This is a genomic window from Dongia sp. (assembly GCF_041918875.1).
Lineage (GTDB): Bacteria > Pseudomonadota > Alphaproteobacteria > Dongiales > Dongiaceae > Dongia.
Genome location: NZ_JAYRUV010000011.1, coordinates 1 through 57,671 on the forward strand (window position 1 = coordinate 1; position 57,671 = coordinate 57,671).

Here is a 57,671-nt window from a genome sequence, read left to right on the forward strand (position 1 = left end):
CTCAAAAAAGAGTGGAGATGCTTGTCTGGGTCGAAGTCGCGGAGGATTGACGACCAAGCAGCATGCGCGGGTCGTCGGCAACGGCCTGCCAGTGCAGCCTGAACTCCACTGGGGCAGGCAAACGACACTCCCATGGCCGAACTGCTGCTCAATGATCTGCCTAAGGGCGCCACGGTCCTTGCCGACAGAGCATATGACGCCGACTGGATACGGGATGTCATCGACGATCGAGATTGCCACGCCTGCATTCCGCCAAAATCAAATCGCATCGACCACATCGCCTTCAGCAAGCCCTCTATAAAAAACGCAATCTGGTCGAGTGATTCTTCAGCAAAATCAAACAATTCCGCCGCATTGCCATCCGTTACGACAGGCTCGCGCCCACCTATCGCGCCATGGTCGAACTCGCCGCTGCCCGCCTATGGTTGCGGGCTTGTGAGCCCGCAGCCTAGATTCATCTAATGCGACAAGACGGCATGCAGACAGACTCTCGTATCTAAAAATAATTAAGTAATATCAATTACATAAGTTGGGACCATCGAGATAGTGTATATCTGCGCGTGTAAATGTTGACGACGGCCCTCCAAAAACCTTAAATCACAATGTTCCGCATGCGTTCCAGTTCTTCGATTGGGCCGAATCGACAAGTAGCCCGAGCTGATGGAGATCTCATGAGTGGCTTGTTCGGAAACCTGCACGAGGATGCATTTCTGGTGTTCAGCCGTCAGAACCGACATCTCTATGCCAAGGTAATTCTCGGAATCTACCGCGAGTTCTACGGTACCTTCGAATTTCATCTCGCGCCCAAGCGCAGCGAGATTTGCGATTTTATCGCGCGGTATCTCTTCGAGCACCAGGATCTCTGGATCGACGAAGATGAGGAGTTCGAGATCATCCCGGATGTCGTGGCGAGCCGCGGCCGCAAGCGCCGGCGGCGCCGCGTCAATACTGAGCAGCGGGATCCGATCGCCATGAAGGCTGATCATATCTATGCGCGGCTCGTCAATTGCGGCTGGATCGAGGAAGTCGAAGAATTGTTCGCCATTCGCGCAGAGATGACGCTGCCGGCACAGGCTCTGGCCGAGCGCCTCAACGAGATCGACAGCGGATTGGAGCAGTATCTGGGTGGTGTCGTGATCGAGATCCGCAATGCGCTGAACGCGATCGAGGCGCGGCCGGAAGAGAACGCGCTTGGTCTCAAGAAGGCTGTGGATTCCGCAGCTGGCTTCATTCGGCGCCTCCGCGCCATTCATGCCACGCTGGTCGGTATTCGCAAAGAACTGAGGAACGCGACGGACATCAAAGGGCGCCTGCGTGCCTTGCTCGAGGAATTCGTCGGCCGTGTCCTCATCCAGGATTTCAAAAACTTGATGACGATGAACAATCATCCCTATCGTTTCAAGAGCAATATCGTCGGACAGGCAGGCCGCCTCATGAACGATGCGGCGGTTCTACGCCAAGTCGCGCACGGCTACGTTGCCAATCAGGTGGCACCAGACCAGGAAGAAGCGGAAAGCCTCGTTTACACCCATCTAGGCAATATCCAGGAAGCCTTCGAGAGCATCGATGCCGCTTTTGGCAATCTCAACAGGTTCCGCCACGAGCTGGAGTTGCGCCTCAACAATACCGTCCGGTACATGGATCGGATCAACGACAGGACCAGCGCAGCGCTGACCCGTGCGATCGAAGCCGTGGGCCGGGCGGAATATGTACTGGCGCGCGCCCGGAAGGAACCGCTCACCTATTATACTCGCCTGGTGATGGCGCCTGGCCGGCTCGACAAGGGCAACAATGCCGGCCGGCGCGGATCCTTTTCAGTGCCGCCGGCACCGCGGACACGATCCGAAAGGCAGGCTCTGGCCATTGCCGAGAAAGATCCGGCGATCGTCGCGCTGCGGGCCCTTACGCATCGCTGGAATCTGCTGGCCAATCCGAGTTTCGGGCGAGTGATGGAATGGTTGGACCGCAAGGTTCGGCCGGGCGAAACGATCGACGCCAAAATGCTGCAGATCAACGATGTGCCGGAATTCTTCGCCTTCATGAAGCTTCGCATGGAGATACTGCATCTCGGGGTCCACAAGGACTTCGTTTTTGAGAGGATGGCGGGCCGGCGCGAGGATGACTGGATCGATACCGACAATTTCCACATCAGGCGCAAGCAGAGGGATGCCGCATAATGCTCCCTTCACAGAAACTCGACGAGATTGCGAAGACACCGGAGATGTACGACCGGGTCCGCAAGGCGCTTTACCATCTTCACCGGCGCCAGTTTATCTGGGCTGGCGACCGGCAAACCGGATCGCATTACCAGGTACTGACCCGTCCGGACATCCAGGTCTTTCTTGAAGATTATTTCAGCGTCGAGGGCTTGACGCTCCATCACAATACCAGTGAGCAGTGGGTCGGGCTGGTGCCGGAAGAAACGATGTACGAGATCCTGCCGGATGAGCGCCTGAAGGGCGACGAGACACTGGTTCTCCTGATGCTGGCCAAGACCTGGCAGGACGGCATCAACAACGCCGAAGCTCAGTATCGCGGTGTCATCAAGGCCAGCGGCTACGAGATATGGAATGAGATCAAGATGATTACCAAGCACGATCTCATCAAGGAGGCACGCTTCAAAGAGGTGCTGAAGGATTTCGCACGCCGCTCGTTGGTCGTGATCGGTGACGAGAACGCCGAAAACTTCGACTACGAGGTGGAAATCCGGCCGATCATCCAGAGTTTCGTCACGGCGGATCTCGCCGACCGGCTGGTTAGTTTCGCCGTCGGGAAAACATCGACGCTATCTGATGCTGGAGATACCGACGAACCCGACGAAAACGAGGATGTCGCCTGAGCTGGCAAGCGGAGACAGTCGTGGACATCGACATCAAGAATCAAATCAGGCTTGTCCGCCTGGGCCTTATCAACTGGCATCTGGTTGCCTGCGAGGATTTCGATGTCGTCGGCGATGTGGCGGTCATGGGCCCGACCGGCGCCGGAAAATCGAGCCTGCTCGACATGATACTGACCGTCATGCTGGGCAACGACAAGAATCTGGTAAAGCTCAATCAGACGGCGCTTGACGGCCGCAAAAGCGGCCGCAGCGTGCGTGACTATTGCCTCGGCGCTCTCAAGACAGGATTCGCCAGAACCAGTGCCGACACAGTTGTATTTCTAGGCTTTTCGGACGAAACCGGGCAGCGCCAACTGACGATCGGCCTCTATTTGGAAGCCGGCCTGGAGGATAGCAGCGAGGTCTTGCGCGGCCGGTTCATCATGCCGGGCAGCGTGCTTTCAACTTCGATGTTTGTTACCGAGGGAAGCGGCCAGCGGAAGGTCAAGGAATGGGAAATCTGTCGCCGCATGATCGAAGAAACCGCCCGTGGCGATGGGGCCATGTTCGACGACAAGGCGGATTCTTTTATACGCAACTGGACGCGCCTGATATCGACCTCGGGGCACGCATTGCAACCGAGGCGCCTGGCCAAGGCACTGGCCAGCGCCTACGCCTATGATGCCGAGAAGATGAAGTCGACGACCGACTTCGTTCAGAAATTCGTGCTGTCGGACAATCGGATCAATATCCGGAACCTGAAAACATCGGTTCAGACCTACCGCGATCTCCACAAGAAAATCCGCGAGGACCGAGAGCGCCTTGAGCTCGGCAAATCCATCATCACCAATGCGGAGCGATATGGATATCTCCTCGGCGTTGAAGCGGATCATCGAGGGGCGGCGGGGCTCCTCGGCTACGCTTCCGCGAGGTCCGCTTACTTCCAGAATGTTGCGAAACTCAAATATTATGAAGAACAGGCTGCTTCCTTGGATGCCGAGTTTCAGCGCTATGAAAATCTGATTGCCGAGAAGAAGGTCGAATACAACGGCGTGCTCACTCTCATTGCGGCGGAAAGCAATGCCGGCCAGCGCGCCATCCTGGAGGGACAGGAAAAGGCAGCCGAGAAGGCAGTTCGCGATGCCGAAGCGCAGCTCGACCGCGTTTGGAAATCGGTCTGTCAGCTAATTCAGCGGGGCAGCGAAGCCAAGAGTTCTATCGATCTCTCCATGATCAAGGAGCCTCTTCACGCCATCGCCGAATCAGTGCGCCTTGCCCAGCACCCGCATTGGCCGCGGGAAATGACGGCGGTGGTCGGCGCCATCGCCGAAGTGGCTCAGCACTCGGGCCGGATGATCGAGCTAGCCCGCTCGGCCATGAGCAAAATTCTTGTGGAGAAGAAGGAAAAGAGCTCCCGTCTCGAAGAAGTGCGGGAACTTCTGGAGAGCCTGCGTGAGTTTAACATCGCACTTTCCCGTGAGGCCAGAGAGTTCAAGGCCGAGCTCGCCCGTCGCGGTATGAACCCCAAAGTTTTGTGTGAACTGGTGGAGTGTTCCGATCCGAGCTGGACGGAGGCGGCCGAGGCGCTGCTGGGCAGAGATCGCGAGGCCATTCTCGTCGATGCTGCCCATGCGACTGATGCCAAGGCACTGCTCAAGGATCCTCGATTCAAGGATTGCCGCGTCGCCGGGACCGACAAGGACGACTGGTCCTCGGCCGGGCATCGTCCTGACAGCATCGCGGCTGTCCTGAAGACATCGCATCGGGATGCCCGGATCTATATCGATAAACGTTTCGGCAATATCCGTCGCGCCAACGGCATTGTCGATTTAAAGTTGGCAGGCCGGGCGATTACCCGCGAATGTATCTTCGATGATGGAATCGTCGTGCGGACAATGCGGCTTGCCGGCGGCCTCATGCTGGGCGCCGCCGCCTCTGATCCCCGAATCCTGGAAGAGGAGCGAGCCTTTCTCTCAACAGCAATCTCCAGCCTGGGGTCCCAAGTGGAGGCTGTAGAGAAGTTCGTCACCTCGGTAAATGTGATCACCGAGATGGGACAGGTCCATGCCGATGCCGTGATCCTGGGTTATAGCGTCGCGAAGGAAAGCCTGACCGGTGTCGTAGCCGAGCTTCGCAAGCTGGAGAGTGAGATCAATCCGGAGTATGCCGCCAAGCGGGACGGCATCGACGCGGAGATACAGACATTGGATAGGGAGCGCCTGGAGAGAAAGGCGCAGCATGCGAAAGTGAACGAGAAGGCCGACGCCATTCGCGCCAAGCTGAGAGAGGGTGAGAATAATGTCGGCTCTCTTGCGCATCTCTATTGGCGTCGCCTGGAAATGAAGCGTCAGACCATCTCCCGGTCGCAGGCTTTTGAAGCAGCTCGTGTCATCCTGGGTGGTCGCCGGCCGGTCGGGCAGCCTGATATGCTGCTGGATGGGGAAAAGAAGGCGCGCGAAAAAGTCGAACAGACTCAGCATCAATACCGCACGCTCGGCGACGAGGTCCGCGACCAGGTTACGGATTTCAATGCCCGCTGGCAGACGGCTGCAGAATTCACGCGCGCCAGCACGATCACCGGGGACATCCAGCCTTTTTTCGAGAATCTCGTTCAGTACATTGAATCGAACGAGTTGGTCGAGCATGAGGCGCGCGCGGCGGAAGCTGTCGTCACCGCCAAAAGCATGGTCAAGACCGATCTTATCTCGAATCTCTTCGATCGCATCAATTCGATGCAACAGGAACTGAGCCGGATGAACGGCCTTCTGCAGCAGCGGGAGTTCTGCGGTGAACGCTATCGTTTTCGCGCCGTCCCTGCGGCGGATCATGAACCTCTGGTGAGTTTCGTGATGCGCGCTCAAAGCGACGACAGCCTCGCCAATTCGGTTCTTGACGCGCCGAATCCGGATGACAAGGTCGCCGTGCTGATCAATCAAATGCTGTTCGACGACAATTTTGATATCGGCATCTGGGAAGACTATCGAAACCTGTACCGGTTCGAGATTTTGATGAAGGATCAGAAAACCGGGACGGAGATCAATCTCGAACGTGATCGCAGCAAATTTTCCGGCGGCGAGGGGCAGGCGCCATTTTACGTCACGATGAGCGTCGCCTTGTCGGCCTGTTGGCACGGCAATCAGGATTTGCGCATGGCACGGCAGGCGGGTGTCGGGACTATTGTGCTGGACGAAGCATTCTCCAAGCTGGACCAGAAGCACCAGCGGCTGATCCTCGATCATTTCAAGGCCATCGGCTTGCAAACAATCATCGCGGCGCCCTCGGACAAGCTAGCGATGGTCTACGAGACGATGGATACGCTGATCGACATCTATCGCGACGGCGACAAAGGCGATTACAGCGTTTCCTATACCAGGAAGGAAGGTCGCAAGAGGGTATCCGAAGGCAACCCCCACGGTCTTTCCGTGAACGATGTCCGTGCCGTCATGGCACTGAAGAAGACTGGCGAGCCGGCCGACCTTACCGATATTGGATTCCCGATACCGGAGACGGAGGTCGCCGAGTAATGGCCCGGAAGTTCGGCGATTCCCTGGCGGCGCTCAACTACATGCTGGACGTCTATGAAAGTCAGCCAGAGCGCCGTCAATCGATCCTGGTCGAACCAGATTATCGGAACATGAATGCCGAACGGGCCGATGCTTTCGAAAAAGCAATGCGTCATCTGGAAAGAGACGGGATCATAGCCATCCGGATGAAAACGGGCGCAGAGGACTATCTTATCCGTAATGTCATCTTGAAAGACCCGGCAGGCCTTTACCCCTTTCTGGTGCGCGAACCAAGGAGAAGCCGGGCGGAAGATATCTGGAGGAGGATCTCATCCGGTCTTGGCGAAATGCCGGACTGGGTGGCAATGGAAGGAGCAGCGATCGTATCGCTTTGGTCAGAGCACAAGCCGTGGCGGGGTTTAGGCATAGACGACGCCGACGATGCCGAAACCGCGCTGAAGCTGGCTATGGCGCTCGAGGGCGGGGTTTCGCCTGGAACCACTTACAGAGCGTTCAGTGCCAGTCACACCCATGATAGCAAGGCTTTGAAGAAGGTGGAAAGTGTGGTTGCCGCAATCTTGCGGCATGCGCTTGACCTGCCGCCGCTAGAAGTGGGCGAAGAGCCTCTTGCCGTTTTCGGCCTCTCAACTTATCCGGATCCGATCCTTGTCCGTGGCCCCTTTGTTGCCGGCTCTGGTGGAGAAATCGACCTCTCTCTTTTTGCCGTTTATGCCGCCGTCACGGCACCCAATGCCGAGACGATCGCTTGGAAAGGCGATGCGCCCTATGTCCTCACGATTGAGAACAAGGCAAGTTTCAACGCCTACGTGCATCGGATAATGGACTGCGGGGCGGTGATTTTCACGGGCGGTTGGCCCTCCTCGGCGACGGCGAAGGCACTGAAGAAAATCGCCGAAGGACGGCGGGATATCCCTTGGTACCATTGGGGCGATATTGACGGCGGTGGACTAGCCATTTTCCGGTATCTCGAAACCGAGATATGTCAACCGGCCGGGATTTCCCTGAAGCCCCACCTCATGTCAATTGACATAGCAGCCAAGCATGGACAGGCCCCGCTGAAGAGCCGCCATGTGCTTCGAGGCATTGCGGAATCTGGCTCTTCTGTTTCCAATCTCGCGGCTTGGCTTTTGTCCGAAAATTCCCGGATCGTCGAGCAGGAGCTTATTGACCCCGTTAGTCCTGTCGCAGGCGAAAAGGATTCTCGGTAAACCTCGGTAGATAAATCGCTTTTTCCTTTCCGCCCATGAAAACTATGGCGTTCATATTCATGTAGGTCGGCTAACTCAGCTAAAGAGTCGAACCTAGCTTTCCAAAAAATGGCTTCCACCCGCCAATGCTTCGACAATTTCCCAATCGCGTGCATCCGGCATTTGCAGATCGGTGTGATCTGTATATGTCACGTGTTCAGGGCCATAGTCGTCATATGCTTCACTGGAAAAGTACAAGTCGGCGATGGCTTTAGTCCTGATGGATACCGTCTGATTAGACAGACTATTCACCGCGACAAAGGCAACGTCATGCTGTAGCGCTCCATGCAAGCGATTGAGTTCGCTTTGCGTAATGGAAAGCAATAGCGATGCACCGCCACCACAAAAATGAATGGTCACTTTTCCATAATAGCTTAGTTCGTCGCCAGCCTTGGGATCATAGAAGCCTGCCTCGATTGGTGGGTGTCTGCCCAAAATGGCGTCAGGCGTTGTTTTCAGCGCCCTTGCGAGCTTTTTTTAATTTCGCATCGGGAATGGGCGCCGACTGGCGCGGCAAAAGCAGCGTGCAGGGCGCATTATTTCTCGCAATGACAGATAGGTCTCATGGGCGAGATTCCTTTCCGCTTCGGGTCGATGCGCATGACTGCTCGCCGTTCGACTCAGGCGGATTCCCACGGTATCATGTGGCAGTTTTGCGGAGGGTCTCGGCAATCGCCGAAAATACATCGGCCAGCTGGCCCATCGCTTCCGGCCGTGGGAGCGGCACCTTGAGGTGAGACGCGCCGGTCACGGGATCGCTCTCAATCGACGGGCGCGCCGCAGCGGGACCGTTGGCGGAAGCTAAGGCCGCAAGGAATTGTGCGCCGATGTTCATCAAGACCCGCCACGGATCGCCATTCGTCTCGCGCACCGACGCAACCGTTCCGTCAGGCCGTTCGGCCACCTGACTGATAGGCGCTGCCGCGCCCGCATCGTCCACGGCTCCGGCACATCCGGCAGCTGTGCTGCCTGCCTCCTCGGCTGGAGTGAGGACCTCGCCCCCGCCCATGTGGGCCGTGACGTTCTCAATATCCTTCATGAAGCGACTGAGACGCGATCCACCGAGTGAAATCTCGCTGCTGCCGCCATCCAGAATTCCCGCCGACAATGATCGTTTGAATGCCAGCACCGAGAGCATGCCCTCTTCGATTGTGCCCTTTGCGACGAAATTCACGACCTGCACCGGACGCCTCTGGCCTATGCGGTGGATGCGCGCGATGCGCTGTTCGAGGACCGCTGGATTCCACGGCAGGTCCATGTTGATCAGGGTCGACGCGTGCTGCAGGTTGAGTCCCGTGCTGCCGGCGTCGGTCGACAGGAGTACGCGACAGGCCGGGTCCTGGCGGAAGCGCTCGATCAGTGCCGGACGCTTCTCGGACGGGATTCCGCCATGGAAGCTCACGTACCCCAGCCCCCGCGCCTCCAGACGGCGGATGATGATGTCGTGGGTGCGCTGCCACTGGGAGAACACCACCGCCTTCGCCTCCGGCTGCGCGAACATTTCGTCGAACAGCGCTGCCAGTTCATCGGCCTTGACACCGTGATCGGTCTCCCGATCGAGCAGATAGGTGCTGTTGCACGACATGCGCATGTTCTGGAGCGCGCAGGTCATGCGCCGCTGGTCGCCGTCGGAGAGAAACTTGGTCCTACGCCAGCGCTGGACGATCTTCGCCACAATGTCAGCATTCTCCCGGTGGCAGGTCATCTGCGCCTCCGTCATCGGCACCAGCAGGTTCTGGTCGGTCCGGCTCGGCAGCTGCCGCAGCACCTCTGACTTGCGCCGGCGGATCATGACCGGCGCCAGCGTGCGACCAATCTTCTCCAGCCCGGAGTAACCGGTGACGCGGCCCGCTTCGTCCCTGACCTGATGTTCGTGCAGGAGCTTCCAGGTCGGCCCCAGGCGATGCTGATCGACGAACTGCACGATGGAGATCAGCTCCTCCAGCTTGTTCTCCAGCGGCGTTCCTGTGAGCACGACTGCGTAGGGACTGTCGATGCGTTTCAAGGCGCGCGCGGCGATTGTGTTCCAGTTTTTCACACGCTGCGCCTCGTCGACGATCACCAGCTCTGGCGCCCAGGTGGCGATCAAATCGAGGTCGGGCTGGAGCTTCTCGTAGTTGGTGATCTTGCAGAAATCATCCAGGGCGAAAAGCTGTTGCCTCTGCGCGCGTCCCCCCTCGACAATGCGTGGCGCGCGCTCGCCCCGCCGCGCCGTGAAACGCGCAATCTCACTCTGCCACTGATATTTGAGCGAGGTGGGGCAGATCACCAGCACCTTCGTGACTCCGAAGTGTCGCGCCAAGATCTCCGCTGCCGCGATCGCCTGGATAGTCTTGCCCAGGCCCATGTCGTCGCCGATCAAGGCCCGACCGGTGCGCACGGCGAACAGCGCGCCCTCCGCCTGATACGGATAGATCGGCACCGTGAGCAGCTTCTCCAGCTTTGGATCGGCCGCGCCATGCGGGAACAGCTTGTCCAGCATATGGGCTCGTCGCTCCGCGTCACGGCGGCCTGCAATGAAATCCAACGTGTCGTCGTAGACGCGCAGATCGTGGCTGCTCGCCGATGCCTTGGCGATGAAATGCTCCAGGTCGGCAAAGCGCTCTTCGCGTAGCAACCCACCGCGCACAGTGTCGAAGAGGGAGGCAGCCGCCTTGTTCAGGGCCGGCGGGCAATCAGTGCCGGCGCGGAAATAGATCGCGCGTCCACCGTCGTTGCGCAGATAGAGCTCGGAGAATGCCGGCTTATAGCCGCGCGCAAATGCGGCCTTGGCGCCACGCTTCTTCGTAAGCCGGGAGAGAACGAACTCGATGTGCTTGCAGGTCCCCAGTTCGTTGGTGGCGTAATCGGGGCATGAACAAAAATTGCCGCCCGGCCCTAGGCCGCGGATCGCCACGCGGTAGGCGGAATTCGAAACGGGGTTTCTGACGCGAAACTCCGAGAAGAAGGGCTCGTCGCCCAGATTTTCGAGACCGAACGATTGCTCGCTGCCGAACTGGCGGCGCAAGGCCCGCTGCCAATCTCTCGGCGCCAGATCGGCGGGTGCGCTGGTACGCGAGAACCTGGGTTCTTTCCCCGCCTTGCCGGCGGAAGCGCGGCTACGGAGCTTTGATGGCATCGCTGCACGTTCCATTTCAGAACTCTGATCCAAGAGATGCGCCGTTCCGGCCTGAGGGCCGAATCGCGCCGGTGATCGTATCCTCCGGCTCGGTGGTTTGGACGATCACCGGGCCGACGTGCAAGCGCGAACTTCTTCTTGCGATCGTCAAATTCCGAGTCGCGGACCGTCAAGTCCTTTCCACTCGGCTCACAACGAATGTCCGAGCAACCTGCGACGCCCGCGAGGCCGCTCGCGATCTGAATGGGCGCACGGCAGCTTACGACGGAGCGGTTGGGTGCTGTCGTGGTCATGCAATATGAGGCCGGTTAGCAGGAATGATCAGAGTGAGGCGCGTCGTCAACGCGATGACGGAACGCGCGCGACTAAACGATCAACAGCGCCCATTGCTCGTCCCAAGATATCGGTAACGGGCAGGCGCGCTTCGGCCACCAGGGCCAGGCATTCCCGCGTGAAGTCATCAATCACAGCCAGGATGCGGAAACGCCGCCCGTCGGTGAAGGCGTCGCTCAGGAAATCCAGGGACCAGCGCTGGTTCGCTCCCTGCGGGACCGCCAGGGGGCTCGTGTGCCCAGGGCACGCCTGCCGCCGCCGCGCCTCTTCACCTGCAACCGCTCATCGGCATAGAGCCGCCGCAGCTTCTTGTGATTCATCTGGATCCCCTCTCGCCCAGCACCAGCGGGCGCCGATAGCCGAAGCACCGCCGGATCGCGACGCGCGGTAGCGGATCGAGGAACGGTCCACCGACAGCGTAGAACACGCCCGACGCTGGCTCACCTCGTGGTTCCGGCAGACATCCGCCGTCGCCGCTCCGGTTTCCTGCTCCCGCAGGAGGCCGATGATCTGCTCTTCCATAAACCTCGATCGCTTCACATTCCGTTCTCTTATCCAAAGACGGACTCTGCCCAAAAATGGAGGAAGTCTAGGGGCTCAGGCCACCGCGTAGTACGGAGCTGGCCAAGCGATGCCGATTTCATTTTTCTTTGTCGAACGGCAGGCGAACCACGACACACAGTCCTTGTGGCAATCTGTTCTCCGCTCGGATCGTCCCGCCATGGGCCATGACAGCACGGCGCGCGATGGCGAGTCCCAGTCCGAAACCACCCGACGCAACCGAATGTGGGGCGCAGTTTGCCAAGCGAACGAAGGGCTCGAACATCCGCTCCAGTGCCTCTGCGGGGACGCCGGGCCCTCTATCGGCAACGCGAACTTCAAAGACCTCTTCCTTTCGATCGCAAATGAGATCGACCGAGATCGCCTCACCGGCAGTCGAATGGCGCAACGAATTTCGGATGATGTTCTCAAGGGCGCGGCGCATCAGCTCTGCATTGCCTCGGACAGCGGGCTCGGTCTCGGCCAGGTTTGCAACGATCGAAACCTGAGAGGCTTGGGCCTCGAAGCGGGCATCCTCCACGATCTTCCGCAGCAGCTCGCCCAGGTCGAAATAGTCGTCAAAGGCCGGCACGCCGCTCTCCACCCGCGATAGGGTCAGCAACTCGCCGACCAATTCGTCGAGCCGTCGGGATTCCGCGTCGACGCGCTCCAGCGTCGCGTGAAGACGGTCTGGATTCTGACGCGCCAAGTCGATGGCAACCTGCAATCGCGCAAGTGGAGAGCGAAGCTCATGGGAGACGTCGTGTAGCAGCTGATCCCGGGCTGCGACGAGCTGCTGCAGACGTGCCGCCATCTGGTCGAAATCCCGGGCAAGATCGGCGATCTCGTCGCGGCGGCTGCCCATCTCAGGCTGCAGCCGGGTTCCGAGCTTGCCTTCGGCGAAACGACGAAAGCCGCTCTGCAAACTCTGAATCGGTCGAGCGAGGTACCAGGCCAGCGCAGCGCTGAACAGCAATCCGCCGACCGCGCCAGTCGCCAGGAGGTCGGGCGGCAATTCGAAAAGGCTGGTGCCTTCGAGTTCCTGCCTGGCAGGACCCAAATCATAGCTGAGAATCCAGGCCGACCCCGCCGGGTCCCGCGTCGCCGTGGAGAGCAGGTCACCCGATCGGGAGATGCCGCCCGATACCCCGGAGGCTGTGGTCTCCATCGGGCGGATGCTGAACAATTGTCGGTGGTCGTCTGGCCAAGCGTTAACGATGGCGTCCAGGCGCCCAGGTCCGGCAGTCTGCAACACGGCGGTGAGTGCATCGAGTTTTATGCGCCCGTCGGCTTCGTAATCCCAGAGGGGAGAAGTGGCCTCGTCGTAGAGAGCGAAGGATATCCACAAACCTTCCATCATCACGATGAAGGTGATCCAGAATCCAATCAGGATTTTCCAGAACAAGCGGTGCTTCATCCGCCGACCTTCAGCCGATAGCCAACCCCACGGGAGGTAAGAATCTCGAGCGTCTTGCCGGCGGCACCCTCCAGCTTCTGCCGGAGGTTACTGACATGAACATCGACGCTGCGGTCATAGGCCTCCCGCGGTCGTCCGAGCGCGCGAGTGGACAGATCGTCCTTTGATACAACGCGATCGCCCGCGCGGATCAAGGTCTCCAGCAAGTTAAACTCGGAAACGGTAAGATCGACCGGTGCACCGTTGCAGTTCACCTGGCGCAGGCCGGGCGACAGCTGCAATGGTCCGGCGACAATCCACTGGTCGGTCGCGGCCGGCTTCATCGCCCCGGTTTCGTGGGTGCGACGCAGCACCGCGCGCAACCGCGCCACCAGTTCGCGCGGATAGCATGGCTTTGGCATGTAGTCGTCGGCGCCCAGCTCGAGCCCGATCACCCGATCGATGTTGTCGCCCTTGGCGGTCAGCATGATGATTGGCACCCGGCTCTTCTCGCGTATTCGACGTAGCACCTCCACGCCGCTTAGTCGTGGCAGCATGACGTCGAGCACAACGGCCGCGTACCTGCCGGAGAGGGCAGCCTCGACGCCGCTTTCTCCGTTCAGCACGGAATCCGCTTCGAAACCCTCCGCGGCGAGGTACTCGCCAAGCATTGCGCTTAGCTCCGCATCGTCATCTACCAGTAGGATTCGCACGCCACCGTCCCTTTCGGCTTCAGATATAGGCCAAAGCACGCCGGGAATCAGGCTGCAATTCGCCGCTTTACGCAACATTTACATTTCATCAACGGAGGCCTTACAGAACACCCCCTTCCGCCCGATGGCCATCAGCGCGATATCAAGGTGAACACAGCCACGGAAGAAGACACCTCCCATGTCGTCCCGAAACCCCTATCGTCGCATACTCCCGGCGACGGCCCTCCTACTCGTCCTGGCTGGAGGTGCGACCTTCCAGGCGTTCCGCAGCGATGCCACGGACCAACCCGATTACGTGACCGCAACGGTTGGGCGTCGCGACATTGTCCAGAGCGTTCTGGCCAACGGTACCTTGAAAGCGCAAGCGCAGGTCAGCGTTGGCGCTCAGGTCTCGGGACAGATCAAGTCGCTGAAGGTCGCGCCGGGCGACCGGGTCGAAAAGGGCGAGGTGATCGCGGAGATCGACTCGATGACCCAGCGGAACGAGCTGCGGCAGGCGGAAGCCCACCTGAAGGACGTGACGGCGCAACGGGAGTCGAAACGCGCGAGCCTGCGCCAGGCTCAACTCGCCTTCGCCCGCCGAGAGCTCTTGCTGCGGCAGGACGCGGGCTCCAAGGAAGATTATGAAAGCGCCGAGGCAACCTTGAAGGCGACGCAGGCGGATATTGCAGCGCTGGACGCTCAAATCCAGCAAGCGACCGTCAGTGTCGACATTGCCAAGGTCAACCTCGGCTACACCACGATCACGGCTCCGATGGACGGTGTCGTAATCCATGTGGCGGTCAGGGAAGGACAGACCGTCAACGCGGTCCAATCCACGCCGACGATCGTCAAGCTGGCCCAACTCGAGACGATGACGGTTGAAGCGCAGATATCCGAGGCCGACGTGGTCAGGGTTGCGCCCGGCATGCCAGTCACCTTCACGATCCTGGGCGCTCCCGACCATCCATACGCCGCCAAGCTGCGCGCCATCCGGCTGGCGCCGGAATCCGTGGCGAAAGAGGATGAGAGTACCGCAATCAGCAGCTCGGCGGGCAGCTCCAACGCATCGAGCTCAGCGGTCTATTACAATGGCCTGTTCGATGCCGCGAACCCGGACGGACGGCTGCGCATCGCCATGACGGCGCAGGTCTCGATTGTGCTGGCAAAGGCCCAGGGTGTCTTGGCGATCCCGTTGACCGCTCTGGGTGTGTCCGACGGCAGCAGGGCTATGGTGCAGATCCTCGACGCGAAGGGCATATCCCAGCCACGCGAGATCGAGACGGGAATCAGCGATGCCGCGAACATCGAGGTTCGGCGTGGTCTCCAGGAAGGCGAGCAGGTGATCCTGGGTTCCGCGCCGGTTCAGGCTGGTGCGGCACAGGGCGACCCGCTGCTGGGATTCTGATCGTGGCCGTTCCCCTACTCGAAGTTCGAAATCTCCGCCGCGAGTTTCCGGCAGGCGACCAGACGGTGGTCGTGCTGAAGGGTGTCGATCTGGCAATCGAGGCCGGAGAGATGGCGGCGATCGTCGGCGCCTCGGGTTCCGGCAAGTCGACCTTGATGAACATCCTTGGCTGCCTCGATCGGCCGAGCAGCGGGACCTACCGGGTCGCCGGCCGGGAAACTGGCGCGCTTGACCCCGATGCGCTCGCCGCACTGCGGCGCGAGCATTTCGGCTTCATATTTCAGCGCTACCATTTGCTGTCTGATCTCTCGGCGCTCGACAATGTCGAGGTGCCGGCAGTCTATGCCGGGCGCGGCGATCGCCGTGCGCGCGCCCAGGCCCTGCTTGGCAGGCTGGGACTCTCTGCGCGGATGGATCATCGACCCGGGCAGCTCTCCGGCGGCCAGCAGCAGAGAGTGAGCATCGCCCGTGCGCTGATGAACGGCGGCGCCGTCATCCTGGCTGACGAGCCGACCGGCGCTCTTGACCGCCACAGTGGTGAGGAGGTGATGCGGATCCTCCAGGAACTTAATGCCGAGGGCCATACGGTTATCATCGTCACCCATGACATGGGCGTGGCGCAGCATGCCCAGCGCATTATCGAGATCAGCGATGGCGAGATCGTCTCCGATCAGCCGGCCGCCGGATCCGCCGTGGCGGTGCGCACGCGCATCGGTGCCGTGGCGATTGAGGCGGTTGGAGCCGGCTGGCTGGCTGGTTTTCCCCGCCGGTTCGCTGCCGCTTTCCGCATGGCCCTGATTGCCATGAATGCGCACCGCCTGCGTACCTTTCTCACCATGTTGGGGATCGTGATTGGCATTGCCGCCGTCATTTCGGTGGTGGCACTCGGTGCCGGGTCGCGGGAGCGCGTCCTGGCGGAAATCAACGCCATCGGCACCAATACGATCGAGATCTATCCAGGCCGCGATTTCGGCGATGAGCGCGCGGCAATGATTCAGACACTCACCGCCAGCGACGCCGAAATCCTGTCGCAACAGCCCTATGTCGACAGCGTCTCGCCGGTCGTCAGCAAGAGTGCGAGCCTGCGCTACGGCAATGCATCGGTCAGCGGCACGATCAACGGGGTCAGCGAACGGTTCTTCCAGGCCCGGGGTCTTCGCCTCGCTGAAGGAAAGCTGTTCGATGCGGCCGGCGTACGCGCACTTGCCCAGGACGTCGTTATAGATGCCAACACGCGTGCACGGCTGTTCAAGCCAGGAATCGATCCGATCGGCAAGGTGATCTTCCTCGGCGACGTTCCCGCCCGGGTGATCGGCGTAACTGCCAAACGCACCAATGTCTTCGAAGGCGGTCAGAATCTCGAAGTCTGGATGCCCTATTCCTCCGCCCTCAGGCGGCTGGTCGGCCAATCCCATCTGCAGAGCATCGTGGTGCGCTTGGCCGACAGCGTGTCGGATGCCGCGGCCGAAAGCGGCATCGTACATGTCCTCACCCAACGCCACGGCTCCAAGGACTTCTTCACATTCAATGCTTCCAGCTTCAAGCGGGCGATAGACAATACATCGGCGACGCTGAACCTCCTGATCTCGGCCATTGCCGTCATCTCACTGATGGTGGGTGGCATCGGCGTTATGAACATCATGCTGGTATCGGTCACGGAGCGGACGCGCGAGATCGGCGTGCGGGTCGCGATCGGTGCGCGACGAAGCGACATTCTTCAGCAGTTCCTCATCGAGGCGGTCCTGATCTGCCTGATCGGCGGATTTCTCGGTATCGGCGGGGCTCTGGCTGTGGGTGCGGTCATGGACGTGCTTGGCTCCGACTTCAAAATGATTTTCTCCGGTTCTTCTATGGTGCTCGCCTCCGCGAGCGCCACCTTGATCGGCCTCACCTTCGGCTTTCTTCCGGCGCGCAATGCGGCCCGTCTGGATCCGGTCGAAGCACTGGCGCGGGAGTAGTCGCATGGCTGTACGTATCTACCGGCTCGGCCCAGTCCCGCTCTTTCTTCTGCTCTCCGGATGCGGCTTTCTACTGGAAAGCAGGTACACGGCGCCGGATGTTGTGCTGCCGGCCAAGTGGCAAACCGCATGGGAATCCTCCGAGCCGTTGATCGATCGCTGGTGGGTCGAGCTCAATGATCCCGCGCTGGACGCTCTCGTGGCTGCGGCGCTGGCGCGGAACAGCGATCTGGCCGTGGCGACCCTCAAGGTGCGACGGGCGCAGCTCGCCGCCGGCCTTGCTGCCAACGATTTCCTGCCTGTGCTCGGCGCGAGCGGCAGTGCGAGCCGGGAGGAACGTTTCAACCCGCCGAAGACCAAGCAGAACGGCGAGGGGGCCGGTTCGGATAAGGCTGCGCGCGTGACCGAGTCCTATTCGGTCAGCGGATCGGTCAGTTGGGAGCTTGACTTGTGGGGTCGTGTTGCGCGCGAAACCGATGCCAAGACCTGGGAGGCAAAGGCGACCGCCGAGGACCGCGATGCAATCGCGCTATCGCTGGTCGGCACAGTGGTAGACCTCTACTGGCAGCTCGGCTACCTGACCGAACGCCTCGCCCTGAGCGATGACAGCATCGCTTACGCGGGGAGGACTCTTGCGTTGGTCAAAGCCCAGCACGGCGCCGGCGCAGCTTCGGCGCTCGAAGAGCTGGAGGCAGAGCAGAGCCTGGCGGCGCAACTGGCGAACAGAACCCAGTTGGTCCAGCAACAATCGGAGGCGCGCAACGCGCTGGCCATCCTGTTCGACAGCCCCCCGGGCACGGCCCATGCGGAGCCGGCAGCCATGCCGCGTGCCGCACTGCCGGAGATCGCCGCCGGACTCCCTGCGCAGGTTCTAGGGCGGCGCCCCGACCTCAAGGCGGCGGAGATGCGTCTGCGCCGGACTCTGGCGGAAGTGGACGCCACCAAGGCGCGATACCTGCCCACCCTGTCTTTGACCGGGTCGCTCGGCGGCAGCAGTGTGGCGCTCACCGAACTCTTGAAGAACCCCATCGGCACTCTGGGCGCCGGCATTACCTTGCCATTCCTGAACATCAATTCGATGCTGCTGAACATCAAGGTGTCCAAGGTTGAATACGAGGCCGCCGTCGTGAACTACCGGCAGGTCTTGTACGCCGCCTTCAACGACGTGGAGAACGCGCTTTCCGCGCGGCACCAGTACGCCGAGCAAGGGGACCAGCTTGCGCAGTCGCTGGCCGCCGCACGCGCGGCCGAGCGGATTTATGAGACGCGCTATCGCGCGGGTGCGGTTGCTCTGAAGCCGTGGTTGGACGCGCAGCAGATGCGTCGAACTGCGGAGGAAGCTCTGTTGGAGAATCGCTACAACCGGTTGCTCAATCACACCAGGCTGTGTCTGGTGCTGGGGGGCGGCCCGAGGATCGAGGAAAAGCCTGCTGCGATCGGAACCATGCCGACGCCGGAGCCCAGGTGACCCATGATGATCCTCGATCGCAGACTGAAGGTGGAGGCGAGCGGTCTTCCGAGCGACGATGGCGTACGCAGCTGTCGCTCCCCGGAGACGGCGCCGGTGTCCGCCAAGCGCGTGCTCGGGCTTTTCCGCGGCTATGTCGGCCGACCCGCTACGGTGCTGTGCCTCATCCTCTTAGCAGCTTGGCCGTCACTACATCCATCAGGTGGTCCCAGACCCCCGCGTCTGTCAGTTCGTATCGTGGCATGACCCAATCTCCTCCACGGAAATTGAATCACGTTCCCGCCCAAATGGGAATCCTCTATGAGTACGCAACCTAGTCGACTTGGGTTTCCAGTTGGGCGAAAGCGTATTATTTTGGCTGGGCCACCGCTCTTCGACACCCGGCAGGGCACTGAATTTGCCGGTGACGATCTCCGGCCTGATCGCGTAGACGATGGGGCCGGCCAGGCGCGGAAATGAGCCGATCTCGCGCCCCCAGGACTCCTTCGGCGCGTATTTTGTCAGGAAGGCGCTGAAGAATGCTCGCTGCTCATCCTTGTCCACGCAGGTGCGGATGCGGCCGAAGATGATGACGGAGCGATAGGAGACGGACGTGTCGCATTCGACGTGACCATACGGAAAGATCTCGCCGGGCTCGTCGACCTCGAAGCTGACACGGTCGGAATGTTGAACATTGGCAAGGAAATGGCCCTTGTGCCGGGGCGTGTGCAGGTAGACCTGCCCGTCCATCCATACGAAGAGATTGGGTGCAATGTACGGATACCCGTCAGCTCCAACGGTTGCCGTCCGGCCGCAAAATGCACCGTTAAGCAATGCTTCTACATCGGCTTGGTTCAAGGCCTCTCTGGGTTGCCTCACGAAGCCGCGAAGTGATGACACTGCGCCCTCAGTCATACCGCTTAGCTTTCTCAGTGCCGAACGCTAACATGGCATCCCCGATCTGCTCGCTGCCGAGCTTCTGGAGGGTTTCGCCGGCCTCAAGTATATCCCGGGCCTCCCGGTTCTGGCTCAGCTTGAGCTTACCGACCAGTTTCGTGATCTCCACCTCGATGCCAACAATGTTTTTCACCATGGCGTCGATGTAGTCCTTGGGGCTATCGCTCATCTTCCAAGGATTTTCTTGCTTGGACTCATGTGTACGCGTGAGCCGTGCAATGACGCCGCGCACATAGCGCTCGTCGTCGCGGATCGTCGCCCGCCCGTATGCGTGAGCGACGGTATAGTTCCAGGTCGGCACCTGCTTCCTAAATTCCCGTTTGCTCGGATACCAGTTCGGCGAAATGTAGGCGTCAGCCGCGCGGAACACGACCAGCACTTCATCTCCCGTCGCGATATCTTCCCATACCGGATTGGCGCGAGCGACATGACAATGCAGGATGCCGTGTTGCCCTTCGTTCTTGCTCACGTGGAAGGGGATGTGGTTGGCGTCCATGCCGCTCCGGCCATTGGTGAATAGGATGCCGAGTGGGGCCCTCTCAATGAGATCGTGGAGGACTTCTTTGCGCGGTTCTTCAAAGTGCGCTGGGACGTACATGAACGCTCCTTGGATGGCGACATGACAACATCGAGTTTACCTGGATGCCGCGAAGTCGACGATTATCGAGCAGAGGAAGTAGACGCCGGGCACGATCAGCACGCCGGCCGCGACATAGCGTCGAAGCTTGGCGCCATTCATGGAATCAGACTTGCCCAAGCGCATGATCGAGGTCCGCAACGAGGTCCTCGCTGGCCTCTAATCCGACCGACAGGCGGATCAGGCCCAGAGGAATGCCGGCTTCGATCGCTTTCTGCTCGCCGACAGCGCCTTTCCACATGGCGGCCGGTTGCGTGGCAAGCGTCTCGTATCCGCCGAAGCTCACGGCCCGCCGGGGGAGCTCCATAGCATTTATGAACTTCTGAGCGGCGGAAAAGCCGCCCTTCAACTCGAAGCTCATAAGCCCGCCATAACCACCCGACATCTGGCGCGTGGCCAACGCATGTTGAGGATGCGACGGCAGGCCGGGATAATTCGCAACCCTAACGGCAGCATGGCTCTCAAGAAATTCCGCCACCTTGAGGGCGTTCCGGTTGTGCTCACGCACGCGCAAGGGAAGCGTGCGCAGCCCGCGTAGCAGCAGCCACGCGCTGAACGGATCGGGCGTCGGGCCAAAAACGACGGTCGAGTGCCAGATCCGCTCAATCAGGTCCTTTGCGCCGGTCACCACACCACCCATCAGGTCATGGTGGCCACCGAGAAACTTGGTCGCGCTATGGATCGAAAGGTCGATGCCGATCTGGATGGTCTTCTGATTGATGGGGGTGGCGATCGTGCTGTCGCAAACGGTCGTGATACCTTTTGCGCGCGCCAGTGACGCAATCGCTGCCAGATCCACCAATGTCATCAGGGGATTGGTGGGCGTCTCAACATAGATCAGCTTCGTCGTTGGCTTGAGCGCGCGTGAAAATGCTTCTGGATCCACTTGGTCGACGAGCGTCACCTCCACGCCGAACTTGGGCAAGACAGTGCTGAAGAGCTGGGACGTTCCCATGTAGTGCGACTTTTGCGCAACAACATGATCTCCTTTGCCGACTAGGGTCAGGACCGTCGAGCTTACGGCTGCCATACCGGATGCCACCAGCTGCGCAGCTTCCGCGCCTTCAAGTGCGGCAATGATCGACTCTACGCGAGAGAAATTGGGATTGCCGTCGCGCGTGTAATTGCGGTTGTGACGAGCTGTGTTGGACATCTCGTCGAAGTCCTCGTCGGACTCGGCCCAAAAGGTGGCGGTTTGGTAGATGGCCGGCGCCACCGAAGAGACATCATCAATGTCGCTGTCTGCATGACCGACCAGCGTTTCAGCTTGGAAATTCCTGCTTCTATTCAATGGTCGGCTCCGGCAATAGGTTGACATTGGCAGAGCGGTATATCTATATTGACTGAGAAAGTCAATATAATGACCAAAGGCCTGAAATGACAGACGCGGAGCCCATCGCCCCCGGCACGGGCAACGAGATGAATGAAGCGATCGCGCGTCGCGTCTCCTCGTTGCGTAAAGGGGCGCAGTTGACGTTCGACGAGCTGGCTGCTCGGAGCGATATCAGCAAGGGCATGCTTGTTCAGATCGAACAGGGTCGCGCCAATCCCAGTATCTCCACGCTATGCAAGCTGGCGGCGGCACTCCGGGTCTCTGTCTCCGATCTTGTGAGCACCGACAATCATCCCAGCAGGTCAGTCCGGATTGTGGCTCCGGGGACCTCGCCCGTTCTTTGGCAAGGGCCGAAGGGTGGGTCAGCGACTCTGCTGATTGGGTCGGAGGGTCCGGATATGTTGGAGCTCTGGGACTGGTGCATGGTCCCTGGCGAAAGGTTTGAGGCTCGCCCTCATCCGGCTGGGACCCAGGAGTTGCTGAACGTTGTCGAGGGCACGCTGGCGCTTGAGGTCGATGGCCGAAGCTATTTGGTGAGCGCGGGATCCTCGGCGTTCGCGCGAACCGACTGCGCCCACGCCTATGCCTGTCATGGCAAGAAGAAGGTTCGCTTCTCGATGGTCGTCCATGAAAACGCACCAAACTCGTAACAGGCAGATCGATTGACCCGGGTCTGCCTGCCGCGAACTCTTATCGAAGTTCACTCAACGCCGAGCCAACCATGTACCCGCTCAGTATCACAATCGCGATCGTATCGCAGGTTCTATATCACGTCGCTCAAAAAGCCATGCCGTCGGGAACGAGGCCTTTCTTGCTGTTGGCGGTCGTCTACGCGATTGCCACGGTCTCCTGCGTCTGCCTTTCCTTCGTCGGCGCTAAGTCCATGACGATGAGCGATCTGAAGCCCCTGCTCAGCTGGCCGGTTCTGCTTCTGACGGCTTCGGTCGTTGGCATCGAAATCGGCTATCTCCTTGCCTATCGACAAGGTTGGTCGATCGGACTGGCGTTCAGTGTCGCCAGCACAGCGACGGTGATACTCCTTGCCATTATCGGATTCCTGGCCCTCAGCGAGAGCCTCAACAAATGGCAGATGTCGGGCCTTGGCCTCGCGCTCGTCGGAACATGGCTTGTGGTTTTCCATCAGAAATAGGCGGGGCAATGAACAAGACGCTAAGCATGACGCCTTCGATCGATCCGCGTGTGGCGGCGCTTGCACCTGACTTCAGGGCGCTAAGCATCGTGATGGAGATCGGCGAACCCCTGATCGCGTCGGTCGGAGAAAGGGCATTGCAGGAAGCCTTCGGTGCCGCGGGGCCGGACGCGCCAAACTGGGCGAGCGAGCATCTTGCAGCCTGGGCGCAGGTCTTTCAGAAATTCGGAGCCAAACCGCAGCGAACTCCGTGTTCTGCGGAAGCCCTTCGAAAGCGGTTCCTTCGCGACGGTGCCTTGCCGCGAGTGAACCCCATCGTCGACCTGTACAACGCTATTAGCCTTCAATATGCCGTGCCGGTCGGCGGCGAGAACCTTGATGCATACGCAGGAGCGCCAAAGCTAACCATCGCAGATGGGTCGGAAGCCTTCGACACGATCAAGGATGGTAACCCCGCAATCGAAGCACCTGACCCCGGCGAAGTCGTTTGGCGCGATGATCAGGGCGTCACGTGTCGACGTTGGAACTGGCGGCAGGGCGTGCGCACGCGGGTGAACGCAGACACTCGCCGAATCTGGTTCATCCTGGAGCGTCTTGGCTCAATGCCACAACGCGCACTCGAGGAAGCTGGCGACAAGCTCGTTAGCGGACTGAAAGAGATGTCGCCGGGAGCACGTATCGACATGAGCCTGGTTTTGCCAGATGGGACGGCCTAGGCTGCGGACTCATAAGCACGCAATCACAGTCGGGCAGCGGTGAGTTTGGCCATGGCGAGATAGGTCAGGGCGAGTCTGTCGTAACGGGTGGCGATGCGGCGGAATGCAGGCGCGGCAATCCCGATCGTCAATGACATCCTGGATCCAGTCGGCGTCATAAGCTCTGTCGGCGAGAACCGTCGCACCCCTGGGCAAGCCGTTGCCGACGACCCGCGCGTGCAGCTTGGTCGTCAACCCGCGGCACCCCACGCGGTTTGTTCGGCAGCAAGGGCTGAATGATCTGCCACTCGAAGCCTGTCAGTTCGTATCGTGCCACGACCCAAGCTCCTCCACGGAAATTGGATCACGTTCCCGCCCAAATGGGAATCCTCTATGAGTACGCGACCTAGATCGAGGGGGTCAGCCGACACACGCCTCCTAGCCTTTGCTCGATGGGCACCACCCATAGGAGCTTGCGAAACGCATCGATTATCGCCGCCCCAGCTCTGTCCCTATCCGTAGTTGGTCGATATAAGCCTGATAGGCGAAGCTGCGGTCCCGCTTCTTGCCCGTCGTCTCCACAAGGATTCCCGCTTCTATCAATGTTCCGACGGCCCGAATAGCAGTCGGCCTGCTGCCACCAATCCAGTTCTGGCTGCGGCGGATCGCACCGGGCTGCTTGCTGGCACCGCGTGTGCCTTGCATGAGGCGGCGATGCGTTTCGTTCAGAAGGTGCATGGAAAGAGGCAGGCCTTTATCCTTCGCGATCTGCGACCGAGCATAGATGGCGGCGTCGAGATAATTGCATACCTCTTCAACATCGGCGTTCGGTGTTGTCTTGTTTTCAGCCTCAAAGACCAGGAGATTGATCAAGGTTGCTTGGGTGCCTTCGATCTGAGAGGTGAGGACCGCCTCCTTGCGCACGAAAGCGTAAACGAACCAATCCAATGACGGCACCATTGCGCCCGCGAGATCGAGTCTTATCAACGCTTCTTCTGCTTTTCTAAGCTGACCCGAGAGGGCGCCATCCATCTTCAAGGAAGGCGACGGTGGCAATGGCAGAGGGATGAAGGCTGATATTTCCTCTCCTTCGACCACGACCTGCTCGTAATGCCCTGTTTCCCGCTTGGCCACGCAGAATCTGCCCTGTTTTGGCAAAGAACGATCCTGTGCCCAGGATCCGGAGATAGTAACGAAACATTTATTGGTGATGTCCGTAGTCAAGAAATCGTTCTTAGACGGACCCTTGGATCAATCTCCTTGGACGTTTCAGGTAACTCCCATTTCGCCGTACTTGCACATAATGGCGCGGAAAATAAACTTAGAGGGCATCTCCAACTGGTATTGACTCGATAAACATGATTTTGTAGTTTGAGCCATGCTCGAACTCAGGGAAATATCCGGCATCTATTCCGGCCTGGCGGTCCAGGAGGGCGGTGGAGGCTCGGCACGCTTTGTGCGCCTGTCCGATCTGTCGGATCTGAAGTCGGGCCGCGCGCCCAAACTCACAAACGGAGAACCTTCAGCCGTTGCCAGGGCGCTGCCGATAGAGGAAGGCGACCTGATCGTCGGCGCGCGGGGCGCGGCGACCGACGTGTGTCTTGCGACGGAGGCATTGTTCGGCGCCTTCATATCGCTCGATCTTTACCTGGTCCGCCCCGATTCATCGAAGGTCGATCCAGGATACCTGGCGGCTTTTCTCGATCTTCCCGCGACGCAGGCGACCTTCTCTGGCAGCAGGCAGGGCAGCGGCCTCGCGCGACTTCCCAAGGACGCGCTCGACAAACTCGCAATCCCGCTTCCGCCGATGCCCACGCAGCGGTTGATCGCCAAATTGGCGCGGTCCTTTCGCGAGGAGGCTGAGCTGCTGCAGCGCCTTGCTGCCCTCAACTCCATTCTTGGCCGCGAAGCCCTTGCGCAGGCAATCCGCGCCGCCGTCACCAGCTCGAATTCATAGGAGACGATATGCCCACCCTGCAGCAAGACGACATTCTCTCCGCGGTCTGGCGCGCCTGCGACACGTTCCGGGGCGCGGTCGATGCCACGCAATACAAGGACTATGTGCTGACCGCGCTCTTTCTGAAATATATCAGCGACGTGCGTCGAAAGCATGTCGATGAATTCCGCCGGGAGTATGGCGACGACGAGCTTCGCATTCAACGCCGTCTCGACCGCGAGCGTTTCAAGCTGCCGATGGTTGAGCTCAAGAACAGCAAGACCAACGAAGTGGAAGAAAGGTTCCTGGGCGATTTTCATAGCCTCCACGAGCGTCGCGGCCGGGACAATATCGGCGAGCTGATCAACATCGTTCTGGACGCCATCGAAAAAGCCAACGAGGGCAAGCTCGGTGGCCTCTTTCGCGCGATCGACTTCAACTCGGAATCCAATCTGGGCCAAACGAAGGACCGCAATCGCCGGCTGAAGATGCTGCTGGAGGACTTTGCCAAGCCTGGCCTGGACCTGTCCGACACGTCCGAGGACATTCTGGGCGACGCCTATATCTTCCTGATCGAGCGCTTCGCGTCGGACGCGGGCAAGAAAGCGGGGGAATTCTTCACGCCGCGCAAGGTGTCCGAAGTCGTCGCCAAGCTGGCGAACCCGAAATCCGGCGATCGGATCTGCGATCCGGCCTGCGGTTCCGGGTCGCTGCTGCTGCGGGCTGGCGAGGAGGTGCCGGATGGCAATTTCCAGCTCTTCGGCCAGGAATCGAACGGCAGCACGCGCTCGCTGGCGCGCCTCAACATGCTGCTGCACAAGCAGGATGGCGCCCACATCGACTGGTGCGATACGCTGAACTCGCCAACGCTGATCGAAAGCGATCATCTGATGCGTTTCGACGTGGTGGTCGCCAACCCGCCGTTCAGTCTGGATAAATGGTGGGGCAATACGGATTCGGAAGGGAACGCGCTGCCCGATCCCTACAAGCGGTTCACACCGCACATGCCGCCCAAGAGCCGCGGCGACTATGCCTTTATCCTGCACATGCTGGCGATCACCCGCCCCACCGTCGGGCGCATGGCGGTGATCGCGCCGCACGGCGTCCTGTTCCGTTCCGGCGCCGAGGGCAAGATCCGTGAAAAGCTGATCCGCGACAATCTGCTCGACGCCGTCATCGGTTTGCCGGGGCAGCTCTTTCCCACCACCGGAATTCCCGTATGCATCATGGTATTCGACAAGGCGCGCGAGGCTGGCGGATTGCGCTCGCACGAACGGAGCATTCTGTTCATTGACGCCAGCCGTGATTTCGAGCCCGGCAAGAAGCAGAACCAGCTCGCCGACATGAACGTCAACAGGATCGTGGAGACATACCGCAGCCGGGCCGCGATCGACCGCTATTCCCACGAAGCGACCTTCGAGGAGATCGAGGCTAACGGGTTTAATCTCAACATCCCGCGCTACGTCGATACGTTCGAACCCGAACCCGAAATCGATCTTCAGGCCGTGCAGAACGAAATCCGCGACCTCGAAGCTCAACTCGCCGAGACGAGGACGAAAATGAACGTCTATCTGAAGGAGCTCGGCATCGATGTCTGACGCCCCCCTGGCCGCCCCGTCCCGGCGCGGGCGCACCCTGAAGCTCTATCTGGAAAACCGGACCATCGCCGCCCTTCGTGGCGCGGGCCGATCCGACAACGGCAAGCAGACCTGGAGTGTGGAAGGCGATGGGCGCGTGGAAGGCGATGGCAGAAATCATGTCGCATGGCGCGCGAGTTTGATCGATCAGGGGGGCGCAGCGTGACGGAGGAGGTCAATATTGAGCACGCCGAAAACCCCAGCGCCTATCCGCCGAGCATCCAAGCAGGCATTCCAAAGCTTGGCGAAACTCCGCGAGGTTGGACCCGTTATCCTCTAGGCGATCTGCTCCTCAAGGTTGAGCGACCTGCTCGACTCACTGACAATCAGACCTACCAACTCGTCACTGCAAAGAGAAATCGAGGTGGAATTGTTGCGCGGGAAGTACTGCGTGGCGATCAGATCAAGACCAAAACGCAATTTTACGTCGAAGCTGGAGACTTTTTGATCTCGAACCGTCAGATTTCACATGGGGCATGTGGCCTTGTTCCACCCCAACTGCATCGCGCCATCGTGTCAAATGAATATACGGCCTTTCATGCCAAGGAGAAGCTCGAACCGACGTTTTTGAATGCGCTGATGCATTCGGTCTATTTCCAGCAGACCTGCTTCCATTCCAGTATCGGCGTTCACGTTGAAAAACTCGTCTTCAGGCTCGAAGACTGGCTAAAGTGGGCTTTTGACGTGCCGCCTCTTGAGGAGCAACGGCGGATTGTTGCTGTCCTGGAGACGTGGGATAGGGCAATCGATCAGACTGAGCGTCTAATTGCCTCCAAGCGGAAGCGGTTCGAAGGGCTCCTTGCTCAGTACGCGATGAAATTCCACAATGAACGAACTGAATTCGGCGCACTTGTCGAGTTGATCTCAGAAAGAGTCCAGCCTGGTGTCTGCGATGTCCCCAATGAAAGTACTGAGCTTGAGAATATCGAACCGGAGACCGGCCGAATCATTGGTAGTTCACGTGTTTCAGCTGAATCTGCCCTGAGATCGCGATTCAAGGCCAAAGATACGCTCTTCGGTAAGCTGCGCCCGTATTTGCGCAAGGTCGCACAACCGAGTTTTGATGGCATTTGCTCTACAGAGATCTGGGTGCTTCGATCAAATCCTAAGGTGCTGAACCCGGATCTGCTTTTCTTTCTTGTTCAAACGCAGGAATTTCAAGCTACAGCGACCAAGCAGAGCGGCTCAAAAATGCCCCGCGCGGATTGGGACCTTGTGAGCACAACTCCTGTTCCTTGTCCCCGCGCTATGGACCAACAGATTCGCGCTGCTGCACTCCTGGACTCTGCTTTACAATCAATTCATCCGGAACTTAAGAGATTAGACGCGCATCGCGCTCAAAAACGCGGCCTGATGCAAAAGCTGCTCACGGGCGAGTGGCGGCTTGATGGGCGCTTTGAACCAGCGGCGCTCACGAGCCGTGCGGTATTGCCAGGAGATGCGGCATGACCTTCAAGTCGATCTTCTTCGACGCGGCTTCGGCGAAAGCGCGGGGGTGAAGCCATGGTCCATTCTCCGGATTTCGCCATTTCCGAGGCTGGCGGTACGCAGCTCCAGGCGCTGCATACGCTGATCAATTGCGGTTGGCGCTATGTCACGCGGGCTGAGGCCGATCAGTGGCGCGATGGGCGGCGGGCGCTGCCATTCCTCGAAACCCAGCTCCGGGCGGACCTGGCGCGCATCAATCGCATTCAGATCGACGGGCGGGCGCATCCCTTCTCGGAAGCGAATATCGATTCCGCGGTGCGAAGGCTGGCCGATCGGATTCCGGAGGGCGTTGTCCGCGCCAATGAGCGGATGACGGATGATCTGACACTTGGCATTGCCTTGCCGCAAACGATCGGCGCGACATCGCGCGAATGGCCGTTCAAATTCATCGACTGGAACGATTGGCGGGCCAACAGTTTCCAGGTGACGAGCGAATATACCGTGAGCGAGCCGGGCGGTCCGACGATTCGCGTCGATCTCGTCCTGTTCGTGAATGGCATTCCGCTCGGAATGATCGAGGTCAAGGCCTCTCATGTCGCGGCCGATCAGGGTGTCGGCCAGCAGATCCGAAATCAGAAGGTCGGTGAAGGTGTTCCAGCACTCTTCTACTCCGCCCAATTGCTGCTGGCGGCCAACAGCCACGATCCGCACTACGGCACGGTGGGGACACCGCGTAAGCTGTGGAGTAGCTGGAAGGAGAGCGGGGACCCACCTGGTTTCACCGAGGAGGTGGTCAATCGTTTACTCGACACTGTCGAAGATAAGCGCATAGCGCTCGACTTCGCCGCGCATAAGAAGCGGCATGATGGGCTGATGGAAAAGCATCGGTTCGTCACGCGACTGGACGAAGCAATCGTGGATCTTTGTCGGCCGGAGCGGTTCATGCGGCTGGTTCGCCGCTACATGCTTTTCGATGGGCCGTATAAAAAGGTCGCGCGCTGTCAGCAGATTGCAACGGTCGAAACCCTGCTGAAGCGGGTGGAAGAGCGGGACGCAGCGGGTCGTCGCAAGGGGGGCGTGGTCTGGCATACTCAAGGTTCGGGCAAGAGCCTGACAATGGTGATGCTGGCCAAGTCGATCGTCATGGCCCACCCACGGGCGCGCATTGTCATCGTGACGGACCGGACCGACCTCGATGACCAGATCACCAAGACCTTCCGTGCCACGGGTCAAGAACCGAAGCGGGCGGCGACCGGCGAGAATCTGCTGACCCTGATTGAAGAGATGACACCCGTCGTCACCACCCTGATCCACAAGTTCCGGGCGGGTCTCAACAAACGGCGCGTCGTGGACAAATCTTCCGACATTTTCGTCCTGGTGGACGAGAGCCACCGCAGTCAGTACGGCAATCTCGACAGTCTGCACGCCCGCATGCGGGAGGTACTGCCCAACGCCTGCTTCATCGCTTTCACCGGAACCCCCATTGCAAAGAAAGAGCGAAACACCTTCGCCAAGTTCGGCGAGCTTGTTCAGCCCTCATATTCCATGCGTGATGCGGTCGCGGACCATGCTGTCGTCCCATTGCTCTATGAAGGGCGTGAAGTCATTACCGATGTCGATGACGCGCAGATCGACCGCTGGTTCGAGGTACATACGCGTGACCTGTCCAACGACCAGCGTGCCGATCTGAAGCGCAAGATGAGCCGTATGCGCGAAGTCGAGCGCGTGGATTCGCGGCTTCAATCCATGGCATTCGATGTCGGCCAGCATTTCCTGGCGAACTTCAAGGGCACGGGACTCAAGGGGCAACTCGCGGCGCCATCGAAACGCGCGGCAATCCAGCTCAAGAAGCTCTTTGACGAGTTCGGCGTCGTCACCACCGAGGTCGTCATATCGGCGCCGGAAATGCGGGAAAGCGAAGATGAAGTGGATGAAGCCGATGACGACATCGTACGCACCTTCTGGCGCAGGATGATGGAGCGATATGGCGGCGAAGATGCCTACAATCGTACCATCGTCGAGCAGTTCAAGGGGCCGTCCGATCCGGACATCATCATCGTCGTTGACAAGTTGCTCACCGGCTTCGACGCACCGCGCAATACGGTGCTCTATATCGCCCGCCGCCTGAAGGAACATGGCCTGTTGCAGGCCATTGCGCGTGTCAACCGCGTCTTCGATGAGGAGGGGGCGCCAGACAAGCCCTTCGGTTTCATTATCGACTATACGGGCGTCCTCAAGGACCTTGGCGCGGCGCTTGCCAGCTACGATGCCTTGCAGGGCTTCAATCAGGAGGACATCGCCAGCAGTATATCGGCTATTCGTGACGAAGCGGGCAAAGTCCCAGGGGCCCATGCCGCCTTGTTGGACGTGTTCAAATCGGTCTCCAATAGTTTCGATGCCGAGGCCTATGCTCGTCTTCTGGCGAATGATGAAATTCGAATCGCATTCTATTCACGCCTTTCCACCTTTTCCCGCGCTTTCTCCGTGGCGCTTTCCTCGCCAGCCTTTGTCGAGGAGGCCAGGCCTGAATTGCTTCGGCGCTGGAAGGAGGATCTCGGCCGATTCATGTCGTTGCGCGCCGCAGTCAGCCTTCGCTACGCGGAGCGTGTGGATTGGCGCGACTATGAAAGACGTATCCGTCAGTTGCTGGATCGGCACGTCATCGCGCGTGACGTAATCACGTTGGTCGAGCCGTTGAACATATTCGATGACATCGCAATTGAGGAACGTCGGCGGGAAAAGGCGGAAAGCGACGCATCGGTTGCCGATACGATCGCGCATCAGCTGACCCGGTCGATCGAGGAAAAATGGGATGAGGATCCGGTCTTCTTCGAAAAATTCTCCAAACTCGTTCGCGATACGATCGACGATTTTCACAAGGGGCGAATCAACGACCTGACATATCTTTCAAAAGTGAAGGAACTGCGTGATAAAATTCAAACGCGGCAGGACGAATCCGATCCGACCCCAGCGCGCCTTCGCAATGATACTCATGCTCAGGCGTTCTGGGGATTGACGAAGCGTAATCTGGAGAACTCCGGAATTACCGACATGGAATTGGCCGCGGACATGGCGCTCGAGATCAGCCGGATTGTGCAGCGTCGTCGCAAGGTCGGCTGGCAGCATGATCGTGACGTCGAGAACGCGATCCGCAACGATATTGACGACTTTTTCTTCGAGGAGTTGCGCGGCCGACGCGACATATTGATCGACCCATACATTCTGGACGGCATCGTCGACGATGTTCTCGCTTCGGCGCGCGTGAGGCTGGCCCAATGAGAACGGATGACGAAGGTCACTCGACATGCGAGGAGATCGAGATTCATTGGGGTGAACGGCGGGTCGTTGCGGAATTGACCCGCATGAATAGGCGTTATCTGCGGATCGACGTGAAGCCGACGGGCCAAGTCGTCATTTTCGCGCCAGCAGGCGAGGAAAGAAGTGAAGTTCAGCGCCGAGCGCGTCGGAAAGGTGCCTGGATATTCACTCAGATAGATAAGATCGCGAGAAGGCCAGAGGTCACGCCAAAGCGCAGATACATTTCCGGGGAAACACATCTGCTGCTTGGCCGACAATATCGCCTGTCAATCGAGTATTCGGACGATCCTCATGTCAGGTTGGATGGTGGCCGTCTGGTGGTCAACGCGAGGTCCGTGGAAGATCAGTCTCATTGCAGGCGCCTCCTTCACGCATTCTATTCGCTTAGAGCGCGCGAGGTCTTTCGGCAACGCTTCGAGGTTATGGCGGAACCATTTATTCGCAAAGGTCTCAAGCGCCCACCACTGCTCATCCGGCCAATGTCAAAGAGGTGGGGTAGCTTCACTGCCGGGGGACGCGTCACGCTCAATGTCGATCTCGTGCGTGCCAGTCCGCGGTTGATCGACTACGTAATCTGCCACGAGCTCGCGCACGCGTTCTTTCCAGACCATGGCGAGGGATGGCGTAGCCTCCTCGACGCCATCATGCCGGACTGGGCTCATCGGAAAGCGCTTCTTGAGGCGACGTTGAGATGACATCGACATACCAGTTCAGCCAGAAGGCGCGCGGTGGCGCATACCCGTGCCGTCCATGATGTCGGATACCTCGCCATGACTGCAAAGCTCACCGAGCGGATCAGGAGCCTTGGCCATATCGCCAATCTGATCAATGCCGGCCACGAACTGGGCGACGTGCTCAACCTGGTCGTCACCGCCGTATGCCAGCGATCGTCCTGGTCGAGCAGCGCCATCATGGCGGCTGATGAAGGCATCGGCTTTTCGGTCCTCGTGGCCCGCTTCGATCCCTTGTTCGAGGCGGGAAGGCGGTCGGTCGACAAATGGCTGCTCTCCACCAGTCCTACCCGGACGGTACTTGCCGACCGCCGGCCGATCATCATCGAGGATGCCCAGAAGAACGAGATGTTCCCAGGCTATCGCCAGGAGGCAATCGAACGCGACTACCATACCGTCGTCCTGCTTCCCTTCAGCACGGTGGACGAACAGGAGCGGGGTCTCGTTCTGTCGGTTCATTCCCACGAGCATCGCCGGGTGGACGAGGAGGAGATGGCCTTCCTTGAGACGGTGGCTCTGCTGGGCTCGCTTGCGGTTGAGAAAGCGCGCCGCACCAGGCTGGACGAAGTTCAGCGGGCCCAATTGCTGGGCGCACTCGATATATCGCAGATCGCGATGGATCATGTGCTGGGTAGGGAAGATGTGGTGGGCTTCGTGCGGCTTGCCGATGAACATCTGCAGGCACCCTTCCTGCTGGCGGATTTCGTCACCAATCGGTTGCTGCGCGGCGGCGGAGCCAAGCTGCCCGCGGATGCGGCCGACAGCGAGGCGCTGCGGGCCCTGCATCGCCATCTGCGCGACACCGAGAGCGGGCAATTCGACCGTGTCGAAGCGCTGGCGCTGAACGCGCGGCAGCCGGACGCTAAGGAAAGGATGCTGGTCGAACCTTGCCTCGCCGCCGGCCAGGTGCTGGGCGGGATCGTTCTGCTGGTGGACAAGCCGCTTAACGCGGCGGCGGCGTTGACGGCACAGCAACTGCGCGCCGCATGCACCGTCTTGCTGCTGCGCCAGCATATCCGCTTCGAGGCGGAAGCCGAGACTCATGGTGCCTTCTTCGCCCGTCTCTTCTCGGCCGATTGGCGCGACGAGGCGGCGATGCTGTCGCGCGCCCATCATTTGGGGCTCGCCCTCGATGAACCCGGGCAACTCGCTGCAATCAGCCTGCGCGGGATGGGCGAGATGTCGGGCGAGATCGAACAGGCCGTGGCGCGTCTGCTGCGGCGCATTCTGCCCGGCGGCGCGGCTTTTCGCGACGATCGGTCGATTGTCATTTTTCTGCCGCTCAAGAAAGCCAAGCCGGATTCGGCCCGCAAGCTGCTGGAGCAGTTGCTGCGCGAGATCGAATGGTTGACGCGCTCGGCACCGGTCGCCTGCCTGGGTCAGGTATGCCAGCGGCTGGAAGACTATCCGCCCGCCCGGCGCCAGATCGGTACGCTGCTGACGCTCGCTGAGAAAGTCGGGCGTGCCGGCATTGCCGAGACCGCCGATTTCGGCCCCCTCGCCAGGCTGGTTGCCCTTGCCGATGCCGGGGGCTTGCGCGATTTCGTGGGCGAGATTGTTGGCAAGATCGAGGCGCACGATGCCGCCCACGATGGCGAGCTTCTTGTTACTCTTGAGCAATTCCTCATTCAGCGCATGCGCTTGCAGGCCACGGCGGACGCGCTTGGCATCCATGTCACAACGCTGCGCTATCGGTTGCGGCGGGCGGCGGATCTCTTTGACCTCGATCTCAAGGAAGCCGAGAGCCGCCTTGGCCTGGAACTCGCGCTGCGTCTGCGGCGGCTATTGGGCTGATTGAGATCTATACTACGATTCCTAGCATATAATATGGCATACATTATACGTTTAATAGGATGACCGGCTGCCGCCGTCCTGACACGTTGACCCCCACGAGACAGGTCAATGCGCAAAGTGTCGGGAAGGGGCGGATATGCCGGAACGCGCCGTTCATCAGGTCGCTAACCGCCAGCCGCAAGCGGCTTCGGCCTCAGGGCACCATGCCTTGCGCCAGGCTTTCAGCAGTTTTGCGACCGGGGTCACGGTCGTCACCGTCTGCGACACGCTGGGCCGGCCGCGTGGCATGACGGCGAACTCCTTTACCTCGGTCTCGCTGGCGCCACCCCTCATCCTCATCTGCGTCGCCACCCAGGCGCCGATCTGGCCGGCCTTCGCCGGGGCACCGACTTTCGCCGTCAACGTGTTGGCTGCCGGACAGCGCGAGCTCTCGCAGCGTTTTGCGCGACCGGCCGACGACAAATTCGCCGGAATCGGCTGGCAGCACGGCGAACTCGGCGTGCCACTCATCGATGGTGCGGCGGCGCATCTCGAATGCCGCCGCGTGCGCGAGATCGAGGCTGGCGATCACATGATTCTGCTTGGCGAGGTTGTTCATTTCGCGCACTCGCCGGCACCGCCCCTGGTCTTTCATCGCGGCGCCTATGCAGCACTCGCTCAATAGCTTTCCAGCAACAAGGATCGTCCGGCCATGAAGTTCAGCCTCGCCATCAATTTCGAACGCATGACGCCAGCAACCGACATGCGCGATGTCGCCCGCCATACGCTTGAAATGGCCCAGCTCGCCGATGCCGCGGGGTTCGATATCGTCTGGGCGGCCGAGCATCACGCCATCGAGATGACTATTGCGCCCAATCCGTTCCAGCAGCTGACCTGGTGGGCGCAGCATACGAATCGGATCCGGCTCGGCGTCGCCGTCGCGGTCGCCGCCTACTGGCATCCGATCCGCCTCGCCGGCGAGGCTGCCATGTGTGACCTGCTCAGCAATGGCCGTCTTGAATTCGGCATCGGCTGCGGTGCCTACCAACGCGAATTCGACCGCATGGCCGGCGGTCTCAAGGCCCAGGACAGCGTTCCCTATATGCTGGAAATGCTGCCTTTGCTGAAGCAATTGTGGCAGGGCGATGTCGAACATAACGGCAAATTCTGGTCTTTCCCCAAGGCGACCGCCTGCCCGAAACCGGTGCAGAAGCCCTACCCCTCGCTCTGGGCTGCGGTACGTAACCCTGTCTCGTTCGACTGGGCTGTCGCCAACGAGCTCAACGTCATGACCTGGGCGCTTACCCGCGAATTCGCCGAGGTCGAACTCTACATGCAGCGTTTCCACGATTCGCTCGCCAAGGCGCCGGCGGGAACCAAAAGGCCGCGCTTCTCGACCATGCGCCATACCGGCATCTATGGCAGCGCGCGTGAGGCTGAACTCTTTATCAATTCCCTGAAGCGCGTCGCCGGCCAGTTCGAAAATCTTTTTCGTGGCGATGGTACGGTCGAAAATGGCTTTCCATCCGAGATCGACCTTGCCAGCCTGGAGAACCGCGCCGAATACAACAGCGAGATGCTGCAATCCAATCTCATGTTCGGCACCCCGGATCAGGCGATCGCCAAACTCAAGTGTTACGAGGCTCTTGGCGTCGACAATTTCATCTACTACGCGACCTATGGCCTGCCCATGGAGCAGCAGCGTCAATCGCTGAGACTGTTCATCGACGAGGTGATGCCGGCCTTCGCCGCAAGCGCGCCCCGCAAGAGCCTCGCCAGCGTCATCTGATTTCTCGCGGAGCCGGACGATGATGGCCTTCAGCAGCGACGACGACACCGATTTCGGCACGGCATCCCTGCGCGTGCCGCGGCCGAACGTGACCCTGCGGCAGCAGGTGCTGGACGTCCTGCGCCGCGCCATCCTTGACTTCCACTTCAAACCCGGCGACCGGCTGATAGAGCGGGAATTGTGCGAGATGGTGGGCGTCAGCCGTACCAGCGTGCGCGAGGCTTTGCGGCACCTCGAATCGGAGGGCCTGGTCGAGAATCAGCCGAACAGGGGGCCGGCGGTAGCGCGCGTCGCACCGGAAACGGCCTTGCAATTCTACGAAGTGCGCGAAGCGCTGGAGGGGCTTGCTGCACGGCTCTTCACGGCGCGGGCAACAGTGAAGCAGGTGCAGGACCTCCAGGCGGCCCTCGACCGCCTGACGGCTGCCTTCGCAACCCAGGACAAGCGGCTGATCATCGCCGAAACGACCGGTTTCTACACGGTGCTGTTGGATGGCTGCGGGAACGACATCATCCGCAACATGATTCAGTCGTTGCAGGCACGCATTCAGTTCCTGCGCGCCACGTCCATGTCGCAGCCCGGCCGGGCACCCGGCAGCCTGGCCGAGATGAATGCGATCGTCAGTGCCGTCTGTCGGCGCGATCCGGACGCAGCGGCTGCCGCAGCCACCGAACATGTGCGCCGCGCGCGGGATGCGGCTCTCGATATGCTCAGCCGCCACGCGGAGGAGATCTGACGCGGCAACCAGCGCGCCAGCCAGAGCCTTGCTCTAATAGCTAATACGGTATGTTGTATGACAAGGAATGAAAGTCCGATGCCCATCGAGATCCGCAAGATCGTCACCTACTGCGAAGACACGCTGGTCGAGGGCGGGAAGCCAGGTGCGGCGCCCATCCGCTTGGTGGCGGCGGCGGCGATCCTCCGCAACCCGTGGCATGAGCGAGGCTTCGTTGAAAATCTGCGGCCGGAGATTCTGGCGGCAGCGCCGATCCTCGGCAATGCGCTGGTCCCGATCATCCTAGACCGGTGCGGGGGCAGGGATCGTGTCGAGGGCTATGGCAAGGCGGCAGTCGTCGGGACGGCGGGCGAAATAGAACATGCCTCCGCGCTCATCCACACTCTGCGCTTCGGTAATGTCTTTCGCGAAGCGGTCGGCGGCACATCCTATCTAAGTTTCACCAATAAACGCGGAGGAGCCGGCTGCGCCATTGCCGTGCCGATGATGCACAAGCTCGATGAAGGCCAGCGGTCGCACTACCTCACCATCGAATTCACGGTGAATGACGCTCCGGCGCCCGACGAAATCGTGGTGGCGCTCGGTGCCAGTACCGGCGGGCGACTGCATCCCCGTATCGGCAACCGCTATATCGACATGGCCGAGATCGAGGCCGAGAAGAAGGCAGGATGATGGGCGGAGGCGACCGCATCCTTGGCGACGGAACTCGCTTTGCCGTGACGGGCAGCGGGCGGCCGCTGATCCTGGTTCACGGCGTCGGCATGGACCTTTCCATGTGGCAGCCGCTCGCTGTCCACTTGGCGCGGCATCGCCAAGTGATCCGCTACGACATGATCGGTCACGGGGCAAGCCCGAAGCCGCCTGGACCTTACCGTCTGGCGGATTTTGTCGCACAGTTGCAGCGCCTTGCCGATACGTTGAACCTGTCGCGTTTCGATCTGCTCGGCTTTTCCATGGGTGGCCTGGTGGCACAGGGATTTGCCGTTACCCATGCCGCGCGGCTGGACCGCCTGATCCTCCTCAACACCGTCTATCGGCGCAGCCAGGCCGAGCGCGATGCCGTTTTTAAGCGCGTCTCCGATGTGCTTGACGGTGGCTTCCCGGCCAGCGTCGACACTGCGATCGATCGCTGGTTCACCCCGGGTTTCCGCATCCGGCACCCCGAGACGGTCGATGCTGTCCGCCGTCATATGCTAAGCAACGATCTTGGCGCTTATGCCGCCGCCTATCGTGTCTTCGCCGCCGGCGATGCCGAGCTTGCCGACACGGCGGCACGCATCAAGACAGCCACGTTGGTCATGACTGGCAGCGACGACCAGCGTTCGACCGCAGCGATGGCGGCGGCATTGGTCGCCGATCTGCCGCTGGGACAGCTCGCGATCCTGCCAGGCCAGCGGCACCTGACGCCGATCGAGTGTCCTGGCGAGCTTGCGGCGCGGATCCTCGAATTCATCGCGGTGCCGGCAGTGGCGCAGGGCGAGGTGGGACATGGCTGAATTGCGCAGCTACCGGATGTTCATCGACGGCCTTTGGTGCGATGCGGAAGGCGGCGCCAGGCTGGAAAGCCTCAATCCGGCGACCGAAGAAGCCTGGTGCCGCTTTCCCGCAGCCACCGGGAACGATGTCGATCGGGCGGTTGCCGCCGCGCATCGCGCCATGAGCGCGGGGCCCTGGGCCACGATGAGCGCGACCGCGCGCGGCAAACTGCTGCGGCGCCTGGGCGATCTCGTCGCCGAGAACGCCGACCTGTTGGCCGAGACCGAGACGACCGATACCGGCAAGCTGATCCGCGAAACGCGCAGCCAGATTCGCTATGTCGCGGATTATTTCCACTATTTCGGCGGTGCCGCCGACAAGCTGGAGGGTGCCACCCTGCCGATCGACAAGTCCGACATGTTCGTCATGACGGTACGAGAGCCGATCGGTGTGGTGGCGGCGATCGTGCCGTGGAATTCGCAACTGATGCTGGCCGCCGTCAAGATCGGGCCGGCTTTGGCAGCCGGCAACTCGATTGTGTTGAAGGCCTCTGAACACGGGCCGGCACCGCTTCTCGAACTGGCGCGCTTGTGCGAGGAAGCCGGCTTCCCACCGGGATCGATTAATGTCGTGACCGGGCTAGGCGATCCCTGCGGCGCGCGGCTCACCCGGCATCCCCTGGTGGCACGCATCGCCTTTACCGGCGGTCCCGGCACGGCACGGCATGTGGTGCGCAACAGTGCCGAGAATTTCGCCGCGGTAACGCTCGAACTCGGCGGCAAGTCGCCGATCATCGTCTTCGACGATGCCGACATCGAGAGTGCGGTCAACGGTATAGTTGCCGGGAATTTCGGGGCCACGGGGCAAAGTTGTGTCGCGGGCTCGCGCGTGCTGATTCAGGCAGGTATCTTCGACGCGATCCTCGCGCGCGTTGCCGAGCGCGCACGGCGGATCGAGATCGGCGATCCACTCGATCAAGGGAGCGAGATGGGGCCGCTGGCGACGCGCGCCCAGCGCGATCACATCGAGTCCGTGCTGGCGCGTTCGCTCGCTGCGGGCGCCAGTCTCGTCGCCGGCGGCAAGCGGCCGGCGCAATACCCACGCGGATGGTATTTCGAGCCGACCATCCTTGATTGTCCGCATTCCGATATCCCCGCCGGTCGCGAAGAGCTGTTCGGTCCGGTCCTCAGCGCCTTCCGCTTTGCAGACGAAGCGGAGGCTGTGGCGCTCGCCAATGCCAGCGAGTTTGGCTTGGCGGCCGGAATATTTACACGGGACGGTGCGCGCGGCCTGCGCCTGATGCACCAGATCCGCGCGGGGATTGTATGGATCAATACCTACCGTGCCGTTTCGCCAATGGCTCCCTTTGGCGGTTTTCGGCAAAGCGGTGTCGGACGGGAAGCCGGCATCGAGAGCCTGCTCGATTACTCGCGCACCAAGACTGTCTGGATCAATACCGGGACCGCACCGATGGGCGATCCCTTCACGATGCGTTGAGGAGGGCAGGCGACATGATCTACGAACATCGCTGCTATCGCCTGAGGAACGGCACCGTGGGGGAATATCTGCGTCTCGTCGGTGAAGTGGGACTGCCGATCCAGCGCCGCCATCTTGGACAGCTCATAGGCTATTTCGTCACGGAGATCGGCCCGCTCAACGAAATCACGCATATCTGGGCCTTCGACGACCATGCCGACCGCGTGCGCCGCCGCGCCGAACTGATGGCGGATCCGGCCTGGCTTGCCTTCCTGCCCAGGATCCAGGCGCTGATCGAAGAGGGGACGAACAGGATTCTGCTACCGGCCTCCTTCTCGCCGCTGGCTTGAGGCGGCACGACATTCGCGCTTCGGCCGGTTCGGGGGGCCGCGGGCGTGATCACCAAGAACCCCGAGACGGCTTTACAGGGAGAGATGCAAGATGATCACGAGGAGAAAACTACTCGGCACCACCGGCCTCGGCCTAGGCAGTCTCGCCATGGCTGCGGCCTTTCCGGCGTCGCGCCTGCTGGCGGCCCAGGACCTCACTTTTGTCAGTTGGGGCGGCACCACGCAGGATGCGCAAAAGGCATCCTGGGCCGACCCATTCACGACAGCCTCCGGCGTCAACGTCCTGCAGGACGGTCCGACCGATTACGGAAAACTCAAGGCCATGGTCGATGCCGGCAATGTGGCGTGGGACGTGGTCGACGTGGAAGGCGATTATGCGTTCCAGGCAGCAGAGATGGGCTTGCTCGAGCCGATCGACTATTCCATCGTCAAGAAGGACAATCTCGACCCGCGATTCTCTTTCGAATACGGCGTCGGCAGCTTCTACTATTCCTTCGTGCTCGGCTATAACAAGGATGCAACCGGCGGCAAGACGCCGGAAGGTTGGGCGGCGATCTTCGACACGGCCAGTTTCCCGGGCAAGCGCTCCTTCTGGAAATGGTCGAGCCCCGGCGTTCTGGAAATGGCCTTGCTGGCGGATGGCGTTCCTGCCGACAAGCTCTATCCCCTCGATCTCGATCGGGCTTTTGCGAAGCTCGACACCATCAAGAAGGATATCCTGTGGTGGGCGAGTGGTGCTGAGTCCCAGCAGCAACTGGCCTCTGGCGAGGTCGCCCTAGGCAAGTTCTGGAACGGTCGCATGTTCGCCCTCGATCAATCGGGCGCCAATGTCGGCACGTCTTGGGCGCAGAACATGGCGTTGGCCGATATTCTGGTCGTCCCCAAGGGCGCCAGGAACAAGGCGGCGGCGATGAAATTCATCGCCCAGGCGAGCAGCCCGGAAGGCCAGGCGGCGCTGGCTGCCGCCACTGCCTATGCCCCGGTGAATGCGGCCGCGGTCCCGCTTCTCGGCAAGGAGATGGTTGCGATGCTGCCCTCCGAGCACTCCGACAGCCAGATTACGCTGGATATGCAGTACTGGGCGAAAAACCGCGATACCATCGGCGAACGCTGGTACGCATGGCAATCGGCCTGATCAGTCCGCGTCAGATATCTTCGCCGGGAAGCGGCGCGGGGTGGATGACACCACCCTGCGCCGCCACCCCGTTGTTCTTCAAACCGGAACGCCCATGAGTCTCGCCATCGCTACATCCTACGCTGCGCCGAAACGCGCCTGTCCCGGCCTAGCCGGGTTGGGACCGGCTTTGCCGGCTCTCATATTCCTGTTCCTTTGCCTGGTTCTGCCGCTGTCCAGCCTGTTCCTTCTCAGCGTGTCGGAGCCGGAGCTTGGGCTTGGCAATTATGCAAAGCTGTTGGGCGATGCCAGCTACGGCCGCGTTCTCTTCAACACTTTTTTCGTCGCCACGGTCGTCACCCTGGTTACGTTGCTGATCGGCTACCCTGTCGCGTGGCTGCTGGCTATTCTACCCGGCCGGGTCGCACAGTGGCTATTCGCCATCATCCTCTTGTCGATGTGGACAAACCTGCTGGCGCGAACCTATGGATGGATGGTCCTGTTGCAGCGGACCGGCGTCATCAATCGCACGCTCATGGATATAGGTCTGATCGCAGAGCCGCTGCCCCTTATCAACAATCTCTTCGGTGTCACCGTCGGCATGACCTACATCATGCTGCCCTATGTCGTCCTGCCGCTGCACGCCACCCTCTCGGGGATAGATCCGGCGATCATGCAGGCAGCGGCGATTGTCGGCGCCAAGCCACGGCAGATTTTCTGGCGCGTGTTGCTGCCGCTTTCCTTGCCGGGAATCGGTGCCGGTTGCCTGATGGTCTTCGTCATGGCGCTGGGCTATTACGTGACGCCGGCCCTGCTCGGCGGCACCACCAACATGATGCTGGCGGAACTGATCGCGCAGCAGGTTCAGTCTTTGCTCAATTGGGGCCTTGGCAGTGCCGCTGCCTTCATTCTGCTCGCCGTTACATTGATTTTCTTCGCCGTTTACGTCCGAGCTATCGGTCTTGGCAAGCTGAGGTAGGCGATGATCCTGACTCTCAACCGCATGGGCCGGGGCCGCTACATCCTCTACGCCATCGCCATTGCGATCTCGGCATTCCTGCTGCTGCCGATCGTGTTTATCGCCTTCCTGTCCTTCGGCTCGTCGCGATGGCTGCAATTCCCGCCGCCCGGCTGGACGCTGAAATGGTACCAGGCGCTCTTTGCCGATCCGCGGTGGATCGAAGCGACGTTGAACAGCTTCAAGGTTGGCCTCTGTGTCACGCTTTTCTCGGTGGCGCTCGGCCTGCCGGCGGCCTTTGCAATCGTGCGTGGCCGGTTTCCCGGGCGTGCCCTGCTGCACGCCTTCTTCATCAGCCCGATGATCGTGCCCGTCATCATCCTGGCGATCGCACTCTACGCCCTGGTGCTGAAACTCGGGGTCAACGGCACGTTCCTATCTTTCGTTCTTGCGCACCTCATCCTGGCACTGCCATTCTCGGTGATCTGCGTCGTCAATTCGCTCGAATCCTTCGACATGTCGGTCGAAAAGGCGGCGATCGTCTGCGGTGCCACCAAACTGCAGGCAGTCCGACGCGTAACCTTGCCCGCCATACGTCTCGGTATCTTGTCCGGCGCCCTGTTCTCGTTCCTGGTGTCGTGGGATGAGGTTGTCCTTAGCATCTTCATGGCAAGCCCGGGCCTGCAGACCTTGCCCGTCAAGATGTGGACGACACTTCGCCAGGACCTCACGCCGGTTATTGCCGCGGTTTCCACACTGCTCATCATCCTCACCATCGCCGCGATGCTCGTCGCGGCCTTTTTGCGCCGGAGAGCTGCCAGATGAACATGCCCGCCAAGAATGCCGTCGCGATCCGCCATCTGGTCAAGAAGTTCGGCAACGTGACTGCCGTCGACGATGTCTCGCTTTCGGTGGCCGAAGGCGAATTCCTGACATTTCTCGGCTCGTCCGGCTCCGGCAAAACGACGACTTTGTTCATCGTTGCCGGTTTCGAGGATCCGAGCGCCGGCACTGTCGAGATCGATGGACGTTCGGTCCTTTCGGTCCCGCCGAACGAACGCAATATCGGCATGGTGTTTCAGCGCTACACATTGTTTCCGCACATGTCGGTGCGTGACAATGTCGGCTTTCCGCTGAGCGTACGGGGCCGGCCTCGGCCGGAGATCGACAAGGCGGTGGCTGACATGCTCGACCTGGTGCATCTTGGTGCCTATGCTGGCCGGCGCCCCAGCGAGCTTTCAGGCGGCCAGCAGCAGCGTGTCGCCCTTGCTCGCGCCCTGGTCTATCGGCCGCGCCTCCTTCTGATGGACGAACCGCTCTCCGCTCTCGACAAACGCCTGCGCGAGGATATCCAGCAGGAGATTCGCCGCATTCACCGCGAACTCGGCGTCACCATCCTCTATGTCACCCATGACCAGGAGGAGGCGCTGCGTCTCTCCGACCGGATCGCTGTCTTCAGCCAGGGCCGGATCGCCCAGATCGGCACGGGCGCGGACCTATATGAACGCCCGGCCAATGCCTTCGTTGCCGGCTTCGTCGGTAATTCCAACCTGTTGCGGGGCGAGGTCGTCGACGTCACGGGCGGTGTCGCTACCGTCAGACTGGCGGATGGCAGCGTGATCCGTGGCATGAGCGCCGCGGGAATCGCGCAAGGATGTGCGGCCGAGATCATGGTGCGTCCCGAGCGATTGCTGCCACCCGGCGCAGAAGATGGCGGTCCGACCGCCGATCAGGCAATCAAGGGCATCATCATAGATCAAAGCTATCTGGGGGAAGTCCTGCAATACGAAATCAGAACGGCATGGCAGCAGAATCTCCTGATTCGGGACAGCCGCCGCATGTCGCCGAACCTGATCGGGTCTGAGGCCTGTTTCTCGTTCCGCCATCAGGACGCGCTGGTGTTTCCCGCCTGAAGACGGCGTCCGCCAGTGCCGGTACATTCTCGCAAATGGCCTGGAGGCATGCCGAACCGCCGATCCACCATTTCGACGTAAGGCGCGCACCAGCGTGGCTCTGGGCGTTCCTACGTGGGCTGTAAGGCTATCCAAGGTCCAGGGTGCCGTGGGATCGTTGACGATCACGCTGACTATACGGGCCCTTGCCGACCGACCTGAATATTTGCGCGCCCGAATGCCAATCCGGTCGCTGCGAGCGCAATGCGGATCGGAACATTCTATTTCGATACCCGCACCCATATATCTCGTCGGCCTCATGATCGAAATCCACACCCGATAAGTGTGAAGCTTATTGGTAATATTTGCCTAACGAAACATTAACACACAATCTTCAGATTCAATTTTATCGTTTTTTCGGAGCGGATCAGTCACCCAATTCGGCATCTAAAGCAGCCCGATTGAGGCGCGGATTCGCTCGCCTAATTCTTTGCCAGAACTGGCTCTAGACACCCTGCCGTCATCAGAAGGATATCAAATATGCCCGATTCATCCGTACTGCCAACCGCTATCCCGCAACGAGTCGAGCCGATCAAGGACATGATGCTTCACCCGGGTGGCGAAGCGCAGGCGATCGACCTTAACGTGGCTTTCGGCGGCACCGGATACACCTATACGCTGCAGAATTCCAACGGCGAGGTGATAACCGGGGCAAGTATCGATGCTAACGGTATTCTGACGATCGAACCGGGCGCGCTCGGCCATTCCGATATCCGGGTTATCGCCAGCGACGGGAACGGCCATACGGCATATGACGATTTCCGCGTCCGCGTTGCCGGCGAAAACGCCTACACCATTGCGGTCTTTCCGGACACGCAGAACTACACGTCGCATCCGGAACTCAATCACATCTTCTCCGATATGACACAGTGGCTGGTCGACAACAAGGACAGCCACAACATCCAGTTCATGGTCCATGTCGGCGATATCACGGATAACAATATCGAATCGCAGTGGAATGTGGCGGAGCCGGCCCTGCGCATCCTCGATGGCGTGATCCCCTATTCGCTGCTGCCTGGCAACCATGACCAGGCGGTTGGCGGCTCCGCGGCCGACCATTCGAGCATCTATCTCGACGATCGTTTTTCGCCGGAAGAGCAGGCGGCGGTAAGCAGCACGTTCGGCGGCGTCTATGACCAGGAGCCGGATCGCAGCGTCAACAATTATCACACCTTCACGGCCCCGGACGGCACCAAATGGCTGGTCCTGTCCCTGGAGTTCGGTCCCCGCGACGACGTTATCCGCTGGGCCGGGGATGTCATCGACGCGCATCTCGACCACCGCGTTATTCTTGCCTCGCATTCGCTGACTTCCTATGCCGGCCAGCACGATCCGCTGGGCGGCCCGCTTTATGACGAGGGTGCCGGCTACGATTACGGCATGGGCAGCGATCCGGAAGGTGCCAACGATGGCGAGACCGTCTATCGGGAGCTCCTCTCCAAATACCCCAACATCACATTCACTTTCTCCGGGCACATTTTCGGCGACGGTGCCGAGACCGATGTGGTCGAATCGCAGTACGGCACGCCGACCTTCCAGATGCTGGTGAACTATCAGAACGGCGTCTCGCGCGAGATCACCGGCAACGGCAACGAAGCGCTCGGCAATCGCGGCGGCAATGGCGCCATCCGTCTGGTCACCATCGATCCGGACAATAACCGCATCACCACCGAAACCTACTTCACCGAGTTCGACGATTATCTCGACGGCTACCGGGTCAAGGAGGAACTGGATCGCGACGGCCTGACCGGTCCCTATCGTGGCCATCAGGAAGTGTTCGAGAATGTCGATGTCGGCACGCCGACGATGCTGGCGCAGGCCCGTGCCGGCGACGATTTGTTCGTCGATGCGCCGGCTGGCGCCGACGTTGCCCTGGTACCGCTCGATGCGTCGCAATCCCTAAATCCGCAGCAGGATATCGTCAGCTACGAATGGCTCGACGAAGACGGCAATGTGATTGCTACCGGTGAGAAGCCGACCGTCGAGCTGGATGTGGGCCAGCATCACCTGACCCTGCGTATCACCGACAGCGACGGTCATGTGACGACGGATGCCTTCCTGACGGTAGTGGAAGGCGACGCCACCCTGCTGGTCGAGAACTTCAACGATGGCAATGCCGATGGATGGGTGCGTCCGGTTCAGGATGGCGCCAATGTCGTCACGATCGGAACGCCGGCGGAACTCGGCATTCCGGCCGTGCCTGGCGGCGACGAGACGGTTGCCCTCATCGATGCCATGCCGCCGGCCCAGAAGATCGTCCTCAACCCGAATCTCGGTCTGCCAGCCGGCTACAAGGTGCCGGAATATTCGGTGGTGTTCGACATCCTCATCCCGGCAAACCACAATGGCTATACGTCCCTGTTCCAGCTCAATGTGAGCAATACGGACGATGGCGATTTCTTCGTCAAAGATCTGGGCAATGGCACCGGCGGAGTTGGCATTAGTGGCAATTATACGGGCAGCTTCGCCTACGGCCAATGGCAGCGTGTCGCGGTAACCTTCACCGATAACGGCGATGGGACCCTGACGCTGAGCAAATACATCGAAGGCGTGAAGGTCGGCACGCAGTCAGTCGATGCCGCGCGCTTCAGCCTCGATGCCGGCACGGGCCTGCTGCTCTTCACTGATGAAGATGGGGAAACCAGCGACGTCTATGTAAACAGTGTGCTGGTGACGGACAAGCTCTTCACCGATGCCGAAATCGCGACGCTCGGCACCGCCAAGGCGGGTGGGATTCTCGATGCCGCACCAACTCCGGCCTCGGTCCAGTTCGATTTCGACAACGAAACGCTGGCGCCGAGCTTTGGCGTTGCCTCCCTCACCGTTGGCGAAGGCGGCGCAACCGGCAACTTCATCGTCAAGGGCACGGTCTTTGCCCGCGATACCGCCGAAGCCGGCCTGCCGGCACCGGAAGGCAGCCTCTACGACCAGTCGGACACGGATGGCAACATCCTGGTCTGGGGCGATGCCGCGGCCACCAATTGGCACGATTATGTCTTCGAGGCCGGCATCAAGTCGACCGACAATGACGGTATCGGCGTCGTCTTCTACTATACCGACGCGAAGAATTTCTATCGCCTGGAACTCAATGCCGAAACCAATACCCATCAGTTGGTGAAGGTGCAAAATGGCGTCGAAACTGTCCTGGCCAGCGAGCATGGCGGCTATCGTTTCAATGCCGACATGGTGTTGAAGGTTGCGGTGGTCGGCAACGAGATCACGGCCTTTATCGACAACCGGGTTTTGTTCGATGGACCGGTGACGGATGTCACGAATCCCCTCACTCAAGGTACTGTCGGCATCTATTCGGACGAGCAGAAAGCAACGATATTCGACAATATCACGGTCAATCAGGTGACCCTCGAGGCTCATGCCGGCAGCGATCAGCGCCTGCTTGATATCGATGGCGACGGCTCGGTGGCAGTCATCCTGGATGCCGGCGCGACCTTCGGGGGCGACCCGATCAGCCAATATCTGTGGAAGGATGCCGACGGCAATGTCGTGGCGAGCGGCGCCAATCCGACGCTGAACCTGACGCCAGCCAACCATGTCCTCACCTTGGAGGTAACCGACAGCGACGGTACGGTATCGACCGACACCGTCACGATCAATGTGGTCGGCAAGGACGATGTTCTGTTCCACGACGATTTTGGTTCGGCCGCGTCGGCGTCCAACTGGACCATCGTCGATGAGGGTGAGTTCGGCGGCCTTGGCCCCAACGGGCTGCAATCGGATTGGCAGTTCACCGACGGCAAGCTCAACCAGCTCTCCGACCTGCAGAGCCGCGAACTGGAATGGACCGGTGCCACGGCGGCCGACTATTGGGATCGCGGCTGGAGCCCGCTCGGCGACGGCGTCAATGTCCTGCGCAAAGGCACCTACGCCCTCTATAACGGCCACGGTGCCGAGGACTGGGAAAACTACTCGGTCGAGACCAATTTTGTTACGCCGGACAATGACGGGCTCGGCATTCTCTTCCACTATGTGGATGCCAACAATTACTACAAGCTGGAGCTCGACGCGGAAGGCGATCTCGATCGCAACCCGAGCAATGGCGCGGGCAGCATCTTCCAGCTGATCCGCATGCGGGGCGGGGTCGAGGAAATTCTCGGCATCGTTCCGGGCAAGTACACACCGGGCGAACTCACCAATCTGCGTATCGACATCAAGGACGGAATCATCCTGGCCTATCTGGACGGTGTGCAGATCTTCGGCCATGAAATCGCGGATCACAGTCATACGAAGGGCGGCTTCGCACTTTATTCCTGGGGCAATCAAGGGCTAGCCTTCGAGGATGTCACGGTCGTTTCGCTTGCCGACGAGGTCATCGACGAGGACCAGGTGCTCAACGGTACACCGGATGCCGACAATCTTTCCGGCGGGAACGGCGACGATATCATTGACGGCAAGGCTGGCGACGATGTCCTCGCTGGCAATGATGGCGACGACGACATTACCGGCGGCGCCGGCAATGACAGCCTAACCGGTGGCGCGGGCGACGATGTCCTGGCTGGCGGCAATGGCGATGACCAGGCCTTCGGCAACGGCGGCGATGACGATCTGACCGGTGGAGCCGGTAACGATCATGTCGATGGCGGTGCCGGTGACGACAGCGTCGACGGCGGTGCCGGCGATGACACGCTGGACGGTGGCATCGGCGACGACACGCTCTATGGCGGCAGTGGCAACGATACGGTCGCAGGTGGTGCTGGCGACGACGATATCGAGGGCAACGCCGGGGATGACGAACTCAATGGCGGCGAAGGCGACGACATCATTGCCGGTGGTGCGGGTAATGATACGATCGACGGCGGTGCCGGCGATGACGATATCAGCGGCGGCAATGGTGACGACCACTTCACCTATCAGGCGCCCGGCGGCGACGACAAGTTCGCCGGCGGTGCCGGTAACGATACGTTGGACGTGCTGCGCAATGAGACCGCACCGCGGAACTATGAGGTCACCGGCAAGGCCGGCGGCTTCGACATCGCCATCACGCTCGCGGACGGCACGCCGGACGCGACGGTGAAGACGAACGGTATCGAGATCCTGAACATCGACCTCGCCGATGGCGAAAGCACCAGCCTGTCGGGTGCCTTGACCGGCGTCACGCAGGTTGTGATCGAGGGTTCCGGCGGCAAAAACACCGTCGACGCCAGCGACCTCACCACGAACACCCCGCTCGACATCGACCTCAAGGGCGGTGACGACAAGGTTGTGCTGGGAGATACCTTCGGTGCCACCGAGATCGACGCGGGCGAAGGCGATGAGGCGGATGGTGACGCACTCGACCTTTCCAAGGCGACTGGCCCGGCCAATATCAATTTGGCGACCGGCACCCTGATGCTCAATGGCGCCTTGCTGCAGGCGGCTCACTTCGAGAATGTCGTTGGTACTGACGAGGATGATCAACTGACCGGCAACGGCGATGCCAACAAACTGGAAGGCGGTGCCGGCAATGACATTGTCGATGGCGGCGACGGTGCCGACCAGCTGATGGGCGGTACCGGTGAAAACAACCTCTCCGGCGGTGCCGGCAACGACACGCTGGGTGGTGACGATGCCGTGCAGGAGACCGCGTTCGACGGCGGCACGGGCTTCGACACGCTGATTGTGACCTCCGCCGGCGACGATGTCGCGGTCGACCTCGCTCATGGCAATGTCGATGGCGGCAATTACGACGGTTCGACGGTGACCAAGGTCGAGAACCTCATCAACGGGTCGCCGGACGTGGCGGTGGATTTCCGTGGCAATGCGTCAGCCAACCTGCTGCAGGGTGGCAACGAAGATGACGAATTGCATGGCCGCCAAGGCAACGATACGCTCGTCGGTAAGGATGGAGACGACTATCTCGACGGCAGCACCGGCGACGATCAGCTCCAGGGCGATCAGGGCGATGACGATCTACGCGGCGGTGCCGGCAACGACACCATCAGCGGCGGCACCGGCGACGACAGCATTCGCGCCGGGGCCGGTAACGACACGGTCGATGGCGGTGCCAACAGCGACGATATCCGCGGCGAAGCGGGTAACGATGTCCTCAATGGTGGTGCCGGAGACGACAATCTGCGGGGCGATGCTGGCGCCGACCGGCTCGATGGCGGCCAGGGTGACGACGATCTTACCGGCGGCGCCGGCGGGGACGTCTTCGTCTTCAAGCCGGGCTTCGGCCAGGACACGATCCACGATTTCAAGACCTGCGGGTCGAGTGCTGACGAGATCGAGTTCGACCATACGCTGTTCGCCGATTTCAGTGCGGTCCTGGCCGCCAGCGAACAGGATGGCGACGATATCGTGATTACGCTCGATGCCGACAACAGTATCGTGATCAAGGATGTCGTCCTCAGCCATCTTCATGAGAGCGACTTCCGCTTTGTGTAACGCATGACAAGCCACACCAAGCCGCCGCGGTCACCAGCCGCGGCGGCACTATCTTCCGCCCGCGGCGCGTTCCTGGCGACAGCGGGATTCAGCGGAGCCATCAACATCCTTATGTTGAGCGGCTCTCTCTTCATGCTGCAGGTCTATGACCGGGTGCTGGCAAGCCGGAGCGTACCGACCTTACTGGCGCTCGTCGTCCTCATTGTGATTCTCTATAGCTTCCAGGGCGCCTTGGAATTGCTGCGATCGCGGATATTCGCCCGGATCGGCCGCTCGGTCGATGGTCGGCTCAGCGATTGCGCCTTCGATGCCTACCTTGAACGCGGTGCGCCCGGCGGCGGTAAGGCCATGCCGCATTCGCCCTTCCGCGATATTGAACAATTGCGGAGCTTTCTCTCCAGCGGCGGGCCATCGGCTCTATTCGATCTGCCATGGATGCCGCTCTATGTGGCGCTACTCTTCGGGCTGCATGCCTGGCTCGGCTATATCGGCCTCGCCGGCATCGTCACATTATCTACCTTGACTTTCCTGACGGATCGCCTAAGCGCGGAGCATCAGTGCCGGGCGACATTGAAGACGAACGAGGCGACGGTTCTGGCAGAGGCATCACGCCGCAATGCCGAGGCGGTCCTGCCGCTGGGCATGGCCGGCCATCTGATGATGCGTTGGCGGAATGTTGCGCAGGAGGCTGCCGTGGCGCAAATGGCGGGTAGCGACGTGACATCGCTTTTCGCCTCGCTCTCCCGCTTTGCCCGCATGAGTCTGCAATCTCTCGTCTTGGCGTTGGGCGCCTATCTTGTGATCGCCGGCGAGGCGACTGGCGGTGTGATGATCGCCTCATCCATCCTGCTCGGACGGGCCTTGGCTCCGGTTGAATTGGCGATCGCCAACTGGAAGGGGTTCATCGGCGCGAGACAAAGCTATGGACGCTTGCAGGCCGATCTCAGGGATCCGGCACCGAGTTCCATGGTTGCATTGCCGGCGCCATCGAAGAGGCTCGACATCGATAAACTGACTGTGGCTGCCGACGGTCTCGCGGAGCCCATCCTGCGCGAAGTAAGCTTCGCCCTGAAGGCCGGCGAGGCGTTGGGTGTCATCGGGCCGAGCGGGTCCGGCAAGTCGACCTTGGTGCGCAGTATCATCGGCATCTGGGCGCCCGCACGGGGCACAGTACGGTTGGATGGAGCGACGCTCGATCAGTGGAACCGCGCGCAATCGGGCCGGTTCCTCGGCTATCTGCCGCAGCAGATAGAGCTATTGGCAGGCACGGTGGCGCAGAACATTGCCCGATTCGACCCCATGGCGACCTCCGACGAAGTACTGCGGGCTGCGCAACTGGCAGGGGTTGACGATCTGGTGCGGCGGCTGCCGCAAGGTTTCGACACACAAGTAGGTGAAGGCGGTCAGCGTCTCTCCGCTGGCCAGCGCCAGCGGATCGCCCTGGCACGCGCCTTGTTCCGCGACCCATTCCTGGTGGTGATGGACGAACCCAATTCCAACCTCGATTCGGCCGGCGACGAAGCGCTCAGCCGGGCAATCGCCTCGATTTCGGCGCGGGGCGGCATCGCCATCGTCGTCGCGCATCGGCCAAGTGCCTTGGGCGAAGTGTCGTTGATTCTGACCTTGGGCGAAGGGCGTGTTCAGGCATTCGGACCGAAGGATGAAGTCTTGCGTCAGGTGCTGGTGCCGGCTCAGGGAGCCAAGCCCAAAGCCGTACAGGCTGCGGAATGATGACGATGCAGCAGCAAGTGAATGATCCCTGGGGCATCCGCAAGCATGTCATCGTCGGCGTCGTGCTGGTCGCGTTGCTGTTCGGCGTCGTCGGTGGCTGGGCCGCAGCGAGCGACATTGCCGGCGCTGTCGTGGCGACGGGCCAGATTGTCGTCGAGTCCAGTACCAAGAAGGTGCAACATCGCGAAGGCGGCACGGTTGCCGAACTGCTGGTCCGCGAAGGCGACAGAGTCGCCGCGGGACAGATTCTGCTGCGCATGGACGCTACCCTGCCGCGCGCGAATCTTGAAGTGATCCGCAATCAGCTGACTGAACTGACCGCGCGACGCCTGCGCCTGGAAGCGATGCGCGACGGCATGGCGCAGATTGCTCAGCCCGCCGGTCTCAGCGTGGCAGGCGACCGGGAGAAGTTCGATGCCGCCTTGCGGGCCGAGCAGACCTTACTGGCGGCGCAACGCGATCTGCGCAGCCAGAAGCAGAAGCAGCTGAAGGAACAGGTGGCGCAGATCCGCCAGGAGATGAAGGGGCTGACCGCCCAGTCGGCCTCGCGCGAGGCGCAATTGCAGTTGATCGGCGCGGAACTGGTTGGCGTACACGAGCTTGCCGCCAAGAAACTGGTGCCGCTTGCCAGGGTCATGGCGCTGGAACGGGATGCTGAACGCTTGCACGGCGAGGGCGGCGAACTCGCCGCTTCGATCGCGCAATCGAAGAACAGGATCAGCGAAATCGAGATGCAGATGACGCAGGTCGATGCCGATATTCTGGCGGAGACCCTGACCGAATTGCGCGACGTTTCAGCCAAGCTTGCCGAACTGGCGGAGCGTCACGTCGCCGCGGAAGATCAGCTCCGGCATATCGACGTTTTGGCGCCACGGGCGGGTTTTGTTCAGGAGATGGCGGTTCACACGATCGGCGGTGTCGTCAATCCGGGCGAAACGATGATGCTGATCGTGCCGGAGGAAGACCGTTTGATCGTCGAGGCGCGCATAGATCCGCAGCATATCGACCAGGTACAGATGGGGCGCGAAGCCTTCGTGCGCTTCAGCTCGTTCAGCCAGAAATCGACGCCGGAACTGATTGGCCGGATCTACAGTCTATCGGCGGATGCGACGGTCGATGAGAAGACCGGCATGAGCTACTATCTTGCGCGTCTGCAATTCGACCGCGGCGACTTGCCGGAGGGCCTCCGCGAGAAGCTGCTGCCGGGCATGCCGGCCGAAGTCTATGTGCAGACCGGGCAGCGGACGGTCCTCAGTTACTTCCTCAAGCCGCTGACGGACCAGCTGGCCCGCACGTTCCGAGAGGAATAGAGGGCCGGTCAGCCGCCCGCTTCGCTGCCCCTGATCGCTTTCCGGACCGTCATTCGTCCATGGCTCCGTGTGGCCGGCAGGGCTGGTCATCGGCTTAAATCTTCCAGTTTATTGTTGACAATCTTCTGATGACACAGCACTGTCCCGTCAACAGGTCGAAGAACCTGCGCGTGCTGGGGAGGATTGATGGCGTTCGTAGAACTCATCGGCTTAACGAAGCAGTTCGGGTCGCTGACCGTGGTCAAGGAAGTGGACCTGGCAATCGAGAAAGGGCATCTCGTCTGCCTTCTCGGGCCGTCGGGCTGCGGCAAGACGACGACATTGCGGCTCGTCGCCGGCTTCATCGAGCCCAGCGGTGGCGAGATTCGCGTCGGCGGTAAGCGCCTCTCATCCGTCGAGGCCAGCGCCCCTCCAGAAGCGCGCAACATGTCGATGATCTTCCAAAGCTATGCGCTTTGGCCGCATATGACGGTGTTCGAGAACGTCGCCTACGGCCTGCGCCTGCGTAAATTGGCGCGACCCGAAATACGCGCGCGCGTCGAAGAAATCCTCGCGGCGACAAGATTGCTGGCATTGGCGGAACGCTATCCGGCCGAATTGTCGGGCGGCCAGCAACAGCGTGTATCGCTGGCGCGTGCGCTGGTGATCAAACCGGAGACGCTGCTGCTCGACGAGCCGCTGTCCAACCTGGATGCCAATCTGCGCGAGGAAATGCGCTTCGAGATTCGGCGCCTGCATGACGAATACCGCTATACGACCGTCTATGTGACGCATGATCAGGCGGAAGCAATGACGACCGCCGACACGATCGTCGTCATGAATCAGGGTGTCATCGAACAAGCGGGTTCGCCGGAAGACATATATCAGCGCCCACGTTCGGAATTCGTCGCCCGTTTCATCGGCGGCACCAACATCTTTCGCGGCCGGCATGCCGGTAACGATGCCGTAACCTGCGCTGGCGGGCTGGTTTTGCGCTGCGGCAGCGGCGATTTCGCCGATGGGGTGGAGACGGCGGTATCCATCCGCCACCACGACATCCTTCTCTCCGCCGGCAGGCCGACCGGTGCCGAGACGAACTGCATCGCCGGCACGGTCACGCGCCAGATCTATCTGGGTTCGCATAGAGACTATCTCGTGAGCATTCCAGGCGGGGAGACGGTGCGCACGGTCGCGCCGGTCAATTTCGCGATCCCGGCAGGTCAACAGGTTTGGCTCCATTTCCCGCCGGAATACTGCCGGGCACTCGCGCATTAGGAGGAGGAAGTCATGTGGGGAAGAGGAGTTGGCCTTGCCGCCCTTGCGGTGGCAATAGCCTGGAGTGCGCCTGGTCTGGCATTGGCCCAGGACGGCTATGAAATCACGCCGGAACTGATTGAGAATGCCAAGAATGAAGGCGCCGTGGTGTTCTATACCGCGACCGACGTCACCGTGGCGGAGAAGCTGGCCAAGACGTTCGAGGAAGAATATCCAGGCATCAAGGTGCAGGTGGAGCGTGCGGGATCCGAGCGCGTTTTCCAGCGCATCGGCCAGGAGTTGAGCGGCGGCATTCACAATGCCGACGTTATCGAAACGTCGGATGCCGTGCATTTCCAGCTGTTCAAGCGCGAAGGCTGGCTCGCTGGCGGCCTGCCCGCCAACGCCACGAAGAACTGGCCCAAGGAGGAGATGGACCCGGATGGTCAGTACGCAGCCTACCGCGCGCATCTCTCGGTGATCGCCTACCGCACCGATATGGTGAAGCCGGCGGAAGCGCCCAAGAGCTTTGCAGATCTGCTCGATCCAAAATGGAAAGGCAAGCTCGTCAAGGCCCATCCCGGCTATAGCGGCACGATCATGACGGCCACTCATGCACTCAGCAAGGCACTCGGCTGGGAGTTTTTCCAGAAGCTCGGCCAGCAGGATGTCATGCAGGTGCAGTCCTCGACCGAACCGCCAAAGAAACTTGCCCAGGGGGAACGGCCGGTTCAGGCAGACGGCAACGAATACAATGTCTTCCGCCTCAAGGAGGACAATGTGCCGATCGAGATCGTCTATGCGGCCGAAGGGACTCCGCTGGTCGTCGGCAACGCGGCGATGCTGAAGGATGCGCCGCATCCCAATGCCGCCAAGCTGTTCTATGCCTACCTATTCTCGGCCGAGGCACAGCAACTGAACAGTGATTTCGGCGGATTGCGCTCCTTCCATCCGGATGTGAAGGAAAAGGCCGGCCGGACACCGCTCAAGGACATCAAGCTGTTGCTGCCGGACGCGGCGGAACTGGAAAAGGAAATGCAGATCATCAAGTCGAAATACGAAGAATATTTCGGCACCTGAAACCAGAACATCAGAGCGGGAATCATGACCAGCATGTCCTCCAGCATGCCCCAGAGTGTCGGCCTCAAGCGCGGAATCGACTTTTCGCGGCCGGTCTTCATCCTGCTTGCTGCCATTTTGGGTGTGCTGGTCATCCTGCCTTTGTTCTGGCTCCTGGTTTACAGTTTTTCGGATAGCGATGGCGGCGTGACGTTCGGCAATTTCGTCACGCTGGTGACGGATGGGGCAATGCGGCGGTCGTTCGGCCTGGCGATCGGCATGGCGGCGGCGGTCGGCATCATCGCTTGCGCGGTGGCGACACCGATGGCCTGGTTGGTTGCGCGCACCGACCTCCCCGGCCGGCGCTTTGTGCGGGTTCTGGTGACTGCCTCCTTCGTGACGCCGCCGTTTCTGGGGGCCATCGCCTGGGAGATACTGGCGGCACCCAACAGCGGTATCCTGAACACCGTCTATCGCTGGGCGTTCGGGCTCGAATCATCGGCCTATCTCTTCGACATCTACACCTTTACCGGGCTGGTCTTCGCGATCGCCTGCTACACTTTCCCCTATATCTTCACTCTGGTCGCCAATGCGCTCGACCGCGTACCGTCGGATCTGGAAGATGCTTCGGCCATTTTGGGCGCGGGCTGGATGACGACCTTGCGCCGCGTCACATTGCCTATGGTGGTGCCGGCCATGCTGGCCGGTTCGCTGATCGCCATTCTGCAAGCCCTGACCATGTTCGGTTCGCCTGCCATCCTGGCGCTGCCGGCCGGTTTTCACGTCATCACGACCAAGATCTGGAGCCTTTTCCAATATCCACCACGCCTTGAACTGGCCGCCGCCGCCGCCATTCCGCTGCTCCTGCTGACGGTACTGCTGCTGCGCGGGCAGAAGTGGATCATGGGGCGCAAGAGCTACACGGTGCTGGGTGGCAAGAGCGGGGCGCCGCGGACGACAGAGCTTGGCGCCCTTAAATGGCCAGCCATCATTTTCGTCGGCGCCGTCCTCAGCCTGACGGTCGCGCTGCCTTATGCCGCCATTCTGAAAACGGCGGTCACCGAGACGATCGCCGCTCCCCTGACCTGGGAATCGCTGACATGGCGGCACTTCAATTTCGTCTTCTTCGAATTCTCGGCAACGCGTCTTGCCATGTTCAACACGCTGTTGCTGGGTGTATTGACCGCGACGGTCTGCACTGCGATCGCGCTTGTCGTCTCCTATCTGGTGTCGCGGCGCTTGGTCTGGGGCTCCGGCGTGCTTGGCGTGCTGGCGACCGCACCGGTCGCCATTCCCGGGATCGTCCTGGGTGTGGGGCTCTTCCTGAGCTATGCCAATCCGACTTTCATGCTCTATGGCACTTTGTGGATCCTGCTTATTGCCTTTCTGACCATCGAGATGCCGGCCGGTTACCAGCAGCTTTCCTCCGCCTTCCAAGGCATCCATCCGGAATTGGAGGAAGCAAGCCGCATCCTGGGCGCGTCACGATTGAAGGCGCTGTGGCAGATCACGGCGCCATTGCTGCGCTCCAGCGTCATCGCCACTTGGTGCTTCGTCTTCATCGGGACGATCCGCGAATTGTCGGCGACGATCCTGCTGACCACCGCGAACACCAAACTGATCTCGGTCATAATCTACGATCTCAACGAAAGCGGCGATCTGGGGGCGATTTCGGTGCTTGGTTTGCTGCTTCTGGGCGTCTCTTTCGCCGTGGTCTTTGCTGCGAGCAAGATGCCGATCGGCGCTACGCGTATGCAGCCGCGCGGATAGCGACGGATCGTGCCGGCGGGCAGGAACGTGCGTGGGCCGGCGCGGTGAAAATCCTACCGCATCTGCGAAGAATCGACAGTTGACGATTTTCGATCGCGCCGAGCTAGGCTATGCTGCGTTATTAGCGAATCGGCCGGTTCGGGGCTGGCGCGCCGTGGTGCCGGTGGCGGCTTGCTCTCCCGGTGTTTCAGTCCCGGCGGTGCCCATTTCGGACGGTTCGCGGAACGGATCAATGGCGCAATCGTAGATGGTCAAGAAGC

Annotated in this window: 45 protein-coding genes and 2 pseudogenes (1 of these 47 running past the window's edge); 36 read left to right on the forward strand and 11 right to left on the reverse strand. The window is 60.6% G+C overall.

The features are described from left to right. The first annotated feature begins 108 nt into the window (after positions 1 to 108). From ACE3TY_RS12785 to ACE3TY_RS12805, 5 genes are all read left to right on the forward strand, one after another. Positions 109 to 462, forward strand: coding sequence for a transposase (locus tag ACE3TY_RS12785; protein ID WP_374653781.1), 354 nt, complete (start codon positions 109 to 111; stop codon positions 460 to 462). Between the two features lie 209 nt (positions 463 to 671). Next, positions 672 to 2,177, forward strand: coding sequence for a Wadjet anti-phage system protein JetA family protein (locus tag ACE3TY_RS12790; protein WP_374653481.1), 1,506 nt, complete (start codon positions 672 to 674; stop codon positions 2,175 to 2,177). Next, a complete protein-coding gene (locus tag ACE3TY_RS12795; RefSeq protein ID WP_374653483.1) occupies positions 2,177 to 2,839 on the forward strand; it encodes a DUF4194 domain-containing protein in 663 nt (220 codons plus the stop codon). The genes ACE3TY_RS12790 and ACE3TY_RS12795 overlap by 1 nt, the downstream gene beginning before the upstream one ends. 20 nt (positions 2,840 to 2,859) lie before the next feature. Beyond that, the gene (locus ACE3TY_RS12800) at positions 2,860 to 6,342 is read left to right on the forward strand and encodes an SbcC/MukB-like Walker B domain-containing protein (protein ID WP_374653485.1); all 3,483 of its coding nucleotides are present in this window, start codon (positions 2,860 to 2,862) and stop codon (positions 6,340 to 6,342) included. Then, a complete protein-coding gene (locus tag ACE3TY_RS12805; protein WP_374653487.1) occupies positions 6,342 to 7,550 on the forward strand; it encodes a Wadjet anti-phage system protein JetD domain-containing protein in 1,209 nt (402 codons plus the stop codon). Before ACE3TY_RS12800 ends, ACE3TY_RS12805 begins: the two co-directional genes overlap by 1 nt. Before the next feature lie 93 nt (positions 7,551 to 7,643). Here the strand turns inward: ACE3TY_RS12805 and ACE3TY_RS12810 are convergent, their stop codons facing one another. From ACE3TY_RS12810 to ACE3TY_RS12830, 5 genes and pseudogenes are all read right to left on the reverse strand, one after another. Continuing rightward, on the reverse strand, positions 7,644 to 7,949 hold the full coding sequence (locus ACE3TY_RS12810; protein ID WP_374653489.1) for a hypothetical protein: 306 nt from the start codon (positions 7,947 to 7,949) through the stop codon (positions 7,644 to 7,646). A gap of 280 nt (positions 7,950 to 8,229) precedes the next feature. Continuing rightward, complete coding sequence (locus ACE3TY_RS12815; RefSeq protein ID WP_374653491.1) at positions 8,230 to 10,722, reverse strand: DEAD/DEAH box helicase; 2,493 nt, start codon at positions 10,720 to 10,722, stop codon at positions 8,230 to 8,232. A 399-nt stretch (positions 10,723 to 11,121) separates the two neighbouring features. Further along, a pseudogene (locus tag ACE3TY_RS12820) lies at positions 11,122 to 11,580 on the reverse strand (transposase); the annotation flags it as partial. 100 nt (positions 11,581 to 11,680) lie between these two features. Then, complete coding sequence (locus ACE3TY_RS12825) at positions 11,681 to 12,997, reverse strand: sensor histidine kinase (RefSeq protein WP_374653493.1); 1,317 nt, start codon at positions 12,995 to 12,997, stop codon at positions 11,681 to 11,683. After that, the gene (locus ACE3TY_RS12830; RefSeq protein WP_374653495.1) at positions 12,994 to 13,767 is read right to left on the reverse strand and encodes a response regulator transcription factor; all 774 of its coding nucleotides are present in this window, start codon (positions 13,765 to 13,767) and stop codon (positions 12,994 to 12,996) included. Before ACE3TY_RS12830 ends, ACE3TY_RS12825 begins: the two co-directional genes overlap by 4 nt. Positions 13,768 to 13,867: 100 nt before the next feature. Here ACE3TY_RS12830 and ACE3TY_RS12835 point away from each other — a divergent pair, with 100 nt between their 5' ends. Genes ACE3TY_RS12835 through ACE3TY_RS12845 form a run of 3 tightly spaced genes read left to right on the forward strand, consistent with a single transcriptional unit; the run spans position 13,868 to position 18,502 of the window. After that, the gene (locus ACE3TY_RS12835) at positions 13,868 to 15,076 is read left to right on the forward strand and encodes an efflux RND transporter periplasmic adaptor subunit (RefSeq protein ID WP_374653497.1); all 1,209 of its coding nucleotides are present in this window, start codon (positions 13,868 to 13,870) and stop codon (positions 15,074 to 15,076) included. Positions 15,077 to 15,078: 2 nt separating this feature from the next. Then, positions 15,079 to 17,034 (forward strand): MacB family efflux pump subunit, encoded by a 1,956-nt coding sequence (locus tag ACE3TY_RS12840; protein WP_374653499.1) that lies wholly within the window; start codon positions 15,079 to 15,081, stop codon positions 17,032 to 17,034. Positions 17,035 to 17,038: 4 nt separating this feature from the next. After that, on the forward strand, positions 17,039 to 18,502 hold the full coding sequence (locus ACE3TY_RS12845) for an efflux transporter outer membrane subunit (protein WP_374653501.1): 1,464 nt from the start codon (positions 17,039 to 17,041) through the stop codon (positions 18,500 to 18,502). A gap of 225 nt (positions 18,503 to 18,727) precedes the next feature. Here ACE3TY_RS12845 and ACE3TY_RS12850 read toward each other — a convergent pair whose 3' ends face one another. The 4 genes from ACE3TY_RS12850 to ACE3TY_RS12865 are packed head-to-tail and all read right to left on the reverse strand — an operon-like array spanning position 18,728 to position 21,366. Continuing rightward, complete coding sequence (locus tag ACE3TY_RS12850; protein ID WP_374653503.1) at positions 18,728 to 19,339, reverse strand: pyridoxamine 5'-phosphate oxidase family protein; 612 nt, start codon at positions 19,337 to 19,339, stop codon at positions 18,728 to 18,730. 49 nt (positions 19,340 to 19,388) lie between these two features. Further along, positions 19,389 to 20,036, reverse strand: a complete 648-nt coding sequence (locus ACE3TY_RS12855; RefSeq protein WP_374653505.1) for an FMN-binding negative transcriptional regulator — start codon at positions 20,034 to 20,036, stop codon at positions 19,389 to 19,391. A 36-nt stretch (positions 20,037 to 20,072) separates the two neighbouring features. Further along, the gene (locus ACE3TY_RS12860; RefSeq protein ID WP_374653507.1) at positions 20,073 to 20,201 is read right to left on the reverse strand and encodes a hypothetical protein; all 129 of its coding nucleotides are present in this window, start codon (positions 20,199 to 20,201) and stop codon (positions 20,073 to 20,075) included. After that, positions 20,182 to 21,366 (reverse strand): PLP-dependent aspartate aminotransferase family protein, encoded by a 1,185-nt coding sequence (locus ACE3TY_RS12865; RefSeq protein ID WP_374653509.1) that lies wholly within the window; start codon positions 21,364 to 21,366, stop codon positions 20,182 to 20,184. Before ACE3TY_RS12865 ends, ACE3TY_RS12860 begins: the two co-directional genes overlap by 20 nt. Positions 21,367 to 21,494: 128 nt before the next feature. On the opposite strand from ACE3TY_RS12865, the gene ACE3TY_RS12870 reads away from it, so the two are divergent. The 3 genes from ACE3TY_RS12870 (at position 21,495) to ACE3TY_RS12880 (ending at position 23,274) form a co-directional block, all read left to right on the forward strand. Next, a complete protein-coding gene (locus ACE3TY_RS12870) occupies positions 21,495 to 22,058 on the forward strand; it encodes a helix-turn-helix domain-containing protein (protein WP_374653511.1) in 564 nt (187 codons plus the stop codon). 71 nt (positions 22,059 to 22,129) lie between these two features. Beyond that, entirely contained in the window at positions 22,130 to 22,558 is a 429-nt protein-coding gene (locus tag ACE3TY_RS12875; protein ID WP_374653513.1) for an EamA family transporter, read from the forward strand. An 8-nt stretch (positions 22,559 to 22,566) separates the two neighbouring features. Next, positions 22,567 to 23,274: a B3/4 domain-containing protein gene (locus ACE3TY_RS12880; protein WP_374653515.1), complete on the forward strand. Its 708-nt coding sequence runs from the start codon at positions 22,567 to 22,569 to the stop codon at positions 23,272 to 23,274. Between the two features lie 184 nt (positions 23,275 to 23,458). On the opposite strand, the pseudogene ACE3TY_RS12885 reads toward ACE3TY_RS12880, so the two are convergent. After that, positions 23,459 to 23,590 (reverse strand): annotated as a pseudogene (locus ACE3TY_RS12885) (IS5/IS1182 family transposase); the annotation flags it as partial. Between the two features lie 152 nt (positions 23,591 to 23,742). Next, the gene (locus ACE3TY_RS12890) at positions 23,743 to 24,477 is read right to left on the reverse strand and encodes a Fic/DOC family N-terminal domain-containing protein (RefSeq protein ID WP_374653517.1); all 735 of its coding nucleotides are present in this window, start codon (positions 24,475 to 24,477) and stop codon (positions 23,743 to 23,745) included. 154 nt (positions 24,478 to 24,631) lie between these two features. Here ACE3TY_RS12890 and ACE3TY_RS12895 point away from each other — a divergent pair, with 154 nt between their 5' ends. The 25 genes from ACE3TY_RS12895 to ACE3TY_RS13015 all read left to right on the forward strand — a co-directional run. After that, positions 24,632 to 25,210 (forward strand): restriction endonuclease subunit S, encoded by a 579-nt coding sequence (locus ACE3TY_RS12895; RefSeq protein WP_374653519.1) that lies wholly within the window; start codon positions 24,632 to 24,634, stop codon positions 25,208 to 25,210. Positions 25,211 to 25,218: 8 nt separating this feature from the next. Further along, positions 25,219 to 26,787 carry a type I restriction-modification system subunit M gene (locus ACE3TY_RS12900; protein WP_374653521.1) on the forward strand — a complete coding sequence of 523 codons (1,569 nt, stop codon included), beginning with the start codon at positions 25,219 to 25,221 and terminating at the stop codon, positions 26,785 to 26,787. After that, the gene (locus ACE3TY_RS12905; RefSeq protein WP_374653523.1) at positions 26,780 to 26,992 is read left to right on the forward strand and encodes a hypothetical protein; all 213 of its coding nucleotides are present in this window, start codon (positions 26,780 to 26,782) and stop codon (positions 26,990 to 26,992) included. The genes ACE3TY_RS12900 and ACE3TY_RS12905 overlap by 8 nt, the downstream gene beginning before the upstream one ends. After that, positions 26,953 to 28,275, forward strand: coding sequence for a restriction endonuclease subunit S (locus ACE3TY_RS12910; RefSeq protein WP_374653525.1), 1,323 nt, complete (start codon positions 26,953 to 26,955; stop codon positions 28,273 to 28,275). The genes ACE3TY_RS12905 and ACE3TY_RS12910 overlap by 40 nt, the downstream gene beginning before the upstream one ends. A 54-nt stretch (positions 28,276 to 28,329) precedes the next feature. After that, positions 28,330 to 31,533 (forward strand): type I restriction endonuclease subunit R, encoded by a 3,204-nt coding sequence (locus tag ACE3TY_RS12915; RefSeq protein ID WP_374653527.1) that lies wholly within the window; start codon positions 28,330 to 28,332, stop codon positions 31,531 to 31,533. Continuing rightward, positions 31,530 to 32,267: a M48 family metallopeptidase gene (locus tag ACE3TY_RS12920; RefSeq protein WP_374653529.1), complete on the forward strand. Its 738-nt coding sequence runs from the start codon at positions 31,530 to 31,532 to the stop codon at positions 32,265 to 32,267. Before ACE3TY_RS12915 ends, ACE3TY_RS12920 begins: the two co-directional genes overlap by 4 nt. Before the next feature lie 75 nt (positions 32,268 to 32,342). Next, positions 32,343 to 34,097 (forward strand): helix-turn-helix domain-containing protein, encoded by a 1,755-nt coding sequence (locus tag ACE3TY_RS12925; RefSeq protein WP_374653531.1) that lies wholly within the window; start codon positions 32,343 to 32,345, stop codon positions 34,095 to 34,097. Between the two features lie 136 nt (positions 34,098 to 34,233). Further along, positions 34,234 to 34,761: a flavin reductase family protein gene (locus tag ACE3TY_RS12930; RefSeq protein WP_374653533.1), complete on the forward strand. Its 528-nt coding sequence runs from the start codon at positions 34,234 to 34,236 to the stop codon at positions 34,759 to 34,761. A 27-nt stretch (positions 34,762 to 34,788) separates the two neighbouring features. Continuing rightward, a complete protein-coding gene (locus ACE3TY_RS12935) occupies positions 34,789 to 35,865 on the forward strand; it encodes an LLM class flavin-dependent oxidoreductase (protein ID WP_374653535.1) in 1,077 nt (358 codons plus the stop codon). Between the two features lie 19 nt (positions 35,866 to 35,884). Continuing rightward, positions 35,885 to 36,601 (forward strand): GntR family transcriptional regulator, encoded by a 717-nt coding sequence (locus tag ACE3TY_RS12940; RefSeq protein WP_374653537.1) that lies wholly within the window; start codon positions 35,885 to 35,887, stop codon positions 36,599 to 36,601. 78 nt (positions 36,602 to 36,679) lie between these two features. Next, positions 36,680 to 37,273: an amino acid synthesis family protein gene (locus tag ACE3TY_RS12945; protein WP_374653539.1), complete on the forward strand. Its 594-nt coding sequence runs from the start codon at positions 36,680 to 36,682 to the stop codon at positions 37,271 to 37,273. Next, the gene (locus ACE3TY_RS12950; protein ID WP_374653541.1) at positions 37,270 to 38,097 is read left to right on the forward strand and encodes an alpha/beta fold hydrolase; all 828 of its coding nucleotides are present in this window, start codon (positions 37,270 to 37,272) and stop codon (positions 38,095 to 38,097) included. The genes ACE3TY_RS12945 and ACE3TY_RS12950 overlap by 4 nt, the downstream gene beginning before the upstream one ends. After that, positions 38,090 to 39,574, forward strand: coding sequence for an aldehyde dehydrogenase (locus tag ACE3TY_RS12955; protein ID WP_374653543.1), 1,485 nt, complete (start codon positions 38,090 to 38,092; stop codon positions 39,572 to 39,574). Before ACE3TY_RS12950 ends, ACE3TY_RS12955 begins: the two co-directional genes overlap by 8 nt. Before the next feature lie 14 nt (positions 39,575 to 39,588). Continuing rightward, positions 39,589 to 39,903 (forward strand): NIPSNAP family protein, encoded by a 315-nt coding sequence (locus ACE3TY_RS12960; protein WP_374653545.1) that lies wholly within the window; start codon positions 39,589 to 39,591, stop codon positions 39,901 to 39,903. A gap of 91 nt (positions 39,904 to 39,994) precedes the next feature. Next, on the forward strand, positions 39,995 to 41,038 hold the full coding sequence (locus ACE3TY_RS12965; RefSeq protein ID WP_374653547.1) for an ABC transporter substrate-binding protein: 1,044 nt from the start codon (positions 39,995 to 39,997) through the stop codon (positions 41,036 to 41,038). 94 nt (positions 41,039 to 41,132) lie between these two features. Further along, positions 41,133 to 41,996, forward strand: coding sequence for an ABC transporter permease (locus ACE3TY_RS12970; RefSeq protein ID WP_374653549.1), 864 nt, complete (start codon positions 41,133 to 41,135; stop codon positions 41,994 to 41,996). 3 nt (positions 41,997 to 41,999) lie between these two features. Next, entirely contained in the window at positions 42,000 to 42,800 is an 801-nt protein-coding gene (locus ACE3TY_RS12975) for an ABC transporter permease (RefSeq protein WP_374653551.1), read from the forward strand. Further along, complete coding sequence (locus ACE3TY_RS12980; RefSeq protein WP_374653553.1) at positions 42,797 to 43,888, forward strand: ABC transporter ATP-binding protein; 1,092 nt, start codon at positions 42,797 to 42,799, stop codon at positions 43,886 to 43,888. The genes ACE3TY_RS12975 and ACE3TY_RS12980 overlap by 4 nt, the downstream gene beginning before the upstream one ends. Positions 43,889 to 44,407: 519 nt before the next feature. Further along, positions 44,408 to 50,308 (forward strand): hypothetical protein, encoded by a 5,901-nt coding sequence (locus ACE3TY_RS12985; protein ID WP_374653555.1) that lies wholly within the window; start codon positions 44,408 to 44,410, stop codon positions 50,306 to 50,308. A gap of 3 nt (positions 50,309 to 50,311) precedes the next feature. Further along, positions 50,312 to 52,039: a type I secretion system permease/ATPase gene (locus tag ACE3TY_RS12990; protein WP_374653557.1), complete on the forward strand. Its 1,728-nt coding sequence runs from the start codon at positions 50,312 to 50,314 to the stop codon at positions 52,037 to 52,039. Positions 52,040 to 52,044: 5 nt separating this feature from the next. After that, on the forward strand, positions 52,045 to 53,349 hold the full coding sequence (locus tag ACE3TY_RS12995; RefSeq protein ID WP_374653559.1) for an HlyD family type I secretion periplasmic adaptor subunit: 1,305 nt from the start codon (positions 52,045 to 52,047) through the stop codon (positions 53,347 to 53,349). A gap of 186 nt (positions 53,350 to 53,535) precedes the next feature. Beyond that, positions 53,536 to 54,603, forward strand: coding sequence for an ABC transporter ATP-binding protein (locus tag ACE3TY_RS13000; protein WP_374653561.1), 1,068 nt, complete (start codon positions 53,536 to 53,538; stop codon positions 54,601 to 54,603). Positions 54,604 to 54,615: 12 nt separating this feature from the next. Further along, positions 54,616 to 55,662 (forward strand): ABC transporter substrate-binding protein, encoded by a 1,047-nt coding sequence (locus tag ACE3TY_RS13005; RefSeq protein ID WP_374653563.1) that lies wholly within the window; start codon positions 54,616 to 54,618, stop codon positions 55,660 to 55,662. 24 nt (positions 55,663 to 55,686) lie between these two features. Then, entirely contained in the window at positions 55,687 to 57,411 is a 1,725-nt protein-coding gene (locus tag ACE3TY_RS13010; protein ID WP_374653565.1) for an ABC transporter permease, read from the forward strand. A gap of 247 nt (positions 57,412 to 57,658) precedes the next feature. Beyond that, positions 57,659 to 57,671 carry the 5' portion of an FCD domain-containing protein gene (locus tag ACE3TY_RS13015; protein WP_374653567.1) on the forward strand. It continues 773 nt past the right edge of the window, so only the first 13 of its 786 coding nucleotides appear in the window; it begins with the start codon at positions 57,659 to 57,661; its stop codon lies off the right edge, out of view.

What these genes read in the sequence shown, in the direction of transcription:
- ACE3TY_RS12790 (WP_374653481.1), top strand. Translation starts at nt 672, where the DNA reads ATGAGTGGCTTGTTCGGAAACCTGCACGAGGATGCATTTCTGGTGTTC.
- ACE3TY_RS12795 (WP_374653483.1), top strand. Translation starts at nt 2,177, where the DNA reads ATGCTCCCTTCACAGAAACTCGACGAGATTGCGAAGACACCGGAGATG.
- ACE3TY_RS12805 (WP_374653487.1), top strand. Translation starts at nt 6,342, where the DNA reads ATGGCCCGGAAGTTCGGCGATTCCCTGGCGGCGCTCAACTACATGCTG.
- ACE3TY_RS12815 (WP_374653491.1), bottom strand. Translation starts at nt 10,722, where the DNA reads ATGGAACGTGCAGCGATGCCATCAAAGCTCCGTAGCCGCGCTTCCGCC.
- ACE3TY_RS12825 (WP_374653493.1), bottom strand. Translation starts at nt 12,997, where the DNA reads ATGAAGCACCGCTTGTTCTGGAAAATCCTGATTGGATTCTGGATCACC.
- ACE3TY_RS12830 (WP_374653495.1), bottom strand. Translation starts at nt 13,767, where the DNA reads ATGTTGCGTAAAGCGGCGAATTGCAGCCTGATTCCCGGCGTGCTTTGG.
- ACE3TY_RS12835 (WP_374653497.1), top strand. Translation starts at nt 13,868, where the DNA reads ATGTCGTCCCGAAACCCCTATCGTCGCATACTCCCGGCGACGGCCCTC.
- ACE3TY_RS12845 (WP_374653501.1), top strand. Translation starts at nt 17,039, where the DNA reads ATGGCTGTACGTATCTACCGGCTCGGCCCAGTCCCGCTCTTTCTTCTG.
- ACE3TY_RS12855 (WP_374653505.1), bottom strand. Translation starts at nt 20,036, where the DNA reads ATGTACGTCCCAGCGCACTTTGAAGAACCGCGCAAAGAAGTCCTCCAC.
- ACE3TY_RS12860 (WP_374653507.1), bottom strand. Translation starts at nt 20,201, where the DNA reads ATGCGCTTGGGCAAGTCTGATTCCATGAATGGCGCCAAGCTTCGACGC.
- ACE3TY_RS12870 (WP_374653511.1), top strand. Translation starts at nt 21,495, where the DNA reads ATGAATGAAGCGATCGCGCGTCGCGTCTCCTCGTTGCGTAAAGGGGCG.
- ACE3TY_RS12875 (WP_374653513.1), top strand. Translation starts at nt 22,130, where the DNA reads ATGTACCCGCTCAGTATCACAATCGCGATCGTATCGCAGGTTCTATAT.
- ACE3TY_RS12880 (WP_374653515.1), top strand. Translation starts at nt 22,567, where the DNA reads ATGAACAAGACGCTAAGCATGACGCCTTCGATCGATCCGCGTGTGGCG.
- ACE3TY_RS12895 (WP_374653519.1), top strand. Translation starts at nt 24,632, where the DNA reads ATGCTCGAACTCAGGGAAATATCCGGCATCTATTCCGGCCTGGCGGTC.
- ACE3TY_RS12900 (WP_374653521.1), top strand. Translation starts at nt 25,219, where the DNA reads ATGCCCACCCTGCAGCAAGACGACATTCTCTCCGCGGTCTGGCGCGCC.
- ACE3TY_RS12905 (WP_374653523.1), top strand. Translation starts at nt 26,780, where the DNA reads ATGTCTGACGCCCCCCTGGCCGCCCCGTCCCGGCGCGGGCGCACCCTG.
- ACE3TY_RS12910 (WP_374653525.1), top strand. Translation starts at nt 26,953, where the DNA reads ATGGCGCGCGAGTTTGATCGATCAGGGGGGCGCAGCGTGACGGAGGAG.
- ACE3TY_RS12915 (WP_374653527.1), top strand. Translation starts at nt 28,330, where the DNA reads ATGGTCCATTCTCCGGATTTCGCCATTTCCGAGGCTGGCGGTACGCAG.
- ACE3TY_RS12920 (WP_374653529.1), top strand. Translation starts at nt 31,530, where the DNA reads ATGAGAACGGATGACGAAGGTCACTCGACATGCGAGGAGATCGAGATT.
- ACE3TY_RS12925 (WP_374653531.1), top strand. Translation starts at nt 32,343, where the DNA reads ATGACTGCAAAGCTCACCGAGCGGATCAGGAGCCTTGGCCATATCGCC.
- ACE3TY_RS12930 (WP_374653533.1), top strand. Translation starts at nt 34,234, where the DNA reads ATGCCGGAACGCGCCGTTCATCAGGTCGCTAACCGCCAGCCGCAAGCG.
- ACE3TY_RS12935 (WP_374653535.1), top strand. Translation starts at nt 34,789, where the DNA reads ATGAAGTTCAGCCTCGCCATCAATTTCGAACGCATGACGCCAGCAACC.
- ACE3TY_RS12940 (WP_374653537.1), top strand. Translation starts at nt 35,885, where the DNA reads ATGATGGCCTTCAGCAGCGACGACGACACCGATTTCGGCACGGCATCC.
- ACE3TY_RS12945 (WP_374653539.1), top strand. Translation starts at nt 36,680, where the DNA reads ATGCCCATCGAGATCCGCAAGATCGTCACCTACTGCGAAGACACGCTG.
- ACE3TY_RS12950 (WP_374653541.1), top strand. Translation starts at nt 37,270, where the DNA reads ATGATGGGCGGAGGCGACCGCATCCTTGGCGACGGAACTCGCTTTGCC.
- ACE3TY_RS12955 (WP_374653543.1), top strand. Translation starts at nt 38,090, where the DNA reads ATGGCTGAATTGCGCAGCTACCGGATGTTCATCGACGGCCTTTGGTGC.
- ACE3TY_RS12960 (WP_374653545.1), top strand. Translation starts at nt 39,589, where the DNA reads ATGATCTACGAACATCGCTGCTATCGCCTGAGGAACGGCACCGTGGGG.
- ACE3TY_RS12965 (WP_374653547.1), top strand. Translation starts at nt 39,995, where the DNA reads ATGATCACGAGGAGAAAACTACTCGGCACCACCGGCCTCGGCCTAGGC.
- ACE3TY_RS12970 (WP_374653549.1), top strand. Translation starts at nt 41,133, where the DNA reads ATGAGTCTCGCCATCGCTACATCCTACGCTGCGCCGAAACGCGCCTGT.
- ACE3TY_RS12975 (WP_374653551.1), top strand. Translation starts at nt 42,000, where the DNA reads ATGATCCTGACTCTCAACCGCATGGGCCGGGGCCGCTACATCCTCTAC.
- ACE3TY_RS12980 (WP_374653553.1), top strand. Translation starts at nt 42,797, where the DNA reads ATGAACATGCCCGCCAAGAATGCCGTCGCGATCCGCCATCTGGTCAAG.
- ACE3TY_RS12985 (WP_374653555.1), top strand. Translation starts at nt 44,408, where the DNA reads ATGCCCGATTCATCCGTACTGCCAACCGCTATCCCGCAACGAGTCGAG.
- ACE3TY_RS12990 (WP_374653557.1), top strand. Translation starts at nt 50,312, where the DNA reads ATGACAAGCCACACCAAGCCGCCGCGGTCACCAGCCGCGGCGGCACTA.
- ACE3TY_RS12995 (WP_374653559.1), top strand. Translation starts at nt 52,045, where the DNA reads ATGCAGCAGCAAGTGAATGATCCCTGGGGCATCCGCAAGCATGTCATC.
- ACE3TY_RS13000 (WP_374653561.1), top strand. Translation starts at nt 53,536, where the DNA reads ATGGCGTTCGTAGAACTCATCGGCTTAACGAAGCAGTTCGGGTCGCTG.
- ACE3TY_RS13005 (WP_374653563.1), top strand. Translation starts at nt 54,616, where the DNA reads ATGTGGGGAAGAGGAGTTGGCCTTGCCGCCCTTGCGGTGGCAATAGCC.
- ACE3TY_RS13010 (WP_374653565.1), top strand. Translation starts at nt 55,687, where the DNA reads ATGACCAGCATGTCCTCCAGCATGCCCCAGAGTGTCGGCCTCAAGCGC.